Origin of the sequence: Streptomyces sp. cmx-4-9 (assembly GCF_046548835.1) — a bacterium.
In the GTDB taxonomy this organism is placed as follows: Bacteria; Actinomycetota; Actinomycetes; order Streptomycetales; family Streptomycetaceae; genus Streptomyces.
The window spans coordinates 115,344-169,903 of record NZ_JAEBEE010000012.1 but is presented as its reverse complement, the minus strand read 5'-3'; the positions used below and the strand labels follow the sequence as shown (position 1 = coordinate 169,903).

Genomic DNA, 54,560 nt, shown 5'->3' with positions numbered 1-54,560 from the left:
TCTGCACGGCGTCGCTGCGGTAGGGACTGGCGGCCAGGCACCTGTGGGCGAGTTCGCGTTCGTAGCGCTCGTAGGGGCCGGCGAAGAAGTGGTCGGCCACGGGGCCTTGCCCCTGCCACACCGCGAGTGCGAGGAGTCCGGCGGCGATGCCGGGGACCGCGGCCTTGAAGCCGGGGGCCTGGATGAGCCGGGGCCCGGTCCGGTGAATGATCGCCGCCCCCGCGAGCGCAACGGTCCCGGATGCCCCGAGCAGCAGGGCGTAGTGGGAGAGGAGGTCGGCCTGGTTGCCGAAGGTCAGCGGAAGCGCCGCGCAGGCCAGGACCAGCAGGTACAGCCCGGCCAGGGTCACCGCCTGGAAGCCGCCCAGCTTGGCCGGCCACTGCGCACGGGCCGGAACCAGGTCCTCTTCCCGGCCGACCCACTGCCCCGCGCCGCGCAGTCGTCCCGCCTGCGGGAGGGCGCCGTCGAGGCGGGCCTCGACGAGCAGGTCCAGGACCGCGTCGCCGAAGGCGAGGGCGCGGTGGTGCACCGCGAACTCGTCGTCCTTCAGCCGGCTGGCCTCCTCGGCGCGGGCCGGCTGAATACGCAGCCCGGTTCCGCCGGCGAAGTTCAGGTTCACCGGATGCCCGGGGTCGGGGAAGCCCGGCACGGTGGGGGCGGGCCGTCCACACCCGTCCAGGCGCGCGCCGCCGTCGCGCTCGGGGAAGTACTTCTCGTACATCCGCGGGTGCCGACGGCGGCCGTGGAGGCTGGCCTGGAGCGCCTGGGCCTGCTCGATCACCGCGTCCAGCAACGGCGAGGCCGGGGCGCTGCGCATCTGGTCGACCGCCGAGGCCCCCGGAACCGTCCGCCACAGGCCGCCGGTCCGCTCCAGGACCCGGTCCTTCCACAGGTCGCGGACTGACCGGGGCCATACCCGGGCGACCGGCAGGCGCCGCGGAGCCCGACCGTCGGCGAGGTGCGCGCGCAGCAGTGCGAGGGCGCCGCGCAAGTAGTCGGTCTCGGCCGCGTAGTGGACCGCGACCGCAGTGGTCCGCTGCCCTAGGTCGGACCCGGTCTCGTCGACTCGGTCTTCTGAGGCCCGGGCCGCGAGACCCTGTGCGCGCAGCTCGGCGATTACTCGTTCCCAGCTCTCACTCATCTGCTCCCCCTCCAGATCGGCATCGTCTCATCGTCCCGCAGGCCCGCTTCCGGAAAGACCACGTTCCGAGGGCCGGGGCTGCGGCGGCATGGCCGGAGGTTCACCGGCTCAAGCGAGTGCGCGGCCCCCACGCGAACTCAAGATCGTCCAGGAGAACGGCCTCCAACGCCTTGTTCCACCGACCGCGCAACAGGAACGGCACGGTCTCCATCCGCTCGCAGATGATCAGGCTTTCAGGCTGACCGGCCAGCATGTAGCGGCCGTACTCGGCCGGCCTGCTGCCCGGCCCGTACGCGCGCAGCAACTCCTCCAGACGTTCGCGGTGCTGTTGGGCAAATACCTCCAGGCGCTCGGCGTACCCTGCTCGCTCGTCCTCGCGCACGGCGCTGAGCGCCACGGTCAGAATCTCGTCCGACGCCTCGGAGCTGAGGAAGTCGCTCGGGTCGGCCAGAGCCCATGTGCACCGCCGTGCCGCCGACAAGACCTCCTTCGCGTCCAGGGTCGGTGCCGGTGCCTGTGCCTGGGATTCCGGAGTGGAGGAGGCCGGTTGCCGAGGGTGCGCGAGCAGCAAGGCGCTGGAGGCGGCGAGTCCGCGCTGGGTGGTGGCCGTGGTGTCGGCGATGCGCAGCAGGTGGCTGGCAACGTCACGGACCCCGGCGTGCCAGCCGTCCTCGAACCGCGGATCCGACCCGTGCGGGGCGCTGCTCTCGGAGATCCAGGTGTGGGCCCCCGCCACGGCCCCGGCTTCCAGCTTCGACACGATCGCGTCCGCCTGCTCTGGAGCGACCCCGACAGCGGCCAGCGCCTTGAACACGGTGAACCGCGCACCTGTTGCCTCGCTTTGGTGATCGCCGATGCGGGCCAGCTCCTGGCCGTACGCATCGGAGTCGTGCTGCTCAGTGCTCACGCTGTGCCTCCCTTGTTTACGTGGGTGGGGTCTGACGGCCCAGGCTGTACTGCGTAGGGGCGTCAGGGCTCGCGTCTCGATGGCCGGGCTCGCGGTTCAGGGCGTGGGGCGGGGGCGCTTGGTGCCCTTGCGTCCGTCGCGCAGGGCGGCGAGCAGCTCTTCGGGCTCAGGCCGCAGCCCGCTGCCCAGGTATCGGATGCCCTCGCCTTCGGGCGCGGTGTCGGTGTCCTTGCCGATGGGGTGCCGGCGGCTGGTCGAGGTCCGCCATCCGAAGCGGGAGTCCCACACCGCGGCGGCGGCCGGCTGGTCGGTGTCGAGTAGCACGGCGGCGGCCACGGCTCCTCCGTCGAGCTGGCGCATCTCCACCTGTGCCTGCTGGGCGATGCCGGCCGCGGCCAGGACGTCGGCGGTGTGCTGCAGGTAGGGCTGGGCACCGCGGGCGCGGAGCTCCCGCTCGGCGAACGCGACAGCGGCGCGGTGGGTGATGGCGGGGTAGCCCAGCTGGAGGGCGGCGTCCTTCAGGTCGAGGCCGGGCTGCTTCTCGACGAGGTCGGCGATCCGCCGGCCGCGCAGGGTGGCCAGGCCGGACTGCGCGGTGGGGAACTTGGTGATGCCGAGGGTGTCGGAGACGGTCTCGACGGTGACCGCGGGGTCGGCGTCCAGGAGCTCGGCGATCCGCGGCAGGATCTCGTCGCGGGGGATCATGTCGCCGCTGCCCTCGCGGCGGCCGCCGCCGGCGCCGCGGCCCGGCCTGCTGTCCTTGTAGGCGAGGACCAGGCGGCGGGGCCAGTGCTCGGTGCCCTTGGGGCCCGCGGGCACGAGGACCACGGCGGCGGCCAGGTCCGGGTCCTTTTTGTAGGTGTTCCAGGTCACGGGGGCGATGCCGAGCAGTTCGGCGGCCTCGTGGCGGTCCAGGAGGTCCTCGTCGTCGTCGACCTGGGGCAGCTCGGGGATGGGCTCGCCGGCGTAGTAGGCCGCGGTCTGCTCCGCGTCCCACAGCTGGTTGCGGGCGTCGGGCGAGCTGATGGGCGCCGGGTGGCCTTCTGCGGCGTAGGGCTTCTGGTTTCGGATCGTGGTGAGCTTCTTGCCGAGGGCGTCGGCCAGGTCGGACATGGTCTGGACGTGCTGCAGGCGTCCGGCGCGGATCACGTTCTTCTCCTTCGTCACGGGGCGGGGCGCTCACGGCGCCCCGCCGGCGGGGGTGTCAGTCGTTCGAGGGGTCGGGCAGGCAGAACGGGTTGCACGGCTCGTAGGCCTCGGCACCGCATCCGTCGCACGGGCGGGCGGCCGCCTCGATGAGCGGGCGGAGGTGGGCGAAGGCGCTGCCAGCGCCGGCGTGCGGGGTGATGCGGCCGGCGGCGATGACGTACAGGGCGTGCGGCGGGTTGCTGGTGGTGCGCACCCGGATGCCGGCGGTGTCGCCCGGGCCGGCGGCGAGGCCGGGGACGGCCAGGACGCCCGCCGCGGGGAGGGCGGTGACGCCAGCCTCGGCCAGGAGCTCGGTGAGGCGGGCGAGTTCGGCATCAGCGGCCGCGGCGGTGGCCGGCCACGCGGATGCGGCGACCTCGGCCTGCGTCGCGGTGCCGGCGGGGTGGGTGAGGGAGAAGGACACGGGGCCTCCAGGGTGTCGGTGTGTTCGGTGCCGCGGGCTGCCACCGCCCGCAAGCAAGACAACATTACCTAGCTTACATCACCGTTGGCAAGTGGAGTAGGTCCGCAACGCCGCGGCGTACGGATACACTCGGAGGCGAGATACGCCTCTCGGGTCTCCCGCGGGTGTGTGTTTTCGGTTGGCCGGCGCCCTTGCCACCCGCCTCGGCGGAAGTGGGCGCCGGCCGCTTTCGTTTCCGCCGGCCGCGGGGGGTGCCCCCTCGCACCGGGTGCTCTCCGCATCCTCTTCACCTTCCGGGTTCCGGTTGTGTACTCCTGCGCTAGCCTCGTTGCAGCATCTACGACTTGGAGGCCGCGATGCGGATCGTCTTCGACCCGGCCGAGCAGGAGGCCCTGCGGGCCGACGCGCGAGAGATGGCTGACGGCGACCCGCAGATCGCCTACGTCCTGGAGCGCCTGGCCGGTGAGGGCGTCGATCTGGACGCCGTCACCTCCTGGGAGGACCTGCGCGAGAACCTCGGGCAGCCCCCGCTCGACGACGCCGCTCCCACCTCGCACGTCGCCTGATGGGGCGCCACGCACCCAAGCGCGCCCGCATCGTCTTCTACGACGTGGCGCAGGACCAGGTTGAGAAGATGACGGAGGCCGAACGCCTCCGCCTCGACCCCGTGCTGGTGGCCGTCTCCAGGAATCCCGAGATCGGCGTGCTGTCGAAGCACGGTGCGATCCGTGAGCACCGTGAGGGCGGCGTTCGGATCCTGTACGTGCCAACCGCCCTCGGCACCCTGGTCCTGGTCGCCTACGTCGAGACGGACTGACTCCTTCGAAGGCCGTGAGCAGCCGGCCACAGCAGAGCCCCGGACGCGAGGTCCGGGGCTCTTGTGTTCGGGCCGGGTCCGGTCGACGATCCCTCAGGTGCCGTTCGGGGTCTGCGCGGTGCCGCGCTCGTGTCGGCCGTGGCCGAAGCGCTGCTGCGCGGCGTCCAGGATCTCGACCAGTTGCCGCGCGGAGCCGGAGGTCGGCTCGCCGAGCTCGGCGCGCAGTTCGGCGATCTCCGCTTCGTCGATCTCGACGTGGATGCGGCGCTCACCGCTGCGGTTGTTGAGGTACACGCGTTCCATCAGGGATTCCTCCTCGGGTTGGCTGGCTGTGGTGCGGTGGGATCAGCTGCTGCTCGTGACGAGCGCGAGGGCGGCGGCGACCGTGTCGGTCAGGGTGGTGCACACCGGCACGCCGTGGCGGCGGGCCACGTAGATCAGGTATCGGTTGCGCTCGGGGTTGGGGCAGTCGGGCGGGCATCCCAGGACCGCCCGGCCCGTAGCGACGTCCAGGCCGAACTCCACGTTGGTGGTCATGGCCGGCATGGTGCGCAGGTCGCGGGGGATCCAGAAGAGGATGGCCGTGGCCGCGGCGCGGGCGTCGGTCTCCCAGTCGACTTGGGTCACGTAGCGGTCGGCGCGCTGGCCGTGCCGGGACTCGGGGCTCAGGACGGTCAGCGGCTGGGTGCCGGTCCACTGCGCGGCCAGTGCGTCGGCGGCCTGGGGCCGCCAGGACGGGACGGGTGCGCTCTTGTCCGGGGTGGGGCCGGCGAGGAAGACGGACGGGCCGGCCGGGATGGGCTCCCGGGCCATGACCAGGATGACGCTGTTCACGAGGAGGCTCCGTTCTGCGCGGCGGCGCGGGCGGCGTGCTGCGAGGTCCAGGGCAGGGGCAGGTTGTCGCCCTCCTGGCGGGGCACGACGTGAACGTGCAGGTGGAAGACGGACTGGGTCGCCTCGGTGCCCTTCGAGGTGATGATGTTGGCGGCGGGGAGCTCGGCCATCAGCTCGGCGGCGCGGCGCATCACCGCGGCGGTCACGTCCGGGTCGGTGCCGGCGTCGGCGACGTGGACGCGCGGCAGGACCATGACGTGGCCGGCGGCGACTCCTCCGCTGCGAGGGCGGATCGCGAGGGCGTCGGGCCATTCGCGGACGATGCTGGCCGGGGCCTCCCCGGCGGTGATGGAGCAGAAGACGCAGGTCTGCACGGCGGGCCTCTCCTGATGGGGCCTGCGCGGGATGGGCGGGTCAGATCCAGCGGAAGATGCGGCGGACGTCGCTGGCCGCACCGCTGAGGTTGTCGGCGTCGAGGCGGTCGTCGAAGTCGTAGGGGTCCTCTGCGGCGTCCATCACGGCGTTGGAGGCGGCATCGAGGACGGCGGCGAACGCCTCGTCGACCTTGGCGGCCTTGAGGGCCTCGACGACCGCGTCCTGGTCAGCCTGGCCGCGCTTGATGGCGTCGGCGAGCAGGTTCAGCGCAGCGGCTGCGGCGGGGGCGAGGTCGGCCAGCTCGCCGATACCGGTGGTGCCGGTGCGCTCGGCGGGCGTCTCGACGCGGGTGATGCGGGCAAGTCCGGTCGACGTCGTCTCGTCGTTCACATCGTCTCCTGGTGGTAGGGCGGCAGTTCGCCGGTGGCGGGCCTGGTCGGGGCCGGGGCGTCGGGGTCGAAGGCGGGGGTGCCGCCCATGTGGATCACGGCGCGCTGCTGTCCCAGCAGTGCGTTGCAGCGGTTGAGGAGCTGGCGGGCGTCGCGGGCGGTCTGGGGGTCGCCCCGGTACGTGTCGATGTCGCGGATCGCCCATTCCAGGCGCATGAAGTCGCCCTTCTGGAGCGGGATGCGGACCAGGTCGGGGTCGGGCTGGGTGACGGAGGCGGCGCCGGCGCTCTGGTAGAGGCGGCCGATCAGCTCGGTGGTGAGGCTGCTGTACCCGAGGTCGGGGCGGGCGCGGCGGGTGCATTCCTCGGCGTGCAGGAGGATCTGCTCGAAGGCCTCCATCTCGGCGAGGGTGATGCCGATGTACTCGACGCGCGGGGGCTCGGGGCGCTGCGGAAGGGTGCCGTAGACGGTGCCGTACGGGGTCTGGGTCGTGGGCTGCTGGTTCCTGCGGAAGAGCATGGTGACTTCTCCGAGCGTCGAGGTGGTGGGTGGTCAGGCGGTGGTTGGCCCGACCCCTTTAAGGATGCCAACTCGGAGTTGGCTATGTCAATGAAAACTTGGCCAACTTAAAATTGGCCTACGGCGGGGCCAGGTACACCACCGCCCCCGACCTGCGGAAAGCGGATCGAGGGCGTCAGGAGGATCCGCCGGCTCGGGCCAAGTCCCGCCAGGAGCCGGCCGGAGGTGACGGTGTGCCGCGCCCGGCCGGAAAGGCCGTGCGCGGCACTCGTGCATCGCGTGCCGTCTCAGGAGTTGGTGGTGACCGCCGCACTGATGATGTCGGCGTGGTCGAACGCCAGCTGCTCCGGCAGATCGCTCAGGGGCCACCAGCGGGCGGTACGGGCGTCGTCCCCGGCCGTGGCCACGGTGCCGTCGGGGACGATGACCATGTACGCGAAGGTGACGTAGGCGCCGCGCGGGTCGCGGCCGACCTGGTCCCAGACGCCGATCTGGTGGAGGTTGCCGACGGGCACGTGGACACCGGTCTCCTCGGCCAGCTCGCGGGCGGCAGCCACGAACGGCGCTTCTCCGGCGTCGACATGGCCGCCAGGCAGCGCCCAGGCCCCTTGGAAGGGCGGCCAGCCGCGCTCGATCAGCAGGACGTCGCCGCCGGGGGTCAGGGCGACCACGTCGGCGGTGTAGATGTTCTCGGTCTCGGTCATGTTCGCCTTTCGATGAGGTGAGCGAGCTCCGGCCGAACCAGGCCGTCGGCAACCGCCCGGGCCGGGAGGCTGGCCTGCCTCCGGGCCGGGCGGCCGCCCGCGGCGACCGGCGGGCGCTCGGCGGTGCGGGAACTACCGGGTGCGGGCGAGCCCGGCCAGGATCCGGGCCAAGAGCCGGCGCAGCAGGGTGCGCCAGGTGTTCGGCCCGGGCGGAGGTACGGGTGCGGCGGCCGGCGGCGCCGGGTCGGGGTCGGGCAGGTCGTGGCGGCGGACCTGCCGCATCGCGGCGGGCCAGGTGTCCGCAGGGAACCCGGCGGCGGTCAGGGTCTCGGTGAGGAACGCCCAGCCGGCGGACCGGTCTTCGGTCTCGGTGCTGGCGTAGGTGACGCCGGGCTGGAGGCCGATGGCGAGGTGCCAGCGACCAGTGATGAGGTCGCGCTCGGCGGCCCATGCCCCGCCGTCCCAGCTCTGCAGGGTGCCGCCGCCGTGGGAGCATCCCGCACTGTCGCGCAGCCAGTTCGCCGCGAGCTGGTGGGTCCAGCAGCGGGCGGCAGCCGGGGAGGGGTGCTGAACCCAGGTGGAGGCGGTCGGACTGAACCACTCCTCCCACAGCACCGCGTACGCGATGCCGTCGACGGTGTGGACGGTCAGGTGCTCGCCGCGGAAGCGGATGTCATCCTCAGCCGGGGCGGCCTCGATGCGGGCGGCGAGTTCGGGTGCCTGGTGGAAGTGGCCGTGCCGCAGGCCGGCCAGGTGAGGTCGGTCGGACCAGCCGTCGCACGCGGCGGGCGGGCTGCCCTCGTGACCGGTGACGCTCACGACGCCTCCAGTGCCGTGAGAGCCGCGCGGGCCCGCTCCAGGCGCTGGCCGGCGGAGTCCTGGACGTACGCGGCGGCCTCGTCGATGACCTCGGTGATGTCCTCGCCGCCCTGCTCTTCGATCCGGACGCCGATGTCGGTCAGCAGGTCGGAGAGCATCCCGAGCACGCTGCCGGACTGGTTGCGGTCGTCGTAGAGAGCCTGGAGGACGGCGGCCTGGTACTCGTGGTCGGCGGTGTCGCCGAGCGCGTTCTCGCGCAGCGCGTGCAGGCCGAGACGGATGGCGGCGGCGGCCGTCGCGATGTCGGCGCTCACCGGTGGGTCGCCTTCACCGTGGCAAGCAGGGCGGCCAGGGTCTCCCAGGAGTGGTGCCAGCTCTGGTCCAGGCAGTACCGGCCGTTCATGCCGAAGTCGGCCAGGTTGAAGAAGTTCTTCTTGCCGGTGGCCTCGGCGAGCCGCTGGAGGAGGCCCTGGGGCACCCTGCGGTCGGCGGCGAAGTGGGTGGCTCCCGAGACCGTGAGGGCGGCGGCAAGTGCGGCCGGGTGCAGGCGGATGCCGAGGGCGCGGGTGCCGGCGAACAGGACCAGGCCCTGGGTCGCGGTGTACTGGAGCACGTGGTGGAGGCAGGCCCGGCGGCCGCCGTCGGTACCGACGGTGGTGACCGTGCCGTCCCCGTGCTCGTACTTCACCGGGGCGGCGTCGGTAGCGCCCTTGACCAGGGAATCGAAGTCGGACTGGCCCCAGTGGTCCGCGTGATCGGCCGCGGCGCGCAGTAAGGCGTAGGCGGCGGCGAAGGTGGCGGCGCGGTGGTTCATGATGAGTGTTCTCCTCGGTTCTGCTCTGGACGGGGAGCCCTGGGGGCGGCCGTACCTCTTGGCCGATGCTGCGGCCGCCCCTGGGATCTGCGGCGCCGGCCTACTGGTCGGCGGTGTAGCGGTTGACCTGGTTACGGACGTGCTCGCGGCTGAAGTCGAGGTGGTCGGCCACCGCCTTCTGCGTGAGGGTCTTGGCGTCCATCTCGGCCTTGACCGCGGCCCAGTAGGCGCGGTGGGCGGCTTCGATGGCCTTGTTCCGTACCTCGGCGGCCTCGTCGAGGCGGGCTTTGGCGGCGGTGGCCTCGGGGGTGTCGGGTCTGGTAGGGGTCATGGTGATCAGCTCCGTGACGGTTGAGGGACGATGTATCTGCCCCCTGCTCCGGTTGAGAGCGGGTTGGGCTGGCCCGGGGCGGGCGGCTTGGTTGGTAGCCGGTGATGCCGCCCGTCCCGGGGGTCAGAGCGCCTTGGACTTGGGCTTGCAGGCGTGCGTGAGGGCGACGTCGAGGATGGGTCCGATGCGGTCGGGGTAGTCGGTGATCTTCATCGAGAGCCCGCACTTGTGGCACTTGAACGTCGCGGTCTTCATCGGGGTGGTCAGGCGGGTGAGGGCCTGGCGGATCAGTTCGGCGAGCATGAGGGTCTCCTACCGGTCGGTCAGGCGGCGAGGGTGATGATCCCGGCGAGGACCAGCAGGGCGACGGCACTGGCGGTGATGTCGATGGCGAGCCGGAGCGCGCGGAACTTCCGGGCGGCGATCCGGGAGAGGGCCACGATCCGCTCGGCGCTGCGGTCGGAGGCGATGTCGGCAGCGGCCTGCTCGGGCGTGCAGGTCGCCCAGTGGAGGTAGGAGCCGCTGACATCGCCACCGAGGCGGGGGCGGACGATCAGCAGGACCAGGAGCATCGCGGCGGCCAGGGAGGCCGCGCCGATCCCGGCGGCGACGGTGGCGGCGGCGGGGAGGTCGTGACCGGGGACGGTGGCAATCAGGACGGCGAGGGGGAGGCTGAGGACGGTCAGGAGCGCGGACGCCTTGGCGTCGGTCCTGCCCATCTCGGCGATCACCTCGGTGCGGGCCTGGGCCAGGCGCGCCTCAGTGGGGGCGGCCTGCGATAACTGCTGGGTCTGTTCCATGATTCGTCGCCTCCGGGTCGTCGGTGCGGGCCCCTGCCCACACCTCAAGAATGCCAAGTCCGAGTTGGCATGTCAATACAGACTTGGCCAACTTAAAATTGCCATCGGGAAGGGGTGGGCTACTCGTCGGCGTGGTCCGCGTGCAGGTAGTCGTACGCGGAGCATGCCCTCCCCCACAGATCGCTCGCGTACTCGGGCGGCTCCTGGGCGCACAGGCGGGCATAGAGGTCGGGGAAGTTGCGGCCGGTGCCGTCGCCGCCGCCGTGGTCGCTGTCCATGGCCTCGGCCAGGGCGTACGGGTCGGTGGGCACCCGCGGGTCGAGGTGGTCGAGGTCGGGGCGGAACTCGCCCGTGGCGATGACGGTGCCCTCCACGTGCGCGGTGGAGGGCAGCTGCCTGCGCAGGCCGGCGGCGATCTCCTCGGCGCGGCTCTCGTGTTCGTACGGGCCGATCCGTACCGGGTCCAGGCCGGGGCGGTCGAGGATGACGGCGTGGCCGACCGGCTCGGTGTAGCGGACGGGGCGGCCGAGCTGGTGGGCGTAGGCGATCTCGGCGCGGGTGGAGTCGCCGACGTAGCAGCCGGGGTTGACGACCAGGACCTCGTCGCAGGCACGGATCTTCCAGCGGTGCAGCGCGTCCAGTGCGAGCTTGAGCTCCTCGGCGGCCGCGGGTTCCGCCCACATCGGGTGAGCCTTCTTCATGTCGATGCCGGGCGCGAGGACCACGCGGCCGGCGGCCGTCTCGCGGAAGTTTGCCTCGGCGAGCTCGCTCCAGAACCTGGTGGATCCGCAGAGGGTGACGACCGTGGGCCGGTCGGTGGAGGTGTCGGACGGGTTGAGCAGCTGCTCGGAGGCGGCGGGGGCGGCGGCCGCGATGAGGCCGACGGCCTGGAGGTCGCGGTGGTGGTGCTCGGGGTTCATCGGCATGTCTGTTCCTTCGGGATGGGCGGGCGCGGTCGGCGCGGGGTGGGCTGGATGCCGGACGCCGTGGTGCGCGCCCGGGGTTCATGGGCTCGGTCCGGAAGTGGCTGGGGCTCGGTCTGCGCGGCTCGGGCCTTGGCCTGTCGCCAGGCCTTGGCCAGGTGCAGCACGGCCTGCTCGTACGTCGGGGGGTCGGTGGTCTCGGCGGCGTCGCTGGCGGCGGCGAGCGCCTGGACGAGGGCGACGGCCTCGGGGACCGTCAGGTCGTCGAGGACGGCGAGCTCGTCGCTGCGGAAGGGGTCGATACGGAGCCGGCCGTACTCGTCCTTGATGCGGTCGTGGTCTCGCTGGATCACCCGCCAGCGCACGAGTCCGGGGCTGGAATCCGGAGCCGGTCGGCTGGGTCGGGGGCTGAGGATGAAGGCGAGCGTGACGAAGAACCGGGGCGTTTCCCAGGTCAGGCAGATGAAGGCGACGACGCCTCCGCCCCAGAGCAGGGACGGCTGCAGCGAGTGGATCCACTGCCGGGCGGCGTCCACCATCGTCATCGGCCCGTCGCGCGCAGCTCGTGCGGGTGGCACAGGACGGGGCCGATGAAGAGGCCGATCCGGTTCCCCGTCCACCGCCCTGCGGTGAGCGGGCCGGGCGGGACCTCGTCGACGATCCGCCCCTTCTTGCCCTTGGCCCGGGGGTCGTCCTCACAGGAAAGGATTTCCACCTCGGCACCGGCGTTGAACATCTGCTTCTCCTTGCGTGGTTGGTGTGCTGGGGGTGTCTGACCGCCGGGGGGTGGCGGTCGGCGCCGCGGGCCGGGGCGGCCGGCCGGGATGGTGGCCGCCCCGGGGGCAGGTCAGCCGGACTGGCGGATCGGCATGATCAGGTAGCGCAGCGCGGTGGGGTCCTCGTCGGTGGGGACCAGGAGCGCCGGCTTGACCGGGTTGACGATCTGGAGGCGGATCCGGTCCGTCTTCAGCGCCGTGATGCCGTCGAGGAGGTAGCCGGGGTTGAAGGCGATGGTGACGGGGGCGCCGGTGAGCAGGTCGGTGGTGGCGGTGACCTGGTCGCGGGCGGACGCGTCGTCGGCGGTGCCGGCGCTCAGGGCCAGGGCGCCGTCGGTGAGGTGGAGCTTGACGGGGTGACCGCGTTCGGCGACGAGGGCCATGCGCTTGACGGCGTCGGCGAGCTCGGCTGCGTCCAGGTCGGCGGTGGCGGTGAAGTCGCTGGGCCACAGGCCCTTGTGGTCGGGGAGCTGGCCGTCCATGGCGCGCAGGGTGAGGGTGCGCGTGCGGCCGGCCAGGCCGAGGACGCCGTGGGAGGCGGGGAGGGTGAGGTGGACCTGGTCGTCGGTGGCGAGGATCTTGGCGGCTTCGGCGAGGGACTTGGCCGGGATGGTGGTCTGGGTGGTGGCGCCGGTGGCCGCGGCGGGGGTCCAGGGGATGGGGCGGAGCGCAAAGCGGTAGCGGTCGGTGGCGGCGAAGGTGATCGTGTCGTCGGTGATCTCGGCCTGGATGCCGGTCAGGATCGGGAGGGCGTCGTCGCGGCCGGCGGCGGTGGCGACCTGGTGGATGGCCTCGGCGAGCGCGGGCCCGGCCACGGTGCCGCTGGCGGCCGCGGGCCGGGGCAGGGTGGGGTACTCCTCCAGCGGGAGGGTGTGCAGGGTGTAGCGGGTGCGGCCGGAGGTGAGAACCAGGCGGGCGCCTTCGAGTTCGAGGTCGACCGGATGGATGCCCTTGACCGTGCGGGTGATGTCGGCGAGGAGGCGGCCGGAGACCAGGACGGTGCCGGGGGTGGTGACCTCGGCGTCCACGGTGGCCTGGGCGCTGGTCTCGTAGTCGAAGGCGGCGACGGCCAGAGTGCCGGCGGTGGCCTCCAGCCGGATGGCGGCGAGGACGGGGACGGGGGGCCGGGCGGGCAGGGCCCGGGCGGCGTCGGTGACGGCGGCCGCGAGCGGGGCGAGGTCCGTACGGAGCTTCATCGTTGCTCCCTTCCGAGCGTACGGGCGGTTGTCCGGCCGGGGCCGGGGTCCGCCCGGATGTGCGGGTGAGGTCGGGGGCCGTCCGTCCGGTACGGGAGGAAGCCGTACCGGACGACGGGTGAGCGGGTGGTGGCGGTCAGGCGTCGCGGCGCTCGGCGCGCAGGCGGCGGCGGTCGCTGAGGGTGGTGCCGGCCCAGATCGCGGATCCGGCGCGGGTCGGGTGGTCCAGGGCCCAGGCCAGGCACTGCTCGCGGACGGCCTCGGGGCACTTGCTGAGGCAGGCCTCCTTGCCGTTCACGCGCTGCTTCGGGGTCCCGGTCCAGTCCTCGGGGTCGGCCCCGGGCGCCCGGCACGGTTCGTCGCCGGTCAGCTGCGGCCAGGGGGCGAGTTCGGTGGTGGTCACTCCCCCACCCCCGTGGACCCGGCGGCCGGGACGGCGGCGGTGGGCAGCAGGTGCTCGAAGGGCTCCCAGGCCGCGAGCTCGAAGGACATCTCCAGGAGTTCGAAGGGGTACTCGACGCCCTGGGAGTGGTCGTTCTGGTCCGCCTTCTCCGGCGGGAGGTTGGAGTGGTCTCCGCCGTCGGCGTCGTCGGCGGCCTGGTCGAGGTCGATGTACGCGACGACGACGTGGGTGGCGTTGCGCTCCAGGACGTACAGGCTGCGGACCGGCATCTCGTCGGGGTCGACGTCGTGCCGGCGGACCCAGGTCTGGCGGGTGGCGGCGATGGCCCAGGCCTCGCTGGCGTCGGCGGCGTCGGTGACCTTGGCGCAGGCCGTCGCGTACTCGGTGCCGGCCTCGACGAGTTCGTTGACGCGGGCGGTGATGTGGTCGCTGAGGGCCTGGGTGCCGATCAGCCAGGTCAGGGAGGCGAGGCCGGTCACGATGCCGCTCCCGTCGGGACGAGGGTGCGGGAGATCTTGGTGGGGGTGAGGAGGTGGTGGAGCGCAGAGCCGTGGTGGTGGGAGCCGAAGGTGGCGGGGAGGCCGCAGCTCCAGCAGTCGGCCTCGTCGCCCTGCCAGGCGACGGCGCAGCGGCTGCACACGAACGCGCGGTCGGCGAGCAGGGGGTTGGCCTTGGCCAGGGACTTCAGGAACCGGCCGGCGGTGCTCAGCCGGCGGGTGGTGGAGGTGCGGTGCTGCTTGCGGCGGGTGGCGTGCATGATGGTGGTCTCTCTCTCGTCTTGGCGGGTGAGGGGCCCGGGACGGTCGGCGGTTTCTCAGGCCTTGACGGCCGTCCCGGGGCGGAGCTATCGGTCGATGTCTTTGTGCGTGGCCTGGTCCCAGCGCAGGTCCCAGCCGGGGCGCAGTCCGCGGGCGGACCAGTCGGTGCGGTGGGCGGCGGCGGGGACGTCACGGCCGGCCAGGGTGTGGAGGAGGGCTGTCTCCCAGGCGCGCTGCGCGGCCCGGCGGGCCTCTCGGCCGCTCTCGGCGAGGCCGGTGAAGACGTGCACGCCCCGCTCACGAGTACCGACGCGCTCTATAGGGACGTCGACCTCCCACATGAACTGGGGCATCGTCACCCCTCCGCGTCCGGGTCGTAGTCGACGAGGACGGGCAGCACCGTGATGCTGATGCTGGTGACGGACTCGTCGTCCGGGCCGGGGCCGAACAGCACGAGGTCCTCGTCGACGTAGTCGTCGCTGTTGTCCGGCACCCACCCGGTGGTGGCTCCCTCCGGGAGGGGGCAGCGCTTCAGCCAGGCCTCGCCCATGGCACGCGCCGCCTCCCGGGTGGTGAAGGTGGCGTACGGGATGTTGCGGCGTGAGACGCGGTAGACGGCGAGGGCGGCCGGCTTCTCGTCGGTGAGGCGGGTGATGCCGGGGAATACGGCCTCGGCGGCGGTGAGACGGGCCTCGATCTCCGCGGCGGTGCCGAGCAGCTGGAGGATCTGGGCGGTGAGCGGCAGCGTGCCGGCGGCGGCGTGGCGCTGGATGTCGGCGAGGACGGTGTCGAAGTCGGTGTCGGTGTCGGTGTGGGTGACGGTGTTGGAGGTCATCGGTTCTCCGTCTCGTGGCGGGCCGGGCTGTCCGGTCCTCGGCGGTGCCGGACCGGCCCTTGACCGGGCCGGACACCGCGGGGGGCCGTCAGCTGCCGGTCGTGGTCGGCAGGTGCAGGGCCTGGTCCAGCACGGTCCAGAGGGCGGTACTGGGCTCGAACGCGCGGGCGGCGATGGTGAGCTGGGTGGCGCGGGCGACCGTGTCGAAGGCGGTCTCGTTGATGAGGCTGCTGGGCCAGGCGCCGCGGAGCTCGAAGCGGGTCCAGGTCCGGCCGTAGCGGGTGTAGTCCATGCCGTTGACGCGGGTGACGACCAGGCCGCGCTGCTGGTAGTCGCCCGGGAACTGGACGAGCAGGAGGAGGCCGGCCTTCTCGGCGGATTCGGCGAGGCGGGTGCGGAGCTCGGGGTCGGCGACGAAGCCGGTGACTGCGGCCCGCTGCTCCCACAGGTTGCCGTTGTAGTCGGCGGCGTCGTGGCCGGGCTGGAAGGAGTCGGTGAGGAATCCCGCCCGGTTCGCGGCGGCCATCAGCGGGATGAGCGGCTGCATCTCGTCGTCGGGGCCGTAGTTCGGCTTGACCCCGGGGTGGGTGCGGATGTCGCCTTCGAGCCAGCGGGCGGTCAGCTCGGCGAGTTCGGAGAAGGTGGTGGCGGCGCGCCAGCGGCGGCGGTCCGCGCGGTGGGTCCAGGGAAGCCGGATCGGCATGAGGGTTCTCCTGTCGGGTTCAGAGCTGGGAGGCGAGGGACTCTGCGCCGTATGCCTCGGTCTCGCGCTGGTCGATCAGTAGCTCGTAGGCGCTGACGGTGTTGGGCTTCATGGGCTGCCGACCCCAGACGTGCTTGAGGTAGTCGAGGTGGAGGCCGCGGGCGGCGCGGTCGCCGAGCTGGTGGGCGTGGATGAGCTCGTGCACGAGGGTCTCGGCGACGTCGGCCTCGCTGCGCATGTTGGCGATCTGCAGGACGATCAGCACGCCGTTGCGGTCGATGGTGGTCTGGCCGTAGGCGCGTCGGGAGTGGCGGTCGGCGCGGCTGACGGCGTTGACGTGCGTGGGCGTGATGCCGGGCAGGAGCTCGGCTTCCGCGGTGTTGACCAGGTGGTCGAGCTGGCTGGTGTCGCCGTTGAGGACCACGTGGATGGCCGCCGGCAGTGAGCCGAACTTCTCGCGGACGAGCTTCTCGGCGTCGGGGGCGATGGCCTTGGCGTACCTGCTGTAGCGGCCGCCTCCGAAGACGAAGCGTGCGGTGGAGATGCGCATGTGGGTGCCTTCCGCTGGAGTTCGGGTGGGTTGGGCGGTGGATCCTGGGATGCAGGGGGATCGCGCCGAACCCCTACTGACAAAATAACTATACCTACAATTCATCACTTCGTCTAGGGGTCCCGCCTCTCCCGCCGTCAGTCCCCCGCGCGCTCGGCGAGCTCGGCCGCCCGCTGGAGGAGGTCGAGGACGGCGCCGACAGTCGGGACGGCGACGTTGTTGTGCACGGCGATGTCGAACTGGCGGCCAAGGGCCTGCGGGTCGCGGCCCTCCCGGCGCCACTGCTCCTCCATACGGGCGCGGTAGGCGGCCGTCGGCTGGGCATACGCGGCCGGTTCGGCCATCGCGGAGCGGATGTAGATGTGGGAGCGGCTGGCGGTGTCGGCGTCGGCGGGGGCGGCCATCAGGGCGCCGAGGATGCAGTGGCGCCCGGTGGCGTCGCGGAGTTCCCCTCGGCACCAGCCACCGGTGGCCAGCGCGGCGGCGGCGCGACGGATGTGCACGCTGGCCCGGGTCGCCGGGCGCTGGTGGCGGCGGGTGATCCTGTCGAACAGGGAGGGGCGGGCGGCGGCCTGGGCGGCGGCGGTGGCCCGTTCGCTGCGCTCGACCTCGGCGAGGCCGGCGGCCACCAGGGCGGGGATGTCGAATCCGGCCGGGGGCGTGTGCTGTTCGGGGGCCGGGGCGGGCGCGGGGGCCGGGGTGATTTTCTTGAGCCAGGCTTCGACCTCGTCGGCCAGGAGGCGCGTGCTCGCGTCGGGAGCCTGGGTGCTGAAGGCGGCGGGTGCTGCGGATGCGGGCATGGCGAAGCCTTCCTGCCTGCTGCGGGATGGTGGGTCGGGAGCTCCGGGGGCGGCCGGCTGAGTATTGGCGACCTGGCGGCCGGCCCCGGAGGCGGTGGATCAGGCGGTGTACTTCCGAACGTTCTTGTAGACGTAGTCGCGCTTGCGGCCCATGGCGTCGGCGACGTCCTGCTGGGCGCCGTGGTAGCTCTTGCTGAGCTCGCCCATCCGCTGCCAGAACTCCTTCTCGGCGGCGAGTACGGCGTTGTCGCGTGCGGTCTGGGCGATCTGGACGGCGGCCTTGATGTCTTCTGCGGTGCTGGGCTCGGTGTCGGGTCGGGGGGGCATGTGGGCTCCTCGCGGATGGTGAGGGACGATGGTTCCGGCCCCCTGCTCCGGTTGGAGCGGGTTGGGAGACCCGGGGACGGCGGGCTGAGTTTGGCGACCTGGCCGCCGTCCCCGGGGCGCCTCTACTGCAGATCCTTGCGGGCGTCGTCGGCCGGCTGGTCACCGGCCTGACCGTGCCCGAGCACCCTGTCGGCCTTGCGCAGGTGGAGGGCGGACGCGTAGAGGCGCTGGGCCTGGTCCTCCTCCCCCTGCTCGGCGAAGGCCACGGCGAGCCTGCGCGTGAGGGCGCCGGTCGTCTCCAGCAGTCCGCTGGTGCGCAGGCTGTGCTGGATCTCCTCCGGGTCGGCGCCGGAGTCGAGGTCGTCGTGGATGAGGCCAACCTCTTCGGCCAGGGCGTAGGCGGTGTCACCGTCCCAGCGGTCCGGGTTGATCCAGTCGATAAGCCCCTTGGCGGCGGCGTCGATGACGTAGAGGGCGCCGACGAGGGTGAGCCACGTGAGAACGGCTCCGGGGACGGTCAGGTTCGCGAGCGGGCCGTCGTTGTAGATGATCGCGCGGAGTCCGAGGGAGCCGGTGCCAGCGATGATCACGATGCCGTCATAGCGGATGACGGCGGACAGGGCCTTGACGCCGGCGCGCCGGGTGCGCGCGGCCCGGACCGGGCGGTTCTCCAGGGACTTCGGGCGGGCCGTCTCGACGGGGTGGACCAGGAGGTGGGTCACGAAGGGCTCCTTCGGGCTGGTGGTGCTGGGCGGTTGGGAGATCCCGGGGCTGCCGGCTGAGTTGGCGACCTGGCGGCCGCCCCGGGAGGAGAAGGTGCGGGTTGGTCAGGCCGGGTCGCGGTCACCGGAGAGGGCGGCGACGGTCCGCAGGTGCTCGCGCTGGGCGTCGATCCGCTTCTGGACCTCGCGGGCCAGCGGCCCACCCCGGAAGGACTCGTAGTCGTAAGTGCTGCCGAGGACCCATCCGCGCGGGTCCACCGAGATGGCCTTGTACGCGCCCTCGGGGTAGAGGTCGGCGTAGACGAACTTCTCGTGCACGGTGGCGATCTCCAGGCCCTTGCGGTCCCAGACCGTTGCGGTCTCCAACGCCCAGTTCTGGGCGGCGACCAACTGGGACACGGTCGCGCGCCAGTGCGCGTCGGGCGCGCTGTCCAGGGAGGCGAACCGCTCGTCCATGGCCGTGCGGGCCCGGCTGTAGGCGCCCCAGAGGTCCTCGGCACCGGTGGTGACCTGCTTGAGCACGGCGGTGTAGGCGGCCATGCGCCAGAGGCGGATCGCCTCGTCGTACTCGGCGTCGATGAATGCGCGGCTCGCCTCCGTGAGGCTCTCGTCCTTCCACGTGTAGAGCGGCCGTTCGGGCTCTGCCTCGGCGCCGGTGAAGGGCCGGAAGCTGAAGACAAGCCGGTTGAAGCTGTTGGGCGAGGCGCCGGTGAAGTGCGGGTGGTGGTAAGCGCGAGCCTCGTTGGTGACCCTGTCGATGTCTCCGGCGCTGATGGTGGTCATGGTCTCTCCGTCGTGTCGGGCCGGGTGGTCCCGGCCGGGTACGTGCATGGAGGAGCGGGACTTTCTCTCTGGCCCGGGGGCCTTGCGATGACTCAAGTATGCATCTCGTGCGAATGCATTTCAAGGGAATGCATTCATGGATTTGCGGGGCTCTCCACCTACGCGTCCTCACTGGGGCGGGCGCCGCCCGTCGCGGGCGCTCCGGCGCCGGTGGCCGCCTCCTCGCGGCGGGGCCGGGCCGTCGAGCCCGTGGGGGTGCGGCCGCCGGTGCGGGCCCGGGCGGCCTTGCGCTCGGCGGCGGCCAGGGCCGCCGCGGCCGGGCCCTCACACTCGGTGCACGTGGTGTCCAGGCCCGGCGCGACGATCCGCCCCTTGTCCTCGCAGACCAGGCACGCCGGCCCCTTGACGGGGGCGGGCATGCCGTACGCGGCGCGGTACTTGGCGACGGAGGGGATCTTCGGCCCCGGGGCCTGCTTGCCCTTCTTCTCCGCCGAGGCTGGCGTCTCCTGCGGGATGCCGGCCTGCATGGCCCATGCGGTGCGGATGAGGGCCGCGACCGGGGAGTAGGCGACGTTGAGGGCCTTCTTCTTCACCTTGCGCACGCGGCGGCGGACTTGGCGGCGGACGCGCTTCTTCGCTTCCCGGACGAGGATCTTGGTGACGATCCGTGCGGCCTTGGGGACCTCTTCGACCAGGTCGATGGGCGGGGGCGGCTCCTCGCCGAACCCGGCCTCCAGGATCCAGTACATGTCCCAGTTCGGGGTGGTCCAGCGCATGTCGGCCCAGGCGGTGAAGTGGCCGGGGTCGATGAGGTGCTCGGACCACTCGTGCCGGGCCGGGCAGAGCACCTGGACCACGGGCTGCGCGGCGCGCTCCAGGACGAGGGTCAGGCCGGTGTCGGCGCCGCACATCGGGCAGGCGACGGGCAGGGCCTGCCACACGACGCGGATGGTGTGGTCGGGGTCGATCCGAAGGTAGTTGAAGCGGCGCTCGGCGGTGATGCGGTAGTAGCCGGCGTCCGGGTCGTGGGTGCGGGTCGGGTCGATCATTACGGACTCCTGGGGATCTTTCGGGCGGGCAACAGCCGGGAACGGGGAGGAACGTGCAGGTCAGGGGGCCGGAACACGGTGGGAACAGGTGCTGGGAGGGGAACACCGCCACCGGTCTCGTGCGGTGTTCCGTCCCTGTTCTCGGCCTGTTCCGGCTCGCTGACCTGCGTGTTCCTGGAGTGTTCCTGCGCTCAGGAGGCGCTGGCGTCCTCGCCGGTGATCTTCTTGAGGTGGCGCAGGCAGTAGCCCTTGACCGTGCTCTTCTCGCCCGGGCGCCGGTAGCTGTCGGTCGTCCAGGACTTGCCGCCGGGGGCGAGCACCGCCTTGATCGCCGCCTTCAGCGCGACGGCGCGGGCGGCCTCCTGGTCCGCGGTGTCCTCCCCGTCGAACGCCTCCAGGTCCCAGCGGTCGGCGTCGTCCTGGGCGAGGCCGGCCGCGATCTCCTCCAGCTGGAGGCCGCTCGGGTCCCCGGCGGCCCGGAAGACCTCGCGGATGGAGGTGATCAGCTGGGGGACGCCCTGCTCCTGGCCCCCGGCGGCGTAGTTCCGGGCGCTGGTCTCCATCAGGCTCCTGAGCGAGATGCGGCTGAGCTTCGCGGACTCGGGGTCGATGTCGACCAGCCCGGCCTGGGCCCGGGCCCGGCCGCGGCGCAGCAGCTCCTCGGGGTCGGCGTAGCAGCCGCGGTACGGGATGGGCTCGCAGTACGCGCTGCCGGCCATCACGTACACCACGGAGGCGTCGTTGATCTGGTCGCCCATGGCGGGCACCAGCCGGTCGGCGCGCCAGCCCTGGGCGAGCATGCCGTCGCCGAGGACCTGGATGACGTCGTCCTTGTCGCAGGCCGCCAGTACCTGGACGGGCAGCTCCACGACCCAGGTGTTGTCCTTGATTTTCTCCTTCGTGACGCCTTGGCCTGCGATGACCTCGGTGGCGTCGCTCTTGGCGCAGGTGATCGAGATCTCGGCGAGCATGCCGTCGAGGTCCCAGGAGACCTGCCGCTTGAGGTCGTCGTCGTAGTAGCCCTTGCGGCTTTCGCGGACCAGTGCGGGGAACTCGTCCACGATGACCTTGATGCCGGGCCGCGCCCGGGAGGTGACCCAGTTCTCGCCCATGCCGAGGCGGTCGAAGAGGGCGGGCCGGCCCTTGCCGATGTCGAGCACCCACTGGAGCGCGGTCTTCGCCTCGGCCGGGGTGGTGGCGACCACGTGCATGGCGTGCCGGAGTCCGCCGAAGCCGCTGCCGGCGCCGCCCAGGTCGATGCCGATGACGATCTGGTCCTCGGTCGCGGTGAGCACGTCGAGGATGGCGCGCAGGATCGTGGACTTCCCCGAGCGGCTCTTGCCGACGACGTTGACGTTCGTCCGGCACATCGGCAGGGCCAGGGGACGGCCCGCCATGTCGCCGCCGATCTGCTCCTTGTGGAGGTCGGCGGTGGAAATGGACTTCGGTTCGCGGATGGGCAGTTCGGGAACGGCCTGCCACGGGTTGGGGCCCGGTACGCGGATGACGCAGTAGTTCCGGGATTCCGCGGACTGCTGGAGCAGCACGCTGCCGGTGCGGACGCCGGGAAGGCAGGCCTCCAGCGTGTCCAGCCCGTTGGAGATCTTCTCCGGGGTCATCCGTTCCAGCCAGACGTGGATCTCGAACCCCCACGCGTGGGGGTCGACGCGCAGTGCCGAGAGGGTGAGCTTGAGGTCCTCGGTGAGGGCCTGGCGCATCATCTGCTCGAACATGCGCGGGGTCATGCCCACGCTGACCTGTTGCGGGGCGCCGGCCTCGATCCGCTCCAGGCGCTCCAGCTCCTCCTCGCTGACCTCGACGTCGCGGCCCAGCAGGGAGACACCGGCGAGGTTGAGCACCAGGGCTCCGAGGAAGCCCCAGATGTCGGCGAAGCCGTATGCGGCCGCGTCGGCCAGGACCAGCGGACCGTAGGTGACTCCGGCGCGGAACGCGACGGCCCGCTTCGCGGTCTTCCGGGCGCTCTGCGCAACGGCCAGCTGCTTGCCGGCCTCCAGCTGGAGCTTGGCCGCCGCGGCCTGCTTCTGTTCGCGCTTCATGAGCGCGAGCTGCGCGCGGCGGGCGCTGCGCTTGGCCGTTTCGACGGCGGCGAGTGCCAGGCGCTCGTCGGCCGCGGCCTTGTAGCCCTCCATGCCGATGACCCACGAGCACACCCGCCGCTCCCCGCGCAGGGCCCGCGGGACGATCCCGTGCACGGTGAGCTGGCGGGCGGCGGCCTTTCGCGCCCGGCGGCGGGCCTGCCGGCGCAGGTAGGCGTAGCGGGCCTTGCGGCCGTCCTTGGTGCGCAGCTGCGGGTTGATCCAGGGGCGGTCGCCCTCCGGGTCCTCGCGCAGCTTCCACTCCTCGGGGGTGTAGACGGTGCCCTCGACCGGCCGGTTGTGCTCCGGCGCCGGCTCGTCGTCCGCGTCCTCGTCGTCCGCGTCCTCGTCTTCGTCGTTCGGGTAGTCCGTCGGCTGGGCCGGGATGGCGGCCGGCGCCTCGCGGTCCGTGTGCAGCAGCGCGGTGAAGTCGGTGCCGGCGTCGCCGTAGAGGGTCTCGAAGACCGGCTCCAGGTCCTCGACGAGCTTGATCTTCACCTCGCGGGCCTGGGATCCCTGGTCGGGGCCGACGACGCCGAGGGCCTCCAGCGCGTCCATCATCCGGCCCGTCAGTTCCCATCCGATGCGCAGCTTGCGCTGGAGCATGGACCGGGAGCCGAACTGGGTGGAGACGATCAGCTCGGCGGCCTCCCAGAGCACCTTGCGGTCCATGGCCTGGCCGATCTTGGCCCACAGCTGGGGGTCGTCGACTTTCGGGTTGGTGTCGATCTCGGTCATGCTGGTCACGCCTCCTGTCGGGGGTGAGCGCGGGGCGGGGAAGCCGGGCATCGCTTTGGTCGGTTGAGACCGGCGGGCCCCGCCCTGCGCTCTGGGGGAAGGTGTTCGGGTCAGGCGGCGTTCGCGCCGCCGGGGCAGTCGTTGCAGACCCCGTAGCGCTTGGGGATCTCGTAGTCCTTCTCGCTGTTGCACTCGGGGCAGACCCGGCGGGCCGCCACCGCCTTGCGGATCGCGGCCCATCGCGCCTCCGTCATCGGCCGCTTCGGCTTGGCCAGCTCGACCAGGTAGAGGGCGGCGAACATCGGGCTGCCCTGGCGGGTCCACCCGAGCTGGCCGGCCACGGGCTGGCCGCCCGGGCGCAGCCCGCGGGCCCGCAGCTGTCGGTAGGTGGCCATGACCTCGGGGTCGGGGCCGAGCTTCCAGGGCCAGGTCGGTATGCCGAACTCCTCGCCCTTCGGGTCGTCGTAGCGGGGGCTGGTGCGCGGCATCACCGGCTCCCGGGGCCAGCCGGGTTGCTGCGGGTCGACTTGGCCTTGGCGAGGCGGTCGTAGACCCAGGACTTGCTCGGCTCGATGGCCTTGTCTCCGTGGGCTTCCTCGCGGCGCTGCTTCGTCTCCGCGGTGACCCCCTTGGCGGTGGGGATCCGGCCGTCGCGGATCTCGCTGCGGATCCACTCCTCGATCGCGGCGTTCTCGGTCGCGTCGTAGTTCCTGGCGGTTTCCGCGGCAGCCCTCCGGGCGCCCCGCGAGAGCCTTCGCACAGGAGCCGTCACGGACCGCCGCTTCGAGCCTGCGGCCGCGGCCTCGCGCTTACGTGCGGACGTCTTTTCGGGTGTGCACGCGGACGAGGGGACGGACGTGTTGACCTGCGAAGATCCATTCCACCGGAAAGCGTTCGCCGGGCCCTCCACGAGTCCGTCACGGGTGCCCGCAAAGACCCGTGTGGGGAGGGTTGCAGGCTCTTCCGCGACCGGCTTCACGGACTCCTCAGGGACGCTCTCGGCCGCCACTGCGGACACCTTCGCGGAAGCGGTCAGGCGCATGCGGCGCGCGTCCGCGAGCTCCTCCAGGACCTCCGCCAGACGGCCTTCCGCATCCACCCGCAGCCCGAGCATGTCGGCCGACAGATGCCGCAGCAGCTCCTCGGGCAGTTCGGCGCCGGTGCCTTCGTGCACTCCGTACGCAGCGTGCCAGGCCTCGTCCTCGGAGAGCAGTTCGTGCCCGGCAATCGCGCGCAGCGTCTTCGCCGTCGCCCACACCTTCGGCAGCAGATCCTCGCGCTGCTTGCGGGTGGCCTTCACGTCCTTGCGCCGGGCCCGCTCGGCCTTCAGCCGCGCCCGGGCTTCCTGGTGCCGGCCGAGCTGGACCAGCTGCCAGACGGCGATAGGGATGATCGAGGACGCCGCCAGGACGGCGCCCAGGATGGTCCCGTACTTGTCGCCGCCGACCTGCTGGCCGTGCAGCCAGTTGATCCAGGCCGCCAGGCCCGCGAAGGTGTAGATCGCGATCCGGTACGGCCAGGGCGAGCGGCCCTGCTGCATGGCCTTGGCCTCGCCGGCCGTGGCCGCCCAGGCGGAGCACTCCAGCATCACCGGCAGCAGGGCGACCAGAAGGAAGCCCACCCAGCCCATCTCGGTGAGGATGCCCGTGCCGGTCAGCGAGGCAGCCTGGGAGATGAGAGCCGGGACGATGCTGCAGGCCATGACGGCCAGCGCGGCGGCCAGGTCGAGGTGTTCGGCCAGCCACGCCGGGGCGGCGTTGAGCCGAGCGGCGAAACGCTCGCGGGCCTCCTTGCGGCGCCGGGCCTTCTCCCGCCGCTTCTCCTTCTCGGCCGCCGCCTTCGCGGCCTGGTCGGCCTTCTCCTTCGCGAGCCTGGCGGCGGCCTCGGCCTCCTTGGCCTTGCGGACGCGCTCGGCCTCGCGGTCCTTGGCCTCCTGCTCATCGGCGGCGCGCGCCCGCTCCTGCTCGAAGGCCTGCTGCCGCTCCTCGCGGTCGAGACGGGCACGCAGTTCTTCGGCCAGGCGGTTCTGCTCGGCCTCGGCGGCGTTGTCCTCGCGGCGGGCGGTACGGAAGTCGGTGAGGCTCACGGGGTACCTCCGGCGGTCGGGGTGGCCGCGTGCGGGGCGTAGCGGTACAGGGCGGCGACGAGGGCGATGACCAGGCAGACGCCGATGCGTTCGGCGACACCGGGGGTGAGGCCGAGGAGCCAGGCGCCGCCGGCCACGGCCAGGGGGAGCTGAATCGCGCCGAGTTCGGCGAGGAGCCGGGTCAGTCGGGCGCGGATCTCGACGATGGGCGTGTGGCCTCGGCTGTCGAGGTAGGCGAGGCCAGCGACCGGGAGCGCGAGCAGTACGCGCTGCCACCAGGTCGCCTCCAGGCCCAGGAGCCAGCCGGCGCCGAAGAGGATGAAGGCGGTGATGGACCACGTCGTCACCAGGGCCTGGACCTTCAAGGGCAGGCCGCGCGGGGTGCTGGTGCTCATGCGACCTTCACCTCCCGCGCGGTGAAGACGGCCGCCGGCACCGACTTGCCCTTCCGGACGGAGGACACGAGCGCGACGGTGACCGGGAAGGGGATGGAGCCGGGGCGGTTCGGGCGGGAGTCCGCGGGGACCAGGCCGAAGACGCGGTCGGTCTGCTTCGCCTCGGGCTCGCCCGTCAGCCGGCGGATCAGTTCGGCGACGCGGGCGGCGGTCGTCGGGTCGTGCTCGGCGATGCCCAGGATCACGTCGGCCTGGAACTCCAGGCGCTCCGCCTGCTGTTCGGCCGACTCGTCCAGCGGGGCCAGCCAGTCGACCGGCCTCACGCCGGTCGTCAGCTGCAGCTGGCGCAGGATCTCGACCTGTTCCAGACCCTGCGGGTGGGTCGTGCGGCTGCTGGCTGCGAAGATGGTGTTCACGGGTCGTTCTCCTCAGACGTGGACGGCCTGTGCGCGGCTCTCCGGGTCTCTGCCAAGACCACCCGGAGGGCCGTTTTTGGCATGGCGGTGCCGTCGTTGAATGCACGGGTAGCCAAACCATAGGTAGCCCTTCCGGCACCCCCGGTTAGAGCTATCGGTAATGATGAGACCACCCCGACATGCCGCACGTCAAGACTGACGCGCCATTAGAGATAGCTATATAGTGATGGCGTTGGATGCTTAGAAAGGCGGCCTGAATGCCCGTTTCGTACCGCGAGATCGCTGCTGCGCTCCGGCAGCAGATCTCCGATGGGCGGTATCAGCCGGGAGACAAGCTGCCCATGCTGACCGAGCTTCAAGAGCAGTACGGGGCTGGCTATCAGACCGTCCGCAGCGCTATTCAGCTGCTGGAGCAGGAAGGCCTGGTCGTCGCTGTCCGGCGGAGAGGGACGATCGTGCGTGAGCGTCCGGAGAAGCGCCGAATCACGAGGTCGCGGCAGGTCTACAGGGACGAGATCGGGTACTACTTCGATCCCGCCGCCCAGTCCTGGGTGGCACTGGAAACGCCCACCGTGAGGTGGGGCGTGGTCCCCGTGGACCTTGCCGCCACCATGGGGCTCAGCGTCGGCTCGGAGGTCCTCATCCGGGACCGGATCATGGGCGACCCGGACACCCGGGCCGCGATGCAGCTGGCGACCAGCTACCTGCCGGCCGACCTCGTCCGCGGTACCCAGCTCGCCGAGAGCGACACGGGCCCGGGCGGCATCTACGACCGGCTCGAAGAGATGGGGCACGCGCCGCTCGCCTGGAAAGAGGCGGTGTCCGCCCGGATGCCGTCCCCGGAAGAGGCCGAGTCGCTGGGCCTCCCGGCCGACGTCGGCGTTCCACTGCTGCGCATCGTCCGCGTTACCCGGTCCACGACGGGCCAGGTGGTAGAGATCAACGACACCCGGATGTCGGCCGAACTCTTCGAGATCGGCTACGACATCGAGCGCGATGGAAGTGCCCACACCGGTGCGGAACCCGCATCGGCCTAGACCCCGAGGAGAGGTCAAGTTGAGCAGTTCACCGTAGACAAAGAGGACGGCCGCCCTGGTTGCACAGGACGGCCGTCAAGCGACTCCCCTGCCGGCAAGCAATCCGGAGTCGTGGTTCAGCGCGGTGACCGCGCTGGGTGCCTGGACCATCAGGCCCGCCGGTCACCTACCCAACAGCATAGACAACGACTCCCGGGCAAGCCCAGACAGGCTTGCCCAGTGGCCTGAGTCACACGGTTGACCGGCTGATCCACGGCTCCCTTGATCAAGGGACCGTATGTGTCACACCTGAGAAAGGCCGCCGCGGCGGCTGTACCCCTCCCATCCCACCGACCTCCCGGCCCGCCCGCGCACTCGGCGGCGCACACTGGCTTGCCCGGTGCCGTCTTGCCCACGCCGCGCGGGAATGGGCAAGCCTGTCACCTGGGCCTTCCGAGCAGTGGGCAAGCCTTCGGGCAAGCCCGCATGTGGAGAGTTCACGGCACAACATCCACTAGGAGGTGTGCCGTGCACGTACCTGTGCACCCCGGGTCCGCAGCGATCCGTCCCACCGCCCTCGTCCCGGGAGGAGCGGTATGCGCCACGATCTGATCCCCCGGGTCGTCAGCGCGGCCGCCATCGACTGGATCAAGTTCGATGCCCTGCTCGCCCGCGATGGCAGTGTCGAGCCTGTCGACAAGGCGCTCTATGCGGCCATCGCCTCTTTCGCCGACCAGGGCACCCGTGAGACCGACGATGCCCCGGACGCCGACGACATCCCCACCCGCAAGGTGCTCGCCCGCTGCATCGGGAGGTCGGTCGACACCGTCGACCGGTCCACGAAGCGGCTGGAGGACCAGGGGCTGCTGGAGGTCGAGCGTCGCCCGGACCCCAACAACCCTCGCGTGAACATCCCCAGCCTGTACCGGCTGCTCGACCACGAGCGGTGGGACGAGCGCGCCGCTGCCCGAGCCGAGAAGCGGCAGGCCGAGCGGGAGGCCAGGGCTGCCCGAAAGGCGAAGCAGCAGGCCAGCAGCCCCAAGAGGGGTGGCCGCACTGGTGCGGCTACCCCTGGCGAGGGGGTGGCCGCACCAGTGCGGCCAGGGGGGCCGCATGGACGCGGCCAGGGTGGCCGCACCAGTGCGGCGGTTCCTTCTTCTCTTAAAGAATCTCTCTCTCAAGAGGGGGGCGCGCTTGATGCGGCACCCGGTGAGGGTGGTGCTGTCGTGACGGAGAGAGAGACCTCGGCTGCGCCGGAAAACCACGGGGTGGTTCCCGCCCAGCGGACGGCAGACCAGGAAGCGGAGCAGGTAGTCGCCGCCTACCGGAAGGCGCTCCGCAGGCCCATCACCAGCAAGGCCCTCGGTACGATCCGCTCCGCTGCCGTCGACCTGCTGGCCGATGGCTTCCCCTCCTGGTGGCTGTGCGACCGGGTCCAGGAGATGGCCCCTCGCGGATGGACCGACCTGCACAAGCACGCCGATCGCTCCACCGCGCCGACCGACCTGAGGGCCGCTGCTGTCGAGTGGTGCGGTGACTGCGGCCAGCACGACCGCAAGCGCTTCAACGACCAGTACGAATACGTGGACTGCTGGACGTGCAGCCCGATCGCCCTTGCCGGAGTAGCCCAGTGAAGGAACTCGAACTTCCCGAGCAGCGGGGCGGCCTCGATGGTGCCGCCCCGCCGCACGACCTCAATGCCGAGATGGCGGTCCTCGGCGCGATGCTGATGTCCAAGGAAGCCATTGCCGAGGCCGTCGAAGTCCTGAAGCCGGAGCACTTCTACAAGCCGGCCCACGCGACGATCTTCGAGGCCACTGTCGGGATGTACCTGCGCGGAGAGGCCGCCGACCCCATCACGCTCTCTGCCCTGCTCACGCAGCGGGGCGAGAGCGCCCGGGTCGGCGGCAGCGCCTATCTCTTCACCCTGACCGGTTTCATGTTCGGAGTCGGCTCCGTCAGGTTCTACGCGGAGATCGTCCGCGAGACGTGGTCGGTGCGGCAGGTCATCATCGCCACCCGCACCACCCTGAACACCGCACTGCGCGGCGAAGGCACGGCCAGCGAGCTCGTCGCCGCGCAGCAGCGGGCCCTGCTCTCGGCAGTCGACGAGGACGAGGACGACGGCCTGGGCCTGCTCGGGCCGGCGCTGGAGGACTTCCACGATGACTACGAGGAGCGGGCGGCCAACGCCGGCAAGCTCAGCGGGATCAGCACAGGTTTCACCGACCTCGACTCGCTGACCGGTGGTCTTCAGCCCGGGCAGCTCATCGTCGTTGCCGGCCGTCCTGCAATGGGCAAGTCGACCCTCGCCCAGGACTTCGTGCGGGCCTGCTCCCTGAGGGACCGAGAGCCCTCCGTGTTCTTCTCCCTGGAAATGGGCCGGCGCGAGATCACCCGCCGAGTGATCTCGGCCCAGGCCCGGGTGCCGCTGCACCACATCACGCACGCGATCCTTCCGGACGAGCTGCGCGCCAAGGTCGACCGAACAACGGCGGAGCTGATGGATGCTCCGCTGTGGATCGACGACTCCGCCAACCTGAATCTGGTCACCATCACGGCCAAGGCCCGAAAACTCCGCGAGCGCCAGGGGCTCAAGCTCATGGTCATCGACTACCTGCAGCTGATGCAGTCCGGCGCCGGGCGCCGTCCGGAAAGCCGGCAGCAGGAGGTCTCCGACATCTCCAGGGCCCTGAAGATGCTTGCCAAGGAGCTGCAGATCCCCGTGGTGGCCCTGTCCCAGCTCAACCGCGGATCCGAGCACCGGACGGACAAGAAGCCGGTTGTCTCCGACCTGCGGGAGTCCGGTGCGATCGAGCAGGACGCGGACATGGTGATTCTCCTGCACCGCGAGGACGCCTACGAGAAGGAATCGCCGCGCGCGGGCGAAGCCGATCTCATCGTTGCCAAACACCGCAACGGCCCGACCGCCACCATCACGACCGCGTTCCACGGCCACTATTCGCGCTTCGTCGACATGGCCAGCACCTGAGGGGGACCACCACATGAACAGCAAGGAATTCTCCACCGGCCTCGCCGACTTGCGGGCCGTACGCGACGAACTCAAGCCTCTGGAGCGCGAGCTGGCCCAGCTCCAGGCCAAGGTCGGCAAGCTCCGCGAACGACGGGCCGAGAAGATCCGCGAGCTCGGCGGGTATGCGAAGGCCACCTCGGACCGGATCGCGACGGCCGCCGGCCTCGGTGTGATCGACATCGTGGCCCTGGTGCCCTCCCTGGCCCCTCAGAGCGCCCCTGAGGGGCCCGCAGAGCCTCCCGCGACCGAAACCGTAACCGGTGATCAGCTGGCCGCTCAGACGCCCGCAGAGCCGATCAAGGAAATGACGGCGGCGCCGAAGCCGGATGAGCCGCAGACCGTCGAGCCGTCCGGAACCGTCGCTCGCCTCGGCGCCGCGCCCGCCGACGGCACCTCCGACCTGGAGGTGCTCGCAGAACCCCAGCAGACCGCAGCCGCTCAGGCGCCCGCTGCCGCGACGGTTGGAGAGGCTGAGCGCGTTCTGCCCTCGATTCCCGCGGGCGCCGAGGGCGACGCCTGGTTCCGCGCCGAGCCCAACCTCGCGTCGAAGCGACCGAACTTCAAGCAGGCGGCGCGGGGGATGGCGTTCCTCGACACCGCGACCGGCGTCCTGGTGTGGCAGGGCGGCACCGTCCGCCTGGACCTCGGCCGGGCCTCGGTGGCGGAGATCCTCACCGCCGTCTACGCGGTGGCTCCGGCGTCGGTGGAACGGATCTACGTCACTGCCGGCGACCCGTGGCACCAGGGCGCGGAGCGGCACGAGTTCCTGAAGGACGCCGTCGCCACCTGGTTGAACGGACCGCTCCCGGACGGCTGGACGGTGGAGTCCACGCGCGGCAAGGACAGGCAGGCCGGCCACCTGGTCCACCCCCGCAACCCGGTCGGCCGCTGGCAGCGCGGCGACCAGCACACCGAAATCCGCAGCGTGGGCGAGTGGTTCGACCCCGAGGGCGCCGACCCGGCGACCGTGCGCGCCGCGTTCGTCGAGCTGTGGAAGGCACTGCGGCCGCACTTCGAGGACGTCGTCCTCATGGGCTCGCCGTCGCAGACCGGCCGAGACCTGTGGTCGCGGACCATCCCGACCAAGGCCGGCGCGAAGTGGGCGGACGGCTTCCCGGTCATGTCGCAGGAGATCCGTGGGCTGCTCCACGCCACCGCCGGTCAGGGCCGCACCGAGCTGATCACGCCGCCGCGCGTGCCGGAGCGGGTGCCCGGCTGGTACGAGGTCGACCGCACCTTCGCCTACGCCAAACACACCTGGGCGTCCGGGGTCGGCGTTCCGAGGCGCATCACCGCCGCGTCTTTCGCGGCCATGAGCGAGAAGGAGCAGACCAACGCGCTGTTCGCGCCGTCGCACTGGCAGGTGCGGGTGACGATCCCGAAAGGCTGGAGCCACGTCGGGCTGCTCCCGGCACCGGCGCCCGGGGAGCGGTCCTGGCACTACCCGTACGAGGGCGGCCACGCCTTCGTCACCTGGGCGGGCGGCGCGGAGGTCAACCTGGCGCTGCGCAACCCGATCGCGCCGTGGCGGATCGAGATCCTCGACGGCCTGCTGTGGGAGTCCGGTGACCCGCTCAAGAGCTGGAGCACCAAGCTGCGCGAGGCCTGGCAGTCTCTGCGTGCCACCGCCGAACTGCACGGCGACGAGCAGCAGAAGCAGGCCTGCCGCCTGGCCTCCCGCGCGGTGCGCAGCATCCTGCTGTACGGCATCGGCACGTTCGCGCAGCGTCCCCGGATCACGACCGGCTCCCTGGAGCTGGGCGCCGGCGGCGCGGTGCCGGACCTGCCGGACGGTGCGCGGCTGACCGGTATCACGGACACCCACGTCACCTGGGAGCGCAACCAGGGGTTCGCGAGGGATCAGTACGCTCACCCGGAGTGGGCGGCCGGGGTGTGGTCGGCGGCCCGGGCGGCGCTGCTGTCGGTGAGCACCAGCTCGAAGGACCCGGCGACCGGGAAGCCGTTGAAGGCCGGTGCGCTGCACCTCCCGGCCGGGAGCATCCTGGCGTTCCGGACCGACGCGATCTACACCTCGGCGCCGGTCGACTGGGAGTACGGCGGGGAGCCGGGCGACTACCTGCTCAAGGGCCGCATGCCCTGGGAGCAGACCACCCCGCGCACGGACGAGGAGTTCTACTACCTGCAAGGCCTGGGCCGCCAGGCGCTGGGAGCGGAGGGCATGTGAGCAGCGCCGACGTCGTCTGGGGCGGCCAGTGGGAGCACCCGGCCTGTGGCGCCTCGGGCGAGGACATGTGGGAGGACGAGACCACCGTCCACTCCGGGCACGACTGCGGCCGGGACGGCGCGGTCGCCTGGAGCGCGGAGTGGCGGTGGCACGGCTGCGGTGACGAGTGCGACGACCAGTTCGAGGACGACAGCCCGGTGTACGCCGACCACGAGTGTGAAGACGAGGACGAGGAGGTCGCGGCGTGACACCGCGCAGGAGGAAGCCGGCGGGCGGCCGGGGCGCGCAGCGCAACGAGGCCGCCCGGCTCACCTCGGAGCTGGAGCGGGCCGGGTTCAGCCGGAAGCAGGTCGGCGAGATCCTCGGCCGCAACCCCAGCCTGGTCTCGCAGTTCTTCACGAAGAACAAGGGGGCGTCGATGGTGGAGGCGCTTCGGGCCGTGGTCCAGGAGGTGCAGGCCGGCGGCCCGCGGGATCTCGCGAGCCTGAAGGCGCTGGCCGCCGGGCATGTCCAGCCGCGGCTGAACCGCGAGGGCTACAAGGCCCGTGTGCGCGGGAAGACGCGGGTGCGGGCGGAGCGGACGGTCAAGGACGCCAAGGGCAAGCCGGTCATCGGCGCCGACGGGAGGCCGGTCAGGTCCTGGTCCTCGTCCCTGGCCAAGGCCGGCAAGCAGCACATCGCCTCCGGCGCAGGCCGGCTGCGGCCCGTGGTCGACGACGCGGCCGCCAACGGCGGGAAGATCGCGTTCACCGTCCGGGCGCGCAAGGGCTCGTTCAAGCACGACGCGGGCCGCCGGGCGGACTCCCCCGGTGTCCGGCGCAACGTCGTCCAGCGCCGTGACGGGACCGAGGAGCGGGCCTACGCCGACAACCGCGGCGGCCCGGGCTCGGGTGAGGAGGGGTTCGACGGCGCCGAGTTCAAGGCCTTGGTCGACGCGGCCGGCGGGGACGTCGCGGCCGCCGTGCAGAAGTGGCTCGTCGACACCGACAAGATCGAGCCCGGCACACCGATCGTCGGCCTGGAGATCCGCGCCTGGAAGCCCTAGCTAGGGTGGCCGCATGGCGAAGTGGCGGGACGGCAGTGGGCAGTTGCGGAGCGGCGCGGTGGAGGTGGAGCTGGAAGTGGCCGCCTCCTACCGGGCCCGGACGCGGGGGTTGCTCGGGCGGGACGGGATCACGGGGGCCCTGCTGCTCACTCCGGCCGGCAGCGTGCACACCTTCCGCATGCGGTTCGCCATCGACGTCGCCTTCCTGGACCGGCGTCACCGCGTCATCGCGATGACCACCATGGTCCCCAACCGCCTGGGCCTCCCGAGATTCCGCTCCCGCCACGTCCTGGAGGCCGAGGCCGGCGCCATGGCCGCCTGGGGCCTGCGCGTCGGCAGCGCGGTGGAGCTGCAGCAGGACTCTGCGTAGGTGGACACCCTCTAGCCAGGTGTGGAGGCGGGGCGGCCCGGGGCCGTTGTCCGGGACCACCCACCCACAAGTATGCATTCTCTTGAAATGCATTTGAGGAGGATGCATACTCGTGATGGTGGTGCACTCGCACCGCACAGACCACCGAGACCGGCATGACCCACGGACTCCCGGACTGACCCGCAACTCCCCCGCGAGCCCTGCCGAAACGGAGCAGCCGATGACCGACCTCCCGCCTCCCTTCGACGCCGCCTACACCAACGCCCCTCACGTCCAGGAGGAGACCGAGGAGCTCCTGCGCCTGCGACGCGCGGGCCGGATCAGCGACCGGGACTGGCTGCTGCGCCACGCGGCCCTCACCGACCGGCAGACCCGGGGCGCCGACCCCGCCGACGGCAAGGTGCAGACCGCACTCCAGAGGAGCGTCGACAAGCTCCTCGCCTTCGACGCCGCGAACGGCACGACGGCCGGCCCCCTCGCCACCGACCACCCCGCCTGGGCCGCTGACCCCCGCGGCTACGTCCGCCAGGAGTACGCGCTCTGGGCCACCGGGAACCTGCGGCCGTGACCGCCGGAAACATCCTGACCATCAGGTGCGACTACACCGGCGAGACCGGGGCCGACGACGGAGACGCCGAGTGCGACCGCGAATGGTTCGCGCCGGTCCCGATGCCCCACCACCGGGCGCTCCGCGCCTGGTTGCGCGCACGCGGATGGCGCAGGCTGCGCGACGGCCGCGACCTCTGCCCCGACCACGCCCACAGCTCCTCCACCCCGACCGCCCCGCGGCCCCAGGGCCCGGAACCCGAGAGCAAGGCGAGCCCATGACCGACACCCGCACCGCTCCCCCGCCGCTGCGCCCCCACCAGAGCGAGGCCCTGGCCCGCGCGGTCGAGGAACTCACCCCCCGCTCCCCCGCCGAGGCACCGGCCACCGGCCTGCGCACCCAGGTCATCATGGCCACGGGCAGCGGCAAGACCCTCGTCGCCGTACGCGCCGCCGAACAGATCGGCGGCGAGCGCGTCCTGGTCCTGGTCCCCTCTCTCGACCTCCTCGACCAGACGGCCCGCGCCTGGCGGGACGGCGGCCGCACCGGCGCCTTCGTCGGTGTCTCCTCCCTTGACTCCCACGAGACCGGCTTCCCGCACACCACCGACCCCCACACCCTGGTACGGCTCACCGCCGGGCACGAGCGCGTCACCGTCTTCGCGACCTACGCCTCCCTCGGCAACGGGATCCTGGAGACCGCCCACGAAGCCGGCCTTGCCCCCTGGGGCCTGATCGTGGTCGACGAGGCGCACCGCACCAGCGGCCGGGCCGGCAAGCCATGGGCCGTCGTCCACGACAACGCCCGTATCCCGGCCGCCGCGCGCCTCTACATGACCGCCACCCCCCGCATCTGGACCGCAGGCGACGGCGACGACGAGGACGGCGAAGAGCTCGTCGCCTCCATGACCGACGACCCCGACGGCCCGTTCGGCCGCGTCGCCTACCGCCTGCCGCTGGACACCGCGATCGAGGCCGGAATCGTCGCGCCGTACCAGGTCGTGGTCGTGGACGTGCAGGACCACCAGCTCAACGCCGCGATGATGGCCGCCAGCCAGGACTCCGACACCGTCCGCGGCCTGCGCCTCGGCGCCCTCCAGGCAGCGGCCCTCAAGGCCGCCGAGGAGGAGGGCCTGCGCCGGGTGCTCTCCTTCCACCAGCGGGTGTCCGAGGCCGAGGCCTTCGCCGTCGGCCTGCCCGGGAAAGCCCGCGACCTCCGCCGCCAGGACGGCGAACCCGATCCCTCCGAGGACACCGGCGTCTGGGCGCAGTGGCTGCACGGCGAGCACAAGCCGGCCCACCGGCGAAACGTCCTCACCCAGTTCGCGGCCGGCCTGACCGACAGCGGACAGGCCGCGCGGCTCTCCCTCATCGCCAGCGTGAAGGTCCTCGGCGAGGGCGTCGACACCCGGGAGTGCGAGGGCGTGTTCTTCTGCGACGTCCGCGGCTCGATGCCGGACCTGGTCCAGGCCGTCGGCCGCGCCCTGCGGATGCACCCCGGCGAGGGCAAGATGGCCACCCTCCTCGTGCCGGCCTTCCTCGCCAACGGTGAGACCACGGCGTCGATGCTCACCTCCCCCGCGTACGCGGGCCTGGCCAAACTCCTCGCCGCGCTGCGCGCACACGACGCCCGCATCGAGCAGCTCACCAACCCGGGCAACCCGGCCCCCGCACGCACCGACACACCCGACCCCATGCCCTCCGACCGTGACGGTGCCCCGGAGGACGACCAGGACACGGTGAGCGCCCCGGCCCGCGAGCTCCTGCGGTTCTCGAAGCCGCGTGACGCGAGCCAGCTGGCCAGCTTCGTCCAGCTGCGGGTCCTCAACCCCGAGCGAGTGCAGTGGCGCCGCGGCCTCCAGGCCGCCCAGCGCTACCGGACCGAACACGACGACCTCCGCGTCCCCTACGGTTTCCGAACTCCCGACGACTGGTCCCCCGCCGACTTCCCGCTCGGCGTCTGGATCGCCGACTGCCGACGCCACCACAAGGCCGACAATCTCGACGGCGGCCGGATCGTGCAGTTGGAGAAGCTCGGCATGCTCTGGAGTCTTTTCGACGCACGCTTCGACGAGGGCCTGGCCGCGGCTGCCGCCTGGGCCGCCGAGTCCGGCGTCGGCCTGGCCGCCCCCGTAGACGCGGACCTCGACGGCTACCCCGTCGGCCGGTGGCTGAAGAACCAGCGCGCGGCGGCCCGACGGGCGAAGGCCCCGCTGTCCCCGGAGCGCCGTGCCGCCCTCTCGGAGATCGACCCCGGCTGGTGCCCGGAGTGGACCATCGACTGGCAGCGGGCCTTCCGGCTCGCCCATCGTCACGTGAGCGCCGGCGGTGCGCTCCCGGCCGAGCCCGGCCTCTTGGTCGAGGACGGCGAGGACCTCGGCCGCTGGACCGCCGCGCAGCGCCAGGGATTCGGGAAGCTGGCGGGGGAGCAGCAGGAACTGCTGGCTACGCTCGGCATCACGCCGGCCCCCGCACCCGCCAAGCGGACCCGGGAGGAGATGTGGGCGCACAACCTGCGGGCTGCTGCCCAGTACCGCGACCGAGTCGGCAGCCTCGACGTACCGCGCAGCCACACCGAAGAGGTCGATGGTGAAGCGGTGCGGCTCGGCGCCTGGATCAGCCAGCAGCGGGTCAAGGCCGCGAAGCTGGCGGTCCAGCGCGTCGAGGAGCTGTCGGCGCTCGACATGCGCTGGTCGTAGAGAGCGGTGCCATCAGCCAGCCCAGGCGGCCGCGCGAACAGCTCCCCAATTGGGGAGTTCAGTGATTGGAGGTGGGCTCCCCAATTGGGGAGCCCACAGGCAAGTCGGCCTTACCCTGGCCTCCAGTCCGGCAATTCGCCAATCTGCACTGAAAAGCGACGCCCAGAATGGGCCCTTCAATCGACGAACTCGGTAAGCCGGGTATGGATCGACCTGTGATTACCTCGGAGACCCGCAGGCGGCCTCTCGTGGCGTTTCGGGGTCTCGGGCGGGCCGTCAGTTGCGGCAAAAGAGTGGCCTGGCCGCCGCGAGCCCGGATCCGGCACGCCAAACCGTAGGGCCCTTTGTTGGGCAAGCCTTCTCCTGCGTCTCTTCGGGCGGTGGGCAAGCCTTTGGGCAAGCCGCCATGAAGAGGCTGGTGGAGACTCCCACCCTCCGGTGGGAGACGGCCGCTCGCCTGCCGGCTTTCCGGGGGCCGGGCGCCGTGCCCCGCTCCAGGAAGGCTGCCATGACCGGACGCCGGTACTTGACTCGCACCGCTGCTCCACGACGACCAGGACGAGGACGTCGGCCCGTGCACCGCCGGAGGCGAAGGCAAGGCCTGGACGCGGTCGGCCTGCTGGTGGCGGCCGCACTCACGTCCGCCCTCCTCCCACAGGCCAGGCAGTGGCTTGAGCGCCACGGCGCCAGCATCGCCGCGATCGCCGCCGCCGCCCTGGCCGCGAGAGTGCTGCTCCCTCTTCTCGTGAAAGCCGTACGGCGCGGAGTCTGCGCGTGGGCCGCGCGGCGCCGCCGGCCGGGTGGCTGGGACATCCGCCTCTTGGACGGCCTGCACCACACCGAGTTCGAGGTAGCGGTACGGGACCTGATGAGGCGCGACGGCGCCCACGATGCCGTCCGCGTCGGTGGCGCCGGTGACAACGGCGCCGACGTCAAGGGGACCGATCCCGCAGGTCGACGCTGGGTCATCCAGTGCAAACACCGCCGCGACGGAGTTGCTGGGGCAGCCGTCGGCACCCCGGACCTTCACGTCCTCAACGGGACCGGACGCCCCGTCCACGGCGGCGATGTCGTCGTCCTCGTCACCAACGGCCGCTTCACAGCTCCGGCACGGCAGTTCGCCCGAAGCCAGCGACTCCACCTGGTGGACCGGGTTCTCCTGGGCGCGTGGGCCAGCGGCTCAACTCCCCTGTGGGAGCTTCTTCCGCATCTGCCGGCCCCGAGGCGCCGCCATCCGGCCTCACGGCGCGCGAGGCAACCGCAGCCAAACGAGTTTTAAGAATCTCCGAGAGTAGGTTGATGGACTTCTTAAAACTCGCTACCGTGGAACACGCCCCACCAACTCGGAGCACTTCCACGGAGGTTGAGTCATGGCCCAGAACACCCTGCCCAAGGTGAGCGAGTCCATCCTGCGGGAGCTCATCGACTCCCCCTCCCAGGAACCGGTGCTCTACTACGACTCCGAGAGCAGCACCCTGGAGATCGGCGACGCCGCACACGTCGCCGACGCTCAGGTCGTCGACTCCCGGGCGCAGGTCCTGGAAGGGCTCAACCTGAGCGACGGTGACGAACGGCTGACGACTGCGGACCTCGACGACGAGGACCGCCTGGCGCTGACTCACCACGTCGAGTCCTTCGCGGGCGAATGGGAAGAGACCATCGCGGCCATCGTCGCGACCGACGAGGAGTACGGCACGTACGAGCTGGACTTCGAGGACGAGGCGGAGGACGAGGCGGACGCGTAGGGCGTGGTCGACATGGCACGGCCCCCGCTTCCTCAGCTCAACGGGGCAGGGACCGCGGCACATCCCGATCACGCTGCGACCTAAGGACCGCCGATGACTCCCCGCCCCTCCTTCTCGCTCCTCCACGAGCCCTGGATCTCCGTCTACGACGCCGCCGGCCAGCACCGAAAGGTCGGCCTGTTCGAGGCCCTGACCCGAGCTGACCAGCTCTGGATCGGCGTCGCCACCCCCACGGACACGGCTATCTTCCGACTCCTGGCCGCCGTCTACACAGCAGCGGCCGGCCCCCAGAGCCTCGCCGAATGGGACGCGGCCTTCACCTCACCGGCACCCGCCGAGCAGATCTCCGCCTACCTCCGGCAGTACGAGCTGCGCTTCGACCTCTTCCACCCCGAAGCGCCCTTCCTGCAGTGCGCCGACCTCACGGATCCCACCGGCCCGGTCGGCACTCTGAACCTGGCCGGACGCGCAGCGGGCGGAGCCGCCTTCTTCGACAGCCGTCTGAACCGCAGCCCAGGCGAACATCCGGCGCTCGGCCCCGGAGAGGCGGCCCGCGCGCTCCTGGAGCTGATGGCCTTCGACACTGCTGGCGTCCGCAGCGCGGCCCCAGGAGATCCGGCCGCCCGGGGAAACAAGCTCTATGGCGGCCGGGTCGGCACCATCGCGGCGCTCACCCACATGAGCATCACGGTCGGCGGGCTTCCCCTTCTGCACCAGCTCCTGCTGAACTGCCCACCCCGCGCCCGTGCAGACGGCGATGCCCCGGTCTGGGAGCGGCCGCCGGCGTCACCTTTCCTGGACGTCCGCCCTGTCGCCGGTCCGCTGGACTACTGGACCCTGCCCATCCGGCGGGTGCGGCTCTTCCCCGCCGCGGACGGACAGGTCCCCGAGGTCGCCATCTACGACGGGGACCGGGCTGAGCAGGTCGGGGGAGCGCTGGCGCAGGTGGACCCGATGACGGCCTGGGCTGTCAGCCCCAAGACCAGCAAGCTGGTGCCCCTGAACATCCTTGACGCGCAGAACACCGCCCGGCCCTGGGCGCCGGCCCTGCTCCTGGGCACCCGGCCCGAGGCATGCGCTGCGCTTGCCCACGCTATCGCGGCGGCCGAGCGAGGCCTGATCCCGGCTGACAGCCGCCTGCACGCTACCCTGGTGCAGACCGTCCACAAGGACCGCTACCGAAGCGTAATCGGGTTCATCGAGGTCCACCAGGCCCTGCTGGGCAGCGCTGGTCAGCTGGCCGAACCTCAGCAGCGGGCACTGCTCGCTGCCCGCGCTCGCACGGCGGACCTGATGGTGAACAAGCTGGTGACGTACGCCAGCGGGATCATGGACCGCTCCCCCGTGCAGATCGCCCCCCAGATCAGCCTGTCTCGACTGAAGGACGACTGGGAGGTCATGGTGATCGACACCGCGACCGACCAGACCGCCGCACGCGAGGAGTGGGCCCGGGCCCTGACGGATGAAGCACTCGCCCAGGCGAGCCGGCTCCCTCACAGGCATGTACGGACCAAGGCCGCGCTGGCGGATGTGATTCAGCGCGGCGCCCTCGTGGACCTGTCCGATCCGGATCCGCAGGACGCCCAGGCCTCGACCGAGACCACACCCGAACGCGGCCGGCGTACGGGGCGCAAGGCGGTGCAGTACGCCGCGTTCGGCGGCGAGTACACGCTCGCCCAGATCGCCAACCTGCCCGAGTGCGTGGTCTCGTACCCGACCCTGTCCAACCGGGTCAAAAGCGGATGGCCGGTGGAAGAGGCAGCCACCACGCCGGGCCGCGGCGGCGGGCGTCCGGCCAAGACAGGCAACGCTGGCGAGTAGATGCCTTCCGCGCCGAGTCGGGTCAGGGACGCCTGCTCCCCGCCAGCATGACGGCGACCATTGGGCGTCGGGGAGCCGGTCGTTGTCGGAGTTCTTCACCCCGCCCACTGGCCGTGCCACCGCAGCAGCAGCGCCTGAACCCAGGGTGGGTAAGTAGAAGGCCGGACCGCCTCGGGCAGTCCGGCCTTCTCGTGCTGTTGGCCCTCAGATGCGATTGCAGAGCTCTTCGACGAGAGCTTCAAGTTCGGCCCGGGTCAGTACTCGACTGATGTTGTCGGCCTGCTCGGCCGCAGTCGCACCCAGGCGCTGCCGCAGGCCCAGGTCGGCTTCGCCCGTAGGGCGTGGCACGGTGGCCGCGGGCAGGCTGTCGGTGTTGTTGACCGCGGTCAACAACTTCGGCGCTGCGACCGGCGCCGCGGTCTGGCTGGGGGAGCCGCCTGTGTCGGCTGCTGGCGCCCCGCTGGTCCCGTCCGAGTTGTCGACCGCGGTCAACAACCCGGACCCTTGTTCGACGACGGGGGAGGGGCTGTCGGCTCCGGCCTCGATGTCCTCTTGGTTGTTGACCGCGGTCAACAACTTCGGCGCTGCGACCGGCGCCGTGATCTGGCTGGGGGAGCCGCCTGTGTCGGCTGCCGGCGCCCCGCTGGTCCCGTCCGAGTTGTCGACCGCGGTCAACAACTGGGGGCCTGCCGCGTCCAGGAGCGCCCGCTTCGCAGCCTTCAGCTGGGCTGCCTCTGCCTTATGCGCTTCCAGAAGTCGGAAGAGGTCGGCTGCGGAGAGAAGGGTCTCGGAGTCTTTCAGCCGCCGAGCCATCCACACGGCGTCGCGCCCCGACGTCTCGCCAGCGCTCACCGAGGCCTGCACCTCTGAAGGCAAGGTGAGAAGGCTGAGCTGGTTGGTCACCCACCCCCGAGACTTCTTGAGCTGTTCGGCCGCCCTGCTCTGCGCACCGTACGCGTCGGTCTCTGCGCACACCTCGACCAGTTGCTGTACACCGGTAGCCCGCTCGACCGGATCGAAGTCCTCACGGTCGAGGTTCTCCTTCAAGAGCCGGTTGAGGAAGTCCTCACGTGATTCGGCGAACTCGTCGCGGATGACGAAGTCGAGGGCTGGCAGCTCGACGTGCTGCGCGCTTCGGAACCGCCGCTCGCCATTGACGAGGACGTACTCAGCATCGCCGATCTGCGGGGCGTGGTCTGGCCAGATCGCCAGGTAGGCCTGCCGCGTAACGACGACGCAGGCGGCGAGCTGGGCCTGTCGCAGTTCCTCGCCGAAGCGGGTCAGCTCTTCCGGGGTGCCGAAGTTTCGGCGTGGGTTGAGCGGTGTGGAGGACACCTTTGCCAGGGGGATCCTGACGAGGGCGTAGGACGGAATGCGTCCTTCGGCGACGGCCTTGGCGCGCCCCCGGTCACTGAGTGCCGAGCCAACTTGCAGCGCGGAGGCCCGCTGGAACGAGGCACCGCCACCGAGCTTGTCTGCCTTGCTCATCCGACCATCCTCCTTGTGAGCTCGCGCATGCAGGCTGCCTGCTGGCAGTCCGGGGCGTACTCCAGCAGGGGTGCCTTCATACGAACTGCTTCGCGCTGCTCCTTGAGGTCCGGGATCACGATGAGGACCGGGGGATCACCAAGGTCCTTCCAGCCCTGGAGTGAGGACGTGGCGATGTAGCCGCGCCGACTGTCATACAGGTTCACGACGATGCCCAGGATGCTCAGCGGGAGGTTCATGTCGCCGGTCAGGGACGAAATCTGGTTCATGAGCAGCTCGTACGCGTCGGCAGAGGAGTCCTCGGCCTGGACGACGATGACGACGCCCGAGGACTCTTCCTCCTCCCCGTCGCGGGTGCGGCCGTAGTAGAGGGCGTTGTCCATCGTGTAGCCGAGGCTCGGAGGGCAGTCCACGAGGATGTAGTCGTAGTCGTCCTCGATCGCCAGAAGCTCACGTTCCAGAGCGGATTCCCGAACGCGCAGACCGGGCGCGGTGGCAAGCTTGGCGTCCAGCAGGAAGGCATAGGTGGAGCCGGGCAGAAGGTGCAGGCGGTCGCCGAACTGCTCCGACTCGATCGGGACGATGAGGTCCCGGAGGCTGACCTTCTTCTCCTCACCCAGCATGCGCTTGGCGAGGCTGGGGTCGTCAATGCCCAACGGCTTGTGGCCCAGCTGCTGGGTGAGGTGGCACTGGGGGTCGAAGTCCACCAGGAGCACCCGGGCCTTGCGTTCCGACACGGCTTCAGCAAGGCGTTCTGCGATGCCCTCTCCGAGGCCCGCGGATACCGCTGTCTTTCCGACCCCGCCCTTCTGGTTGCAGACGATGTACCTGACCGGACCGGTAGCCTCGCGAACCTTGCGGTGCGCGGGATGGTCACGCAGCCACTCGGTGAGGGCCTGCGCCAGAGCCTGGTTGAGTGCGACCTTGCGGTGCTTGGCCATGCTCCTGAACCGCTTGTTCACCCCGGCCGGGAGATAGGTCGTGAAGTTGGCGGCGCCGGTCGTGTCGGCCACGGCGTGCTCGTCTTCGGACGCCATCCAGGTCTGGATGGCTCCGGTGACGGCGTCCTGCATGTCCAAGCCGAGCTGGGCGGCACGCACCTTGATCTTCTGTCGAAGCCCGGCTGGCAGCTTGATGGCTACCTTCTCCCTGCCGGTCGGGTCAGTTGAGGCGGTCATACGGATACCTTACTGACTTAGGCTGGTCGTTCAACGTGCCACTCCCCGCCGGGATAGTCCGATACGTACTTGATGTCATGTCAGGTCGCGAGGCTCGGCAGCGGTGACACGACAGCGAAAGCCCGAAAGAGGGCTGACAGCAGCGATGACCTGGTGACAGGCTGATCAACTTGGACAAGACGACAAGGACGGGACAAGAACACGTGGCCGCGATGCAGCTGACTCGTACGCACCGGATTCTCATCGGTGTGGTGGTCGCCGGCGCCGTCGTCATCGCGGGCATCGGCTTCGCGGGCTCCTACGCCGCGGTGCGCGCGCTCGCGGTCAAGAAGGGCTTCGGCGACTTCTCTCTGGTGTTCCCAATTGGCATCGACGCCGGCATTTGCGTCTGCCTGGCGCTCGACCTCCTGCTGACTTGGATCCGCATCCCGTTCCCCCTCCTGCGTCAGACCGCGTGGCTCCTCACCGCCGCGACGATCGCGTTCAACGGTGCCGCCGCCTGGCCAGACCCGCTCGGCGTCGGCATGCACGCCGTCATCCCGGTGCTTTTCGTCGTCACGGTTGAGGCGGCCCGGCACGCGGTGGGCCGGATCGCGGACATCACGGCCGACCGGCACATGGAGGGCGTCCGCATCACCCGCTGGCTACTGTCGCCGGTGCCCACATTCAAGCTGTGGCGCCGGATGAAGCTCTGGGAACTGCGGTCATACGAGCAGGCCGTCGGGATGGAGCAGGACCGGCTGATCTACCAGGCGCGGCTCCAGGCCCGCTACGGGCGGGCTTGGCGCCGCAAGGCCCCGGTGGAGGCCCTGATGCCGCTGCGTCTGGCCCGCATCGGCGTGCCGCTCACGCAGACCGCCTCAGCGGGACTGACCGCAGCCGGCCTGAGCCCGGTCTTTCTCACCCGCCCCGAGCGTGAGCCCGCATCCGTGCCTGAGTCCGCCGTCGAGCCGGAGCTGGCCGCCTTGGTCGATGTTCCCGAACTGCTCCCGGCTGCCGAGCCCCGTGCTGAGGATGCCGCTGCCCGAGAAGCGGAATCGGCGGCCGAGCCCGAAGCTGCGACTCCCGACGCCCGGGACGAGATGCCAGCGCCCGACCTCGTCGACCTGGCCCAGGCTGCGCGCGACTTCATGGCGCAGTACGGCGCGGTCCCCTCGACGGAGCAGTTCGCGGCGTACCTCGCGCGGGACTACGGCCTGACCGACCAGCACACGGGCGGCCTTCTTCCCGACGTCCTGCTGGAGCCGGTGCTCGCCGAGCTCCGGGCGGCGGAGCTCGAAGCGGCCGCGCACGCGGCCTCCGTACCGCCGGTCGAGGAGTCGGTGACCGAGGCGCCAGCTGCCGCGGCGCCGGCGTACGAGGAGCAGCTGCCCGGGGCGGGGGAGCCGCACCCCTTCTTCGGGGAACAGGGCGGCCTCCGCAGCCTGTCGGAACCGCCGGTCGAACCAGCGCGAGTGCCCACCGGAGCGGTACCCGCGCCGACGGCCTCCGTGACCGATGCCAGCCCGGCCGTACCTGCGGGCCGTTCCTTCGAGCAGCCCGTCCTCGCGGCGCCGGCTGGCGCGGACGGACAGCATTGGGTGGCCGAAGTGACTGCGTCCGGTGAGGCGACCGCGCGGCTGCCGCGGCAGCAGACCGCCGAGGAGCCGGCCGAGGTGGACCCGATCCAGCGCGATATCGAGCTGGTGGCCTCCTGGCTGACGGAGGCCGAAGAGACCGGGAAGAAGCTGTCGGGAGCCGAGGTTGCCCGGCGCCTGGAGGTCTCACCCAAGACGGGCCAGCGCCGCGTGCTCGACGCCCAGAAGTACCTGGAGGAGCAGCGTCGGCAGCAGGGCCGGGCGCACCTCCGCTCCGTCGGCAGCAGCAGCTGACCGTTCCGGTTATGGCCCGGTGACCGGTCATCGGTCACCATCACCGACCGGCCCGGGCAGCCGTCCCGCCGTGACCGATCGGGGCGTGACCGATCCCGCGCCCCGTCCCGTGACCGGTCACCAAACCCGGCCGTGACCGATCCCGTGATCGGTCACCGAACCCGCCTGTGACCGATCCCGCACCCGGTGACCGGTGACCGATCCGGGCCCCATCGGTCACCGGTCATGACCGGTCCGCGGCCATCGGTCACCCGTCCGCCGCGACCTCGCACCCATCTCCTGAGCAAGCCTTGGCGCACAAACCCGAGGCTTGCCCAACCCCCCACCAGGCTTGCCCACAGTTGCATGGACCGGTCACGAGGGGGCTTGCCCAACCCCCCACCAGGCTTGCCCAATCGGTCACGGGAGGCTTGCCCAGCTAGAGGGCAAGCCTCCCATCTGCGCTTTTAGGGCTGCGGGCAAGCCTTCGGGCAAGCCGGTCTGAGGAGTGTGTACGGCACGAGATCCGAAAGGAGACGTGCCGTGCACGACGCTTCGCACCCCGCCGCCGGCGGCGGGTACTTCGACCGGCTGGACGCCGAGTGGGCCGCGCTGTGCGCGGACCCCGCCCTGCGCCAAGCGGTGACCGACTGGGTGACCGATGGCCACCTCGACGACGACATCGCGGCCGTGACCGATTCCTGGTCCGGCTCCCTGACGCCCGAGCAGCTCCTCACCGCACTCCGCCCGACGGCCGACGGCGTGACCGATTCGCTGACTGATGCCGTCCTGCGCGCCCTCCTGGAGCGAGCCGCCGGCCGTGACCGATCGGCCGTCCTCGCGGGCCGCGTCGTCGTCCAGGCGATGCTCCCCGCCGTCTTCCGCATCACCCGCGGACAGGTCCGTATGACCGGTGGCCGCACCCGTGACGCCGTCGGTCACGTGACCGTGGCCGCCCTCTACGAAGTCGCCCGCTCCGGCCGCATCCACCTCCGCCCCGGCCGGCCCGCCGCCAACCTCACCCTCGACACCCTGCGCCGGGTCCTGGCCGAGATCGCCGCGGAGCAGGAGCCGGCGGGGGAGGACCTGGAGTCCGCGGATCAGATCGCCGACCCGGCGCCGGGCCCGTACGAGATCGCCCGCGCCCGCACCGTCCGCGCGGCCGCCGCCGCAGCCGGCCTCCACGCGGGCCCAGCCGAGGACGCCGCGAGCGCCCCGGCGCGGCTGGAGCTCCTGGAGCTCCTCCTGGACGCGGTCCGCGAGGGCGCCCTGTCGACTGCGGACGCTCAGGCCTTGGCCTGGCACCACGTCAGCGGCGGCATCCCGGACGCCGAGGCCGCCGCCCGCGCCGGGACCACGGCCGGCACGTGGCAGCGCCGGCGCTCGCGGGCCCTGGCCCGCCTCACAGCATCCCTCCAGCCCGAGGCCGCGGCATGACCCGGACCACCGCCCCGGCCGCCGTCCGCTCCCCCCTTTGGAGATGCGTCTTGACCACATCCGCCACCGCGACGTCGTTGGACGCGGACGAGGAGCGCGTCACCCGCGCCCAGCGTCTGCTCATCCACCTCGGCGCCGCCCTCGTCGCCCACCCCTTCGACACCGGCACCCACGAGCAGCTGCGCGCCTTCCTGGACGAGGACGCCGAGCCGGTCCTCGCCTCGCTCGCCGCGCTGAGCCGCCGGCCCGAAGCGGAACTCCGCCAGCGGATCGCGGAGCTGGCCGGCCACACCCTGCGCTCGGCCGGAGGCACGGCATGAGCCCCGTCCTCACCAGCCGCCGGAAGCAGGGCGCACCTGCCGACCCGCAGCTGCCGGCTGTCCAGGAGACCGAGACCGAGCCGGACGTCGGTTGGGTCGCCGGCTGGTCGACCGGAGCACAGGCCAACTCGGCCGTCCTGATGCGCTGGCTCGTCTGGGGCCTGATCGCACTCGGCCCGCTCCTGGGCGCGCTCGCCTACCTCTCGGTCCCCACGACGTCCGCGGCCCCGGCGCCGAAGACCGCGCCGTCGGCACCGGCCGCGAGCGGCGGGCAGGGCGCGGCCGGGTTCGCGACCCTCTTCGTCGCCGCCTACCTGTCCGCCGGGCGCGGCGATGAGCCCAAGCTCGCCGCCTACTACCCGCCGGCCGCCAGCATGCAGTTCGACGGCGTCTCCGGCCAGCACCGGGGCGAGCAGCTGACCGTCGTCCGGCTCCGCCAGACCGACACCTCGGTCTGGTCGGTCACGGTCGCGGCTCGCGTCACCGGCGCACAGCCGACGGCCACCCCGTCCACTCAGCCGGGCGCCTCGCCGAGCCCGGCCGCCGCGGCCGATGCGGTGCGCTACTTCCAGGTGCCCGTGGCCACCGCGCCCGGCGCCGGGGGAGCGACCGCGTACACCGCGCTCGCGCTGCCGGCCGAGGTCGCCGCCCCCGAGCGGGCCAAGGGCCCGGAGCTGGTCTACGGCGCGATGCGCCCGGCCCTGCCGACCGATCCGCGCACTCAGGTCGTCACGAGCTTCCTGACCGCCTACCTCACCAAGGGCGGTGCCGAGCTCGACCGCTACCTCGTCCCCGGCACCCGCCTGACGTCTCCGTCCCCGGCCCCGTACTCGGGCGTCGCTGTGGACCAGCTCGCGGTCGAGGGCGAGACCGGCGGTGAACCGGTCGTCTCCGTCCCCGGCGACGGCACCACCCTGCGGCTACTAGTCACCCTCCGGGCGACTGGCCAGGACGGGGTGCGTCTCCCGCTCACCTACGCCCTCACCCTCAAGGCCCGCGCCGGCCGCTGGGAGATCTCCAGCCTCGACGGCGCCCCGGCCCTCACCACCCCGACTCCGGCCCCGGCCGCCTCCGGCGCCCCCGGTCCGGGACCCACCCCCACCCCATAGAAGGAGCACGTCATGACGCCTGACACCATCACGCTGGCCGCGGGCTGGATCCAGACCGGCACTGGGATCGGCACCGACATCAAGGCTCTGATCTTCGACGTCGCCATTCCCGCCCTCTGCGGGATCTTCGTCGTCGTCGTCGGCTGGAAGACGAAGGCGCCCGGACCGACGATCATGGCCGTCATCTTCGCGGCAATCGTCTGGGGCCTGTCCGCCAACATGGGCGCCCTCAAGAACAAGACCACCGAGGACATCGTCCAGTACCAGTCCGGCCCGACCGCCGCCCGGACAGACCAGTGAGCGAGGCCTCCGCCGGCGGTAGCGGGGAGCTGGACTTCGAGCTGATCGGCCGCTGCTACACCAAGGCCCGGCGCGCACCGCTGGTCCACGGCGTGATTCGGGACGTCAACGGCGGTCGGGGGATCCGGCTGCCCGGCGGCCCCTACACCCTGACCCAGCTCGCCGGGATCGTCGCGACCGTCGCCGCCCTGATCCTGACCCGCCCCGTCTGGGGCGGCCACGGCTGGCTCGACGTCGCAGCCCTCCTGGTCCTGCCCGCCGGGGTCGCGTTCGTACTGCGCCACCTCCACGTCGACGGCCGCAACCCGGCGGCCGCCCTGCTGAGCATTGCCCTGATGCTGGCCGCGCCCCGGCGCGGCCAGCTCCGCGGCCGCGCCTACCGGCCGACCCGGCCTACCCGCGGCGACACCCGCATCCACCTGCCCGCCGACGAACAGGCCGCCGACGACCCGTCCGCCGAAGCCGGCGCCCCCGCGACCGACACCGCCCCCGCACCAGGCCCCTGGCGCAAGCCCGCCCGGCCAACACCGGCCGCGCTGCCGGTGCCGGCCGCCGAGCCCGCGCCATCTGCCCCACCGGTGGCGTCGGGGGTGCAGGCCTTGCTCGCCCGCCGCGCCCCCACGAGCCGCATCTGATTGGAGACCTGACGATGCGCCTGCCGATCCGGCACGTTCAGAACAACCTGATCTTCACCACCCACGGCACGGTATGGGCCGTCTGGCGCGTCGCCGCGACCAACTACTCGCACGCCCCCGCCGCCGTGAAGCGCCGCCGCCTCAAGGCACTGGAGGGCCTGTTCAAGGCGATGACTGGCGAGCCGATGCTCATGAGCCTGTGCCCGCAGATCGACCCCACCGCCGTGGTGCGCGCCATGGTCGACGACATCGACCTGAAGCGCGCGCCCCGCTACGAGAGCCTCGGGCACGCGGTCCTGGACCAGCTGGAGGACATGGAGCTGACCGGGCGCACCGACTGGCTCGCCCTCCCGCTGCCCCCGCTGAACCAGAAGGACGCGCTGCTCTCGGCCTTCCGGGCGGCAAAGGCGGAAGTCTCGCTGCAGCTCGGCCTGATGCCCGCCGTCGTCACCGACGCGGAGGTCCGCCGTCGCATGGAGCAGGCGCAGCGGATCCAGGCCCAGTGGCCCACGGGTGTCTCGATGCGGCCCGCGTCCGAGGCGGAGATCCTGTGGATCTACGGCCACAGTGCGCGCCGCGGACTGGCGGAACCCTTCCTGCCCGACGGCACGGAGACCCCGGTCCGCGGCCGCGGCCGCAACGTCGCGGCCCTGGGGGAGATCCTCGTCGCCGAGGGCGGCGCCGACTTCAGCACCGGCCCCGTCCTGCCGGCCAACCCCTTCACCCGGCGGTTCCTCCAGGTCGCCTCCGAGTGGGGTGACTCCTACCAGGCCCTTCTGGCTCTCTCGGAGATGCCCGAGGCCTTCGCCCTGCCCGGGGCGGCCTATCTTCAGCAGCTCGACGACCTGGCCTACCCCGTCGACTGGACCGCGCGCCTGGTCATCGTCCCCGGCTCGAAGGCCGAGCCGAAGGTCCGCAAGCGTGCCCGGCACCTCAAGGCGCAGGCGGCCGAGTACGAAGGCGACCCGGCCGGCCCGCCGGCGGCCGTCGCGCGCAACCAGATGGACAACGAGGAGTACCACGAGCGGCTCACCGCCAACCGGCGCGAGGTCGAGATCCGCGCGATGGTCACTCTCGCCGTGTGGGGCACCAGCCCCGACGACGCCATGGATCGCGCCGCCGCCCTCGCGAGCGACTTCGGGTCCACCGACTACACCTTCTCCCGCCCCGTCGGCGAGCAGGCCAGCCTGTGGCAGGCGATGCTGCCCGGCTGCCGCACGCCGCGGGTCATGGCCAGCTACGCCCAGGTCCTCCTCGCGCGGGACTTCGCGATGGCCATGCCCTGGTGCGGCTCCCAGCTCGGCGACGAACGCGGCGGCCTCTACGGCCTCCAGGTCGCCTCCGGCGGCGCCCGCCCCGTCCTCATCGACCCCGCGCGCGGCCCCCGCGAGAACGCGAGCGCGTCCATGGCCTGGCTCGGCGAGCTCGGCGCCGGCAAGTCCGTCGGCATGAAGGGCGCCGTCTACAACGTCCTCGCTCGCGGGCACCAGCTCGGCCGCCCCGGCTCACGCGGCCGGGCCGTCATCGTCGACCGCACCACCGACCAGGAATGGGCCCGTTTCGCGAAGGCCTGCCCTGGCACCACCCAGCTGATCCGCATCGACCACACCGCTGAGGTCTCCCTGGACCCCCTGCGCCTCTACAAGGAGAACAGCCCCGAGGTCGCGGCCCGCTTCACCGAGTCCTTCCTCACCCTCCTCCTCGGCGTGCGGCCGATGGACCTCGAAGGTGTCGCCCTGTCGGAGGCCGTGCAGGACGTCCTGGCTCGCCCCGAGCCGACCATGCGCGCTCTCATGGATGAGCTCACCGCGCGCGGCGCCGATGACGCGGCCGCCCACGGCCTGGCCCGCAAGCTCGCCTCCGTCGCGAGGAAGGACCTCGCCCGGGTGGTGTTCGACGAGACTCTCCCGGTCGTCGACACCCAGCGCGCTGACAGCGTCGTCTTTCTCGTCAGCGCGCTGCAGCTGCCGAAGAAGTCCGAACTCGCCTCAGAGCACCGGATCCAGCGCCTGGAGTTCGAGAAGGTCTTGGGCCGGGCCCTGATGTACCTGATCGCCGCCGTCTCCCGGGAAACGGCGATGCGCAGCCGGGACGAGTTCGCGGTCACCGTCTTCGACGAGTGCTGGTGGCTCACCTCCAGCGACGAGGGCCTGGAGCTCCTCCTGGAGCTGCTGCGCGACGGCCGCAAGCGCAACGCCGCCGCCTACGTCGGCAGCCACGACGCCAACGACATCGGCCCATCCGACAGCGAAAAGGGCGTCATCGCCCGCGGCCTCATCCCGCACCGCTTCGTCTTCCGGCAGACCAGCCACACCCTGGCCGCCCGCTCCCTGGAATTCCTCGGCGTGGACGCCACCGACACCGACCTCCTAGACCTGGTGACCGGCAGCCTCTCGCCGCTGGGCCTGCCCAAGGACCAGCGCCGGGCCCGCGCGGGGGAGTGCCTCTACCGCGACCTGGCCGGCCGCATCGGCCTCATGCGCGTCCTCATCCCCCGCGACCGAGCGATCGAGCGCGTCATCCACACCACCCCGACCACCGAGCAGGCAGCGGCATGAGGACCCTTCACACACCCTGGAAGCGGCCGCGCCTGCTCGGCACAGCCCGCCTACGCCTCGCCCTCCTCGTGGCCGCGATCGCCGCCACCGCCTTCACCATGCTCACCTCGCTGCCGGCCCTCGCCGAGCCGAGCCCGTCCGCGACCCCGGCTCCCACCAGCCCTCCGCCGACGACCAACCCCCTTGGACCGCCCACACCCGGAACGCGCACGCCTACCCCGGAGGAGCTCGCCGAGATCGAGAAGATCATCGCCGACCTCAACAAGCGGTTCACCGACAACATGCAGGAGGCCTCCCTCAAGGCCGAAGAGGAGCGGCTGCGCAAGTTGCTGCCCGACGAGGGCGGCGTCCTCGCGGTCTTCAACGTGACGGACGAACGGAACCTGCCGATCTCGGCCTACACCGTCAAGAGCGACACCGGCGGCCTGACCGACTGGGACCTCGGCATCATGAACCTCCTCGTCGAGCTGTGCTTCATGGCCGTCAAGTGGGTCATCGCGTTCTGCTGCTGGCTCATCGTCTGGGCGCTGGGCTTCGGTCTCGCCAAACTGCTCCTGACGCCGGTCCTCTCCGTCGCCAACAGCCTGCACATCCAGGTCATCGTGCAGATGGGGCTGCCTGGCCTCTTCCTGTCGGTGTGTGCCCTGATCGCCGTCATCCGGATCTTCTTCGGGGACCGAGCCAAAGGGGCAGGCGACGCAGCCCTGTCCATCCTGCTCGCCGCGCTCACCGCCACGCTGCTGTCCTCACCCCCGCAACTCCTGCTGGGGGAACAGGACGGCGCCATCGCCGCGGCGCGCGGCCTGGCCCTCGAAGTCGCCGACATCATCCTCGACGCCAACCCCGGCCCGAAGGAGAAGGCCCCCGACGACGAGGACTCCGCCAGCACCCGGGCCCTCTCCCGCCCGCTGGCCAACGCACTGACCGACGCCTTCGTCGTCAAACCCGCCATGCTGCTCCAGTACGGCCACGTCTTCGAAGGCGACTGCGCCAAGAAGTACTCCGACACGAAAATCACGCAGCTCGCCTACGAACGCGCGATGAACCAGCAGATGGAGCGGTTGAAGAAGTTCAACAGCTACCGAGCCTGGATCGACCCCACCGGCGCCCAGATCTCCGACTGGACTCTGCCGATCGTCCAGCGGTGGGCGATCGACCACTTCGGCAACCCGCCGATGGAGCAGTTCGAGAAGGACTGCGTCAAGGGCGACGTGCAGGCCGCCAAGCGTGCGTCGATGGACAAGGTCGGCGGCGCGATCTTCCTCCTCGTTGCCGCCCTGATCGTCACCGTCCTGATCGTCGGCCTGACCGGCAGCTTCCTCGTCGCGCAATGCCGCATCGCCTGGGACGCCGTACGGGCCGAACCCGCTCTCGTGGCCGGCCTGCTGCCCGGCGCCGGCCGCGGCTACCTGTGGGACTGGGCGGCATCCGTCCTGCACTCCCTCGGGCAGCTCCTCGCTTCCATCATCGGCCTGGCCGCCCTCATCCTCATCGTCCAGGCCGTCCTGGACCCCGTGCAGCAGGACTGGGGCAACGAACTCACGCTGCGGTTCCTTGCCGTGGACATCGTGTGCATCGGGGCGATCAAGAAGCGCAAGGCCCTCACGGTCAAGTCCAAGCAGGCCGCAGCCAAGTGGCGCGACAAGATGTCCTCCGCCCGAATCGGCGGCACCAACGGCTCCGCGCTCGCTCCGTCGTCCACCCCGGTGGCGAAGAACCAGTCGATCGCCCGCAAGGTCACCCGCGGCGCGGTCCGCACCGCGATGGTCGGCGTTGCCGTCGCCTCCGGCAATCCGATCGCCGCCCTCGGCTACGCCACGAGCTCCAGTGTCAGCACCGTCGCGCTGATGAACCGCATCCAATCCGGAGGCAACGGCGGCGGCCGCCGCCCGGCCCGGCCAGCGGGCCAGCCCCAGCCCCAGCCCCAGCCCCAGCCCCAGCCCCAGCCCGGTAACGCCGGCACTTCGGGCCAGACACCTCCCGTCCCGCCGCAGAACCCGGCCACGCAGCCGCCCAACCCTCCCGGCACCCCGGCGAACCAGTTGCCTGGCGGCCCGGCGCACAACCTGGCTACCAGCAGCCAGGCGGTGACCGTCCCGAACCAGACCCCGGGAGGCCCGGCTGCCAACCTGGCCAACGGCAACAGCCAGGCGACCACGACGCCGAATCAGCAGCCCAACCCGCAGACCGCGCAGGCGACGCGCCACCAACCCCGCCACCAGGTCCCGAACCAGCCGGCGGCCTCGCCGCGACAGCAGCAGCTCCGCCAGCGCCTGGACCGCGGCACCCCCCGGCAGCCAAGCCCGCGCCGCGCCCCGACCGCGACGCCGCGGCGGCCCAGCGACGCATCCCTGAACCGCAACGAGGAGCGGGAGCTGAACCTCCGCCGCCGCCGGCAGCGCCGCTCATGAAGAAGGAGTTCAAGGGGTGGCTGGCCGGCCTCGCAGGCCTGCTCGGTCTCGCGCTCGTCCTGCTCGCCGCAATCGGAGCCCATGTGGCCGGGCTCGGCCAAAACGAGGCCGAGGCCGCCGCAGCCAGCTGCCCCGCCGGCGGCCAGCCCGGCCTCGACCCGGACACCGCCGAGATAGCCGGCAAGGTCAAGGAGATGCTCGCCGGAAGCCGCGACGTGAACGTCCCCGGCCTGTCCGAGCCTAGGAAACAGATCCCCAACGCCAAGGTCATCGTCGCGACCGGCATCCAGAAGCGGGTGCCGGCCCGCGGCCAGGTCGTCGCCCTCGCTACCGCCCTCCAGGAATCCACCTTGATCAACCTCGACCACGGCGACCGCGACTCCCTCGGCCTGTTCCAACAACGGCCCTCCCAGGGCTGGGGCACCCGCGAGCAGATCATGGACCCCGTCTATTCCTCCGGAAAGTTCTACGACGGGCTGGTGAAGATAGAGGACTGGGAGCAGATGCCCGTCACCGTGGCCGCGCAGAAGGTCCAACGGTCCGGCTTCCCTGACGCGTATGCCAAGCACGAGCCGCTCGCGACCGCCCTCCAGCAGGCCATCGCTCCCACGCTCGGCGCCGCTCCCGTCGGCCCGATGCCGGGACAGCCCGGCCTTGGCGGCTTCGGCCCGGGCGGGTGCGCCGGACAGGGTGGCGGCAACGTGGACTTCGGGAACATCCCGCCCGGCTCTCTGCCGGAGGGCTACCAGATCCCGGCCAGCGCGCCGATGCAGGTGCAGACCGCGATCCGCTGGGCGCTCGGTCAGCTCGGCACCATGTACCAGTGGGGCGGCAGCTGCACCAACCCCCACGGCCCCAACGCCTCCGAGCGGTGCGACTGCTCCTCCCTGACCCAGCGCGCGTACGGAGTAGCCGGCAAGGAGATCACCCGCACCACTTACACCCAGATACACGATGGGAGAGGCGTCCCCGCGACCGCCATTGCTCCAGGCGATCTCATCTTCGTCCGCGGAACAGCGTCCGCGCCCGAACATGTGGCCATGTCCATCGGGTACGGATACGCGGTGCACGCCCCCAGGACCGGCAGGCCGGTCATGGTGTCGAAGGACGGCGAGCTGGGCGGTCCAGTTCTCGTTGTCCGGCGCATCTTCGGCTGAGTCCTCCGAGCCAGCAGGCAGGTGCGTGCGGTGTCCCC

Annotated in this window: 63 protein-coding genes (1 of these 63 only partly in view); 25 read left to right on the top strand and 38 right to left on the bottom strand. The window is 71.5% G+C overall.

What is annotated here, in order from left to right:
- Positions 1-23, top strand: the end of a protein-coding gene (locus ACLJTM_RS32385; RefSeq protein WP_411107372.1) for a DNA polymerase thumb domain-containing protein. It extends 1,216 nt beyond the left edge of the window; only the last 23 of its 1,239 coding nucleotides appear in the window; the start codon falls outside the window, past its left edge; it ends in the stop codon at positions 21-23.
- 1,218 nt (positions 24-1,241) lie between these two features.
- Here ACLJTM_RS32385 and ACLJTM_RS32380 read toward each other — a convergent pair.
- From ACLJTM_RS32380 to ACLJTM_RS32370, 3 genes are all read right to left on the bottom strand, one after another.
- Entirely contained in the window at positions 1,242-2,048 is an 807-nt protein-coding gene (locus tag ACLJTM_RS32380) for a hypothetical protein (protein ID WP_411107371.1), read from the bottom strand.
- Positions 2,049-2,144: 96 nt separating this feature from the next.
- Positions 2,145-3,197: a hypothetical protein gene (locus ACLJTM_RS32375; protein ID WP_411107370.1), complete on the bottom strand. Its 1,053-nt coding sequence runs from the start codon at positions 3,195-3,197 to the stop codon at positions 2,145-2,147.
- A 55-nt stretch (positions 3,198-3,252) separates the two neighbouring features.
- The gene (locus tag ACLJTM_RS32370; protein WP_411107369.1) at positions 3,253-3,660 is read right to left on the bottom strand and encodes a hypothetical protein; all 408 of its coding nucleotides are present in this window, start codon (positions 3,658-3,660) and stop codon (positions 3,253-3,255) included.
- A gap of 344 nt (positions 3,661-4,004) precedes the next feature.
- Here ACLJTM_RS32370 and ACLJTM_RS32365 point away from each other — a divergent pair, with 344 nt between their 5' ends.
- Positions 4,005-4,226, top strand: a complete 222-nt coding sequence (locus tag ACLJTM_RS32365) for a hypothetical protein (RefSeq protein WP_384540950.1) — start codon at positions 4,005-4,007, stop codon at positions 4,224-4,226.
- Entirely contained in the window at positions 4,226-4,477 is a 252-nt protein-coding gene (locus ACLJTM_RS32360) for a hypothetical protein (protein ID WP_136227664.1), read from the top strand. Before ACLJTM_RS32365 ends, ACLJTM_RS32360 begins: the two co-directional genes overlap by 1 nt.
- Before the next feature lie 93 nt (positions 4,478-4,570).
- Here ACLJTM_RS32360 and ACLJTM_RS32355 read toward each other — a convergent pair whose 3' ends face one another.
- The 33 genes from ACLJTM_RS32355 to ACLJTM_RS32195 form a co-directional block, all read right to left on the bottom strand.
- A complete protein-coding gene (locus tag ACLJTM_RS32355; protein WP_411107368.1) occupies positions 4,571-4,780 on the bottom strand; it encodes a hypothetical protein in 210 nt (69 codons plus the stop codon).
- A gap of 42 nt (positions 4,781-4,822) precedes the next feature.
- Positions 4,823-5,311 carry a nucleoside 2-deoxyribosyltransferase domain-containing protein gene (locus tag ACLJTM_RS32350; RefSeq protein ID WP_411107367.1) on the bottom strand — a complete coding sequence of 163 codons (489 nt, stop codon included), beginning with the start codon at positions 5,309-5,311 and terminating at the stop codon, positions 4,823-4,825.
- Positions 5,308-5,685: an HIT family protein gene (locus tag ACLJTM_RS32345; RefSeq protein WP_411107366.1), complete on the bottom strand. Its 378-nt coding sequence runs from the start codon at positions 5,683-5,685 to the stop codon at positions 5,308-5,310. Before ACLJTM_RS32345 ends, ACLJTM_RS32350 begins: the two co-directional genes overlap by 4 nt.
- A 40-nt stretch (positions 5,686-5,725) precedes the next feature.
- On the bottom strand, positions 5,726-6,076 hold the full coding sequence (locus ACLJTM_RS32340) for a hypothetical protein (RefSeq protein ID WP_411107365.1): 351 nt from the start codon (positions 6,074-6,076) through the stop codon (positions 5,726-5,728).
- The gene (locus tag ACLJTM_RS32335; RefSeq protein ID WP_411107364.1) at positions 6,073-6,594 is read right to left on the bottom strand and encodes a hypothetical protein; all 522 of its coding nucleotides are present in this window, start codon (positions 6,592-6,594) and stop codon (positions 6,073-6,075) included. The genes ACLJTM_RS32340 and ACLJTM_RS32335 overlap by 4 nt, the downstream gene beginning before the upstream one ends.
- Before the next feature lie 287 nt (positions 6,595-6,881).
- Complete coding sequence (locus tag ACLJTM_RS32330) at positions 6,882-7,298, bottom strand: NUDIX domain-containing protein (protein ID WP_411107363.1); 417 nt, start codon at positions 7,296-7,298, stop codon at positions 6,882-6,884.
- Positions 7,299-7,430: 132 nt separating this feature from the next.
- The gene (locus ACLJTM_RS32325) at positions 7,431-8,117 is read right to left on the bottom strand and encodes a hypothetical protein (RefSeq protein WP_411107362.1); all 687 of its coding nucleotides are present in this window, start codon (positions 8,115-8,117) and stop codon (positions 7,431-7,433) included.
- The gene (locus tag ACLJTM_RS32320; protein ID WP_411107361.1) at positions 8,114-8,431 is read right to left on the bottom strand and encodes a hypothetical protein; all 318 of its coding nucleotides are present in this window, start codon (positions 8,429-8,431) and stop codon (positions 8,114-8,116) included. Before ACLJTM_RS32320 ends, ACLJTM_RS32325 begins: the two co-directional genes overlap by 4 nt.
- Complete coding sequence (locus ACLJTM_RS32315) at positions 8,428-8,931, bottom strand: hypothetical protein (protein WP_411107360.1); 504 nt, start codon at positions 8,929-8,931, stop codon at positions 8,428-8,430. The genes ACLJTM_RS32320 and ACLJTM_RS32315 overlap by 4 nt, the downstream gene beginning before the upstream one ends.
- Positions 8,932-9,031: 100 nt before the next feature.
- On the bottom strand, positions 9,032-9,262 hold the full coding sequence (locus ACLJTM_RS32310) for a hypothetical protein (protein WP_411107359.1): 231 nt from the start codon (positions 9,260-9,262) through the stop codon (positions 9,032-9,034).
- A 123-nt stretch (positions 9,263-9,385) separates the two neighbouring features.
- A complete protein-coding gene (locus tag ACLJTM_RS32305) occupies positions 9,386-9,565 on the bottom strand; it encodes a hypothetical protein (protein ID WP_411107358.1) in 180 nt (59 codons plus the stop codon).
- A gap of 20 nt (positions 9,566-9,585) precedes the next feature.
- Entirely contained in the window at positions 9,586-10,062 is a 477-nt protein-coding gene (locus tag ACLJTM_RS32300; protein WP_411107357.1) for a Pycsar system effector family protein, read from the bottom strand.
- Between the two features lie 119 nt (positions 10,063-10,181).
- Positions 10,182-10,988, bottom strand: a complete 807-nt coding sequence (locus ACLJTM_RS32295; protein ID WP_411107356.1) for a hypothetical protein — start codon at positions 10,986-10,988, stop codon at positions 10,182-10,184.
- The gene (locus ACLJTM_RS32290) at positions 10,979-11,530 is read right to left on the bottom strand and encodes a hypothetical protein (RefSeq protein WP_411107355.1); all 552 of its coding nucleotides are present in this window, start codon (positions 11,528-11,530) and stop codon (positions 10,979-10,981) included. The genes ACLJTM_RS32295 and ACLJTM_RS32290 overlap by 10 nt, the downstream gene beginning before the upstream one ends.
- On the bottom strand, positions 11,527-11,721 hold the full coding sequence (locus ACLJTM_RS32285) for a hypothetical protein (protein ID WP_411107354.1): 195 nt from the start codon (positions 11,719-11,721) through the stop codon (positions 11,527-11,529). The genes ACLJTM_RS32290 and ACLJTM_RS32285 overlap by 4 nt, the downstream gene beginning before the upstream one ends.
- 111 nt (positions 11,722-11,832) lie before the next feature.
- Positions 11,833-12,957: a DNA polymerase III subunit beta gene (dnaN, locus tag ACLJTM_RS32280; protein WP_411107352.1), complete on the bottom strand. Its 1,125-nt coding sequence runs from the start codon at positions 12,955-12,957 to the stop codon at positions 11,833-11,835.
- A 136-nt stretch (positions 12,958-13,093) separates the two neighbouring features.
- Complete coding sequence (locus ACLJTM_RS32275) at positions 13,094-13,360, bottom strand: WhiB family transcriptional regulator (protein ID WP_411107351.1); 267 nt, start codon at positions 13,358-13,360, stop codon at positions 13,094-13,096.
- Positions 13,357-13,839, bottom strand: coding sequence for a hypothetical protein (locus ACLJTM_RS32270; protein WP_411107350.1), 483 nt, complete (start codon positions 13,837-13,839; stop codon positions 13,357-13,359). Before ACLJTM_RS32270 ends, ACLJTM_RS32275 begins: the two co-directional genes overlap by 4 nt.
- Complete coding sequence (locus ACLJTM_RS32265; protein WP_411107349.1) at positions 13,836-14,117, bottom strand: hypothetical protein; 282 nt, start codon at positions 14,115-14,117, stop codon at positions 13,836-13,838. The genes ACLJTM_RS32270 and ACLJTM_RS32265 overlap by 4 nt, the downstream gene beginning before the upstream one ends.
- Before the next feature lie 87 nt (positions 14,118-14,204).
- The gene (locus tag ACLJTM_RS32260) at positions 14,205-14,408 is read right to left on the bottom strand and encodes a hypothetical protein (RefSeq protein WP_411107348.1); all 204 of its coding nucleotides are present in this window, start codon (positions 14,406-14,408) and stop codon (positions 14,205-14,207) included.
- A gap of 65 nt (positions 14,409-14,473) precedes the next feature.
- Positions 14,474-14,953 (bottom strand): hypothetical protein, encoded by a 480-nt coding sequence (locus ACLJTM_RS32255; protein ID WP_411107347.1) that lies wholly within the window; start codon positions 14,951-14,953, stop codon positions 14,474-14,476.
- A gap of 88 nt (positions 14,954-15,041) precedes the next feature.
- Positions 15,042-15,656, bottom strand: coding sequence for a DUF6919 domain-containing protein (locus ACLJTM_RS32250; protein ID WP_411107346.1), 615 nt, complete (start codon positions 15,654-15,656; stop codon positions 15,042-15,044).
- Positions 15,657-15,675: 19 nt separating this feature from the next.
- A complete protein-coding gene (locus ACLJTM_RS32245) occupies positions 15,676-16,206 on the bottom strand; it encodes a hypothetical protein (RefSeq protein WP_411107345.1) in 531 nt (176 codons plus the stop codon).
- Between the two features lie 137 nt (positions 16,207-16,343).
- The gene (locus tag ACLJTM_RS32240; protein ID WP_411107344.1) at positions 16,344-17,006 is read right to left on the bottom strand and encodes a hypothetical protein; all 663 of its coding nucleotides are present in this window, start codon (positions 17,004-17,006) and stop codon (positions 16,344-16,346) included.
- Between the two features lie 99 nt (positions 17,007-17,105).
- Positions 17,106-17,333 carry a hypothetical protein gene (locus ACLJTM_RS32235; protein ID WP_398678342.1) on the bottom strand — a complete coding sequence of 76 codons (228 nt, stop codon included), beginning with the start codon at positions 17,331-17,333 and terminating at the stop codon, positions 17,106-17,108.
- Between the two features lie 122 nt (positions 17,334-17,455).
- Positions 17,456-18,055 carry a hypothetical protein gene (locus tag ACLJTM_RS32230; RefSeq protein WP_411107343.1) on the bottom strand — a complete coding sequence of 200 codons (600 nt, stop codon included), beginning with the start codon at positions 18,053-18,055 and terminating at the stop codon, positions 17,456-17,458.
- A gap of 105 nt (positions 18,056-18,160) precedes the next feature.
- Positions 18,161-18,838: a hypothetical protein gene (locus ACLJTM_RS32225; protein ID WP_411107342.1), complete on the bottom strand. Its 678-nt coding sequence runs from the start codon at positions 18,836-18,838 to the stop codon at positions 18,161-18,163.
- Between the two features lie 158 nt (positions 18,839-18,996).
- A complete protein-coding gene (locus ACLJTM_RS32220; RefSeq protein WP_411107341.1) occupies positions 18,997-19,887 on the bottom strand; it encodes a hypothetical protein in 891 nt (296 codons plus the stop codon).
- A 191-nt stretch (positions 19,888-20,078) separates the two neighbouring features.
- Positions 20,079-22,721, bottom strand: coding sequence for a DNA translocase FtsK (locus ACLJTM_RS32215; protein ID WP_411107399.1), 2,643 nt, complete (start codon positions 22,719-22,721; stop codon positions 20,079-20,081).
- A gap of 110 nt (positions 22,722-22,831) precedes the next feature.
- Positions 22,832-23,209, bottom strand: a complete 378-nt coding sequence (locus tag ACLJTM_RS32210; RefSeq protein WP_411107340.1) for an RRQRL motif-containing zinc-binding protein — start codon at positions 23,207-23,209, stop codon at positions 22,832-22,834.
- Entirely contained in the window at positions 23,209-24,807 is a 1,599-nt protein-coding gene (locus ACLJTM_RS32205; protein WP_411107339.1) for a hypothetical protein, read from the bottom strand. The genes ACLJTM_RS32210 and ACLJTM_RS32205 overlap by 1 nt, the downstream gene beginning before the upstream one ends.
- Positions 24,804-25,202: a hypothetical protein gene (locus tag ACLJTM_RS32200; RefSeq protein ID WP_398678372.1), complete on the bottom strand. Its 399-nt coding sequence runs from the start codon at positions 25,200-25,202 to the stop codon at positions 24,804-24,806. The genes ACLJTM_RS32205 and ACLJTM_RS32200 overlap by 4 nt, the downstream gene beginning before the upstream one ends.
- On the bottom strand, positions 25,199-25,618 hold the full coding sequence (locus ACLJTM_RS32195; protein ID WP_411107338.1) for a hypothetical protein: 420 nt from the start codon (positions 25,616-25,618) through the stop codon (positions 25,199-25,201). The genes ACLJTM_RS32200 and ACLJTM_RS32195 overlap by 4 nt, the downstream gene beginning before the upstream one ends.
- 257 nt (positions 25,619-25,875) lie before the next feature.
- Between ACLJTM_RS32195 and ACLJTM_RS32190 the strand changes: the two genes are divergently transcribed.
- The 13 genes from ACLJTM_RS32190 to casA all read left to right on the top strand — a co-directional run bounded on the left by ACLJTM_RS32190 (position 25,876) and on the right by casA (position 40,079).
- Complete coding sequence (locus tag ACLJTM_RS32190) at positions 25,876-26,655, top strand: GntR family transcriptional regulator (protein ID WP_411107337.1); 780 nt, start codon at positions 25,876-25,878, stop codon at positions 26,653-26,655.
- Between the two features lie 575 nt (positions 26,656-27,230).
- On the top strand, positions 27,231-28,268 hold the full coding sequence (locus ACLJTM_RS32185) for a hypothetical protein (protein WP_411107336.1): 1,038 nt from the start codon (positions 27,231-27,233) through the stop codon (positions 28,266-28,268).
- Positions 28,265-29,626: a replicative DNA helicase gene (dnaB, locus tag ACLJTM_RS32180; protein WP_411107335.1), complete on the top strand. Its 1,362-nt coding sequence runs from the start codon at positions 28,265-28,267 to the stop codon at positions 29,624-29,626. The genes ACLJTM_RS32185 and dnaB overlap by 4 nt, the downstream gene beginning before the upstream one ends.
- Before the next feature lie 13 nt (positions 29,627-29,639).
- Complete coding sequence (locus tag ACLJTM_RS32175) at positions 29,640-31,853, top strand: Mucin-19 (protein ID WP_411107334.1); 2,214 nt, start codon at positions 29,640-29,642, stop codon at positions 31,851-31,853.
- The gene (locus ACLJTM_RS32170) at positions 31,850-32,101 is read left to right on the top strand and encodes a hypothetical protein (RefSeq protein WP_411107333.1); all 252 of its coding nucleotides are present in this window, start codon (positions 31,850-31,852) and stop codon (positions 32,099-32,101) included. Before ACLJTM_RS32175 ends, ACLJTM_RS32170 begins: the two co-directional genes overlap by 4 nt.
- Positions 32,098-32,898: a hypothetical protein gene (locus tag ACLJTM_RS32165; RefSeq protein ID WP_411107332.1), complete on the top strand. Its 801-nt coding sequence runs from the start codon at positions 32,098-32,100 to the stop codon at positions 32,896-32,898. The genes ACLJTM_RS32170 and ACLJTM_RS32165 overlap by 4 nt, the downstream gene beginning before the upstream one ends.
- Before the next feature lie 13 nt (positions 32,899-32,911).
- Complete coding sequence (locus ACLJTM_RS32160) at positions 32,912-33,268, top strand: DUF192 domain-containing protein (RefSeq protein WP_411107331.1); 357 nt, start codon at positions 32,912-32,914, stop codon at positions 33,266-33,268.
- A 220-nt stretch (positions 33,269-33,488) separates the two neighbouring features.
- Positions 33,489-33,836: a hypothetical protein gene (locus ACLJTM_RS32155; RefSeq protein WP_411107330.1), complete on the top strand. Its 348-nt coding sequence runs from the start codon at positions 33,489-33,491 to the stop codon at positions 33,834-33,836.
- The gene (locus ACLJTM_RS32150; RefSeq protein WP_411107329.1) at positions 33,833-34,096 is read left to right on the top strand and encodes a hypothetical protein; all 264 of its coding nucleotides are present in this window, start codon (positions 33,833-33,835) and stop codon (positions 34,094-34,096) included. The genes ACLJTM_RS32155 and ACLJTM_RS32150 overlap by 4 nt, the downstream gene beginning before the upstream one ends.
- The gene (locus tag ACLJTM_RS32145; RefSeq protein WP_411107328.1) at positions 34,093-36,513 is read left to right on the top strand and encodes a Helicase associated domain protein; all 2,421 of its coding nucleotides are present in this window, start codon (positions 34,093-34,095) and stop codon (positions 36,511-36,513) included. Before ACLJTM_RS32150 ends, ACLJTM_RS32145 begins: the two co-directional genes overlap by 4 nt.
- A 508-nt stretch (positions 36,514-37,021) precedes the next feature.
- Positions 37,022-37,792, top strand: coding sequence for a restriction endonuclease (locus tag ACLJTM_RS32140; RefSeq protein WP_411107327.1), 771 nt, complete (start codon positions 37,022-37,024; stop codon positions 37,790-37,792).
- Between the two features lie 91 nt (positions 37,793-37,883).
- A complete protein-coding gene (locus ACLJTM_RS32135) occupies positions 37,884-38,258 on the top strand; it encodes a hypothetical protein (protein ID WP_411107326.1) in 375 nt (124 codons plus the stop codon).
- Between the two features lie 93 nt (positions 38,259-38,351).
- Positions 38,352-40,079, top strand: a complete 1,728-nt coding sequence (gene casA / locus ACLJTM_RS32130; protein ID WP_411107325.1) for a type I-E CRISPR-associated protein Cse1/CasA — start codon at positions 38,352-38,354, stop codon at positions 40,077-40,079.
- A 204-nt stretch (positions 40,080-40,283) separates the two neighbouring features.
- Here the strand turns inward: casA and ACLJTM_RS32125 are convergent, their stop codons facing one another.
- Together ACLJTM_RS32125 and ACLJTM_RS32120 are read right to left on the bottom strand one after the other, a co-directional pair.
- Positions 40,284-41,567 carry a ParB/RepB/Spo0J family partition protein gene (locus ACLJTM_RS32125; protein WP_411107324.1) on the bottom strand — a complete coding sequence of 428 codons (1,284 nt, stop codon included), beginning with the start codon at positions 41,565-41,567 and terminating at the stop codon, positions 40,284-40,286.
- Positions 41,564-42,745 carry a ParA family protein gene (locus ACLJTM_RS32120; RefSeq protein ID WP_411107323.1) on the bottom strand — a complete coding sequence of 394 codons (1,182 nt, stop codon included), beginning with the start codon at positions 42,743-42,745 and terminating at the stop codon, positions 41,564-41,566. Before ACLJTM_RS32120 ends, ACLJTM_RS32125 begins: the two co-directional genes overlap by 4 nt.
- Positions 42,746-42,948: 203 nt before the next feature.
- On the opposite strand from ACLJTM_RS32120, the gene ACLJTM_RS32115 reads away from it, so the two are divergent.
- The 9 genes from ACLJTM_RS32115 to ACLJTM_RS32075 all read left to right on the top strand — a co-directional run bounded on the left by ACLJTM_RS32115 (position 42,949) and on the right by ACLJTM_RS32075 (position 54,522).
- Positions 42,949-44,616: a DUF2637 domain-containing protein gene (locus tag ACLJTM_RS32115; protein ID WP_411107398.1), complete on the top strand. Its 1,668-nt coding sequence runs from the start codon at positions 42,949-42,951 to the stop codon at positions 44,614-44,616.
- A 522-nt stretch (positions 44,617-45,138) separates the two neighbouring features.
- Positions 45,139-46,032, top strand: coding sequence for a hypothetical protein (locus ACLJTM_RS32110; RefSeq protein ID WP_411107322.1), 894 nt, complete (start codon positions 45,139-45,141; stop codon positions 46,030-46,032).
- Positions 46,033-46,082: 50 nt separating this feature from the next.
- Positions 46,083-46,352: a hypothetical protein gene (locus tag ACLJTM_RS32105; protein ID WP_411107321.1), complete on the top strand. Its 270-nt coding sequence runs from the start codon at positions 46,083-46,085 to the stop codon at positions 46,350-46,352.
- Positions 46,349-47,461, top strand: coding sequence for a conjugal transfer protein (locus ACLJTM_RS32100; RefSeq protein WP_411107320.1), 1,113 nt, complete (start codon positions 46,349-46,351; stop codon positions 47,459-47,461). Before ACLJTM_RS32105 ends, ACLJTM_RS32100 begins: the two co-directional genes overlap by 4 nt.
- Positions 47,462-47,473: 12 nt before the next feature.
- Positions 47,474-47,761 (top strand): hypothetical protein, encoded by a 288-nt coding sequence (locus tag ACLJTM_RS32095; RefSeq protein WP_411107319.1) that lies wholly within the window; start codon positions 47,474-47,476, stop codon positions 47,759-47,761.
- Entirely contained in the window at positions 47,758-48,396 is a 639-nt protein-coding gene (locus ACLJTM_RS32090; protein ID WP_411107318.1) for a hypothetical protein, read from the top strand. The genes ACLJTM_RS32095 and ACLJTM_RS32090 overlap by 4 nt, the downstream gene beginning before the upstream one ends.
- Before the next feature lie 14 nt (positions 48,397-48,410).
- A complete protein-coding gene (locus ACLJTM_RS32085) occupies positions 48,411-50,954 on the top strand; it encodes an ATP-binding protein (protein ID WP_411107317.1) in 2,544 nt (847 codons plus the stop codon).
- Positions 50,951-53,365, top strand: coding sequence for a hypothetical protein (locus tag ACLJTM_RS32080; protein ID WP_411107316.1), 2,415 nt, complete (start codon positions 50,951-50,953; stop codon positions 53,363-53,365). Before ACLJTM_RS32085 ends, ACLJTM_RS32080 begins: the two co-directional genes overlap by 4 nt.
- On the top strand, positions 53,362-54,522 hold the full coding sequence (locus ACLJTM_RS32075; protein WP_411107315.1) for a C40 family peptidase: 1,161 nt from the start codon (positions 53,362-53,364) through the stop codon (positions 54,520-54,522). Before ACLJTM_RS32080 ends, ACLJTM_RS32075 begins: the two co-directional genes overlap by 4 nt.
- Positions 54,523-54,560 lie beyond the last annotated feature (38 nt).

Bases quoted from the DNA above. Each gene is read 5' to 3' on its own strand.
- ACLJTM_RS32075 (WP_411107315.1), top strand. From the start codon at position 53,362: ATGAAGAAGGAGTTCAAGGGGTGGCTGGCCGGCCTCGCAGGCCTGCTC.
- ACLJTM_RS32220 (WP_411107341.1), bottom strand. From the start codon at position 19,887: ATGATCGACCCGACCCGCACCCACGACCCGGACGCCGGCTACTACCGC.
- ACLJTM_RS32300 (WP_411107357.1), bottom strand. From the start codon at position 10,062: ATGGAACAGACCCAGCAGTTATCGCAGGCCGCCCCCACTGAGGCGCGC.
- ACLJTM_RS32190 (WP_411107337.1), top strand. From the start codon at position 25,876: ATGCCCGTTTCGTACCGCGAGATCGCTGCTGCGCTCCGGCAGCAGATC.
- ACLJTM_RS32135 (WP_411107326.1), top strand. From the start codon at position 37,884: ATGGCCCAGAACACCCTGCCCAAGGTGAGCGAGTCCATCCTGCGGGAG.
- ACLJTM_RS32240 (WP_411107344.1), bottom strand. From the start codon at position 17,006: ATGCCCGCATCCGCAGCACCCGCCGCCTTCAGCACCCAGGCTCCCGAC.
- dnaN (WP_411107352.1), bottom strand. From the start codon at position 12,957: ATGAAGCTCCGTACGGACCTCGCCCCGCTCGCGGCCGCCGTCACCGAC.
- ACLJTM_RS32265 (WP_411107349.1), bottom strand. From the start codon at position 14,117: ATGCACGCCACCCGCCGCAAGCAGCACCGCACCTCCACCACCCGCCGG.
- ACLJTM_RS32305 (WP_411107358.1), bottom strand. From the start codon at position 9,565: ATGCTCGCCGAACTGATCCGCCAGGCCCTCACCCGCCTGACCACCCCG.
- ACLJTM_RS32225 (WP_411107342.1), bottom strand. From the start codon at position 18,838: ATGACCACCATCAGCGCCGGAGACATCGACAGGGTCACCAACGAGGCT.
- ACLJTM_RS32120 (WP_411107323.1), bottom strand. From the start codon at position 42,745: ATGACCGCCTCAACTGACCCGACCGGCAGGGAGAAGGTAGCCATCAAG.
- ACLJTM_RS32210 (WP_411107340.1), bottom strand. From the start codon at position 23,209: ATGCCGCGCACCAGCCCCCGCTACGACGACCCGAAGGGCGAGGAGTTC.
- ACLJTM_RS32125 (WP_411107324.1), bottom strand. From the start codon at position 41,567: ATGAGCAAGGCAGACAAGCTCGGTGGCGGTGCCTCGTTCCAGCGGGCC.
- ACLJTM_RS32140 (WP_411107327.1), top strand. From the start codon at position 37,022: ATGACCGGACGCCGGTACTTGACTCGCACCGCTGCTCCACGACGACCA.
- ACLJTM_RS32250 (WP_411107346.1), bottom strand. From the start codon at position 15,656: ATGCCGATCCGGCTTCCCTGGACCCACCGCGCGGACCGCCGCCGCTGG.
- ACLJTM_RS32355 (WP_411107368.1), bottom strand. From the start codon at position 4,780: ATGGAACGCGTGTACCTCAACAACCGCAGCGGTGAGCGCCGCATCCAC.
- ACLJTM_RS32145 (WP_411107328.1), top strand. From the start codon at position 34,093: ATGACCGACACCCGCACCGCTCCCCCGCCGCTGCGCCCCCACCAGAGC.
- ACLJTM_RS32200 (WP_398678372.1), bottom strand. From the start codon at position 25,202: ATGAGCACCAGCACCCCGCGCGGCCTGCCCTTGAAGGTCCAGGCCCTG.
- ACLJTM_RS32215 (WP_411107399.1), bottom strand. From the start codon at position 22,721: ATGACCGAGATCGACACCAACCCGAAAGTCGACGACCCCCAGCTGTGG.
- ACLJTM_RS32245 (WP_411107345.1), bottom strand. From the start codon at position 16,206: ATGCGCATCTCCACCGCACGCTTCGTCTTCGGAGGCGGCCGCTACAGC.
- ACLJTM_RS32255 (WP_411107347.1), bottom strand. From the start codon at position 14,953: ATGACCTCCAACACCGTCACCCACACCGACACCGACACCGACTTCGAC.
- ACLJTM_RS32295 (WP_411107356.1), bottom strand. From the start codon at position 10,988: ATGCCGATGAACCCCGAGCACCACCACCGCGACCTCCAGGCCGTCGGC.
- ACLJTM_RS32155 (WP_411107330.1), top strand. From the start codon at position 33,489: ATGACCGACCTCCCGCCTCCCTTCGACGCCGCCTACACCAACGCCCCT.
- ACLJTM_RS32315 (WP_411107360.1), bottom strand. From the start codon at position 8,931: ATGAACCACCGCGCCGCCACCTTCGCCGCCGCCTACGCCTTACTGCGC.
- ACLJTM_RS32185 (WP_411107336.1), top strand. From the start codon at position 27,231: ATGCGCCACGATCTGATCCCCCGGGTCGTCAGCGCGGCCGCCATCGAC.
- ACLJTM_RS32310 (WP_411107359.1), bottom strand. From the start codon at position 9,262: ATGACCCCTACCAGACCCGACACCCCCGAGGCCACCGCCGCCAAAGCC.
- ACLJTM_RS32360 (WP_136227664.1), top strand. From the start codon at position 4,226: ATGGGGCGCCACGCACCCAAGCGCGCCCGCATCGTCTTCTACGACGTG.
- ACLJTM_RS32160 (WP_411107331.1), top strand. From the start codon at position 32,912: ATGGCGAAGTGGCGGGACGGCAGTGGGCAGTTGCGGAGCGGCGCGGTG.
- ACLJTM_RS32235 (WP_398678342.1), bottom strand. From the start codon at position 17,333: ATGCCCCCCCGACCCGACACCGAGCCCAGCACCGCAGAAGACATCAAG.
- casA (WP_411107325.1), top strand. From the start codon at position 38,352: ATGACTCCCCGCCCCTCCTTCTCGCTCCTCCACGAGCCCTGGATCTCC.
- ACLJTM_RS32330 (WP_411107363.1), bottom strand. From the start codon at position 7,298: ATGACCGAGACCGAGAACATCTACACCGCCGACGTGGTCGCCCTGACC.
- ACLJTM_RS32095 (WP_411107319.1), top strand. From the start codon at position 47,474: ATGACGCCTGACACCATCACGCTGGCCGCGGGCTGGATCCAGACCGGC.
- ACLJTM_RS32285 (WP_411107354.1), bottom strand. From the start codon at position 11,721: ATGTTCAACGCCGGTGCCGAGGTGGAAATCCTTTCCTGTGAGGACGAC.
- ACLJTM_RS32175 (WP_411107334.1), top strand. From the start codon at position 29,640: ATGAACAGCAAGGAATTCTCCACCGGCCTCGCCGACTTGCGGGCCGTA.
- ACLJTM_RS32100 (WP_411107320.1), top strand. From the start codon at position 46,349: ATGAGCCCCGTCCTCACCAGCCGCCGGAAGCAGGGCGCACCTGCCGAC.
- ACLJTM_RS32335 (WP_411107364.1), bottom strand. From the start codon at position 6,594: ATGCTCTTCCGCAGGAACCAGCAGCCCACGACCCAGACCCCGTACGGC.
- ACLJTM_RS32085 (WP_411107317.1), top strand. From the start codon at position 48,411: ATGCGCCTGCCGATCCGGCACGTTCAGAACAACCTGATCTTCACCACC.
- ACLJTM_RS32290 (WP_411107355.1), bottom strand. From the start codon at position 11,530: ATGACGATGGTGGACGCCGCCCGGCAGTGGATCCACTCGCTGCAGCCG.
- ACLJTM_RS32080 (WP_411107316.1), top strand. From the start codon at position 50,951: ATGAGGACCCTTCACACACCCTGGAAGCGGCCGCGCCTGCTCGGCACA.